A 57,671-nucleotide genomic window follows, 5' to 3' on the forward strand; every position below is an offset into this window, starting at 1 on the left:
CCCCAGCGTCGCAGGCTTCACCGCCAACCCCATCAAACCAACATGATCGATCATCAGCGATGCCACCACCTGACCAGCAATCACGCAGACAATAAAACCTGAGGCACCTAGCTTTGGCGTCAGCAATAACGCGGCGGTGATATAAGCCACGCCCGCCACGCCGCCCAGCCAGATCCACCACGGCCCCTGTAAGGCATTACCCAGTGTTGGTGTGGGCACCCGAGCAGCAAACAGAATCGGCAGCAGCACGCAGATGCTGACCAGCAGGGACACCAGCGTTGCCCAAAGCGGATGGCCTAACGATCGCCCCAGTGCCGCATTACTGGCGGCCTGAAAAGGCACAATGCTCCCAGCGAATACCGCAATACCCAGCGGCAACAATAATGAGAGAGAAAAAGAAGAGAATAACGACATGGAGCCCCCTGATTCACAATATAAGTTCACAACGTAATTGGGATGTTCCAATACTCCATCATCCATTAAACTGATGGAAATTCGTAATTCATACGGAAGGCATTCATAGAATGGATGATTTACGTCGTATCGATATGAATCTGCTGCTAACGCTTCATGCGCTGTTGACGGAAAAACACGTCACGCGGGCGGCACTGCGCCTGCACCGCAGCCAGCCTGCCGTCAGCCATTCACTAGCACAGCTTCGCCATATTTTTAACGATCCGCTGTTAGTCCGGCGTGAAGTCGGTTTGACGCTGACGACCCGTGCACAGGCATTACTCGGCCCGCTGGAACTCGCGCTTGATCAACTAAATGGCCTCATACAAGCTCCGCAGTTCGATCCGCGCCATAGCACACGACATTTTCGTTTGGCGCTTTCTGACTACGGTACGAATGCCGTTTTGCCAACGCTCATGCGGCATCTACGCGTGCAGGCTCCCGGCGTTTCGCTGGCCGTCAGTCATGCCGGCCGTGAAATGATGCTGGCACAGTTGATTGATGGAGAAATCGATTTAGGCCTCGGCGTATTTCCTGAACGCCCGTCTGAAGTACACGCCGAACTTCTCTTTGAAGAACAGTTTGCCTGTCTGGCAGACCGCACCACGCTGCCGGAAAACGGTATGCTATCGTTTGAGGCATGGCGGGCACGCCCACATATTCTGGTCACCATGCATCCCGATTCAGCCAATGAAGTGGACAGCGCGCTGGCTGCAAGCGGCCTGTCGCGCAATGTCGTGCTGACGCTGCCCCACTGGCACGCCGCTATCAATCTCATTGCCGGTACTGACCTGATTTTGACTGCCGCACGGCGCAGCATGGCCCACATCACTACGCCAGATTTACACATTTTTCCGCCTCCGTTCGCGATACCCTATTTTGCCTTCCAGCAGGTGTGGCATACGCGACGCGAGAGCGATCCTGCGCATCGCTGGCTGAGACACGCCATTTGGGAAAGCTGTCAGACGGGGAAATAAAACATCAGGTAAGAAAACATCGGGTAAGAAAACGAAAAAACCCGCAACAAGGCGGGTTTAGCGAGTCATCGACAGAATGTTATCGCAGGAAAGGCGCTTAGCGGCGTTCCAGAATTTCGAAGCAGTAACTGTGTGAGTTGCGCTCGTCAGCATCATGGAATTCGCTGAAAACAGACTGCCACTCATCCGGCTCATAGTCAGGGAAATGCGTGTCGCCTTCCACTTCGGCATCAATATGCGTCAGATAGAGGCGATTAGCCTGCGCCAGCATTTGTTGATAGATACTGCCGCCGCCAATCACCATCACTTCCTCGACGTCTCCCGCTGCCGCCAGCGCAGCGTCCAGCGAAGAGACCCAAGTCACACGATCGTCATCACCGGGATGATTGCTGACGATAATGTTCAGCCGGCCGGGCAGCGGCTGACCGATAGAACGGAAAGTATTACGCCCCATAATAATCGGCTTATTAAGCGTATTACGCTTAAACCATGCCAGATCGGCTGGCAAATGCCACGGCATCGCGTTTTCCATACCAATCACGCGATCCACTGCTAGTGCAGCAATCAAACTAATAACCATGGTGAAAAAACCCTGTAGGCCAGAAAATTGCTGACACTATACACTAAATAATTCGAGTTGCATGAAGGCGGCGACACAGCGAATCCCCAGGAGCTTACGCCAGTAAGTGACTGGGGTGAGTGAGGAAAGCCAACGCACATGCAGCTTGAAGTATGACGGGTATATACGGAAAGCCCTTTCGCTCGTCAATATAGATGCAAGACCGAAACGTAATATAAGCGTTTTATACTCCCGGCCGTTTACGGTAGAGCCAGATCCCCGGTAAAGACAGGCCGATAGAGAGCGCACCGACGATAAAACTCGCCTTCAGAAAATTGGTTATCATGACGCTCATCAGCGCTTCGCTGTAGCCAAGATGCGAAATCTCTACCACCGAAATCATCGCCGTATAGGCAGAAATACCGGGAAACATCGGGATCACCGCCGCTACGGTAAAGACTTTCGGATGCGCCAGCAGCCAGCGTGACCAGCGAATACCGATGATGCCAATCAATATCGCCGCCAGAAACGACGCCCATTCGATATTCATGCCGAAATGTATCGCCAGAAACCGTACGCCATGCCCGACACCACCTAGCAGTGCACAGTAAGGCAGTACTTTCAGCGGCACGTTGAAGACCATCGCAAAGCCCAACGCAGGAACCGCCGCCAGCACCATATCCTGCAAGAGTGCCCACAGTAAACTTAAGCCCATCCGCGTAACCCCCACAGCGACATCGCCATCACCACACCAATACAGGTCGCCAGCGTCAGTAAACTCGCGACCGTCCAACGTGCCAGACCGGTATTCACGTGCCCTTTAAACATATCCGCCACGGCGTTAATCAACGGGAAGCCGGGAACTAGCAACAGCACGCTCGCCGCCATCGCGACCGTTGAGGTTTGTTCAAAAGCAGGCAAACGCATCAACAGCCCAGATGCCGACGTCGCCACAAACGCCGTAATGCAGAAGTTGATCAACGGATTCAGGTGCCGCGCCGTAAAGACCTGTCGGATATACATTGCCAGGCCGCTGGCGAGCAGCGTGACGATAAACGCATCCCACCCGCCGCCGTTCAAACGGCTGAAGCAGCCGCAGGAAAGTGCAACAACGGAAACCATCAGCCAGCGCGGATAACGCAGTGGTTTGATATTTCCCAGACGTTTTTCCACCCCTGCCACATCCAGCAGCTTATGCTCGGCCATGATGACCGCATGCTGAACCTCAATGACGACGTGCATATTAATACCGCGATCCACATTCTTCCGCGTTGACGTTAGGCAATGCCCCTGCATGATGGTGGTCAGCACAATCGAATTTGCTGAGATGGAGCTCTCAACGCTATCAGCGCCGAGTGCCATACCTAGCCGTGACGACAACTGCTCTACGACCATGCTTTCTGCGCCATGCTGTAACAGCAACAGCGCACATTGGATGCACAGTCGGGTTATTTCCCGCTGCAGTGGTGCTTCCCCCATCTGTTTTTCGGCACTACATTGTTTTTCACTACTGAATGGTTCACAGTTCTCACGTTCACTGCCCATGTTGTTATCTCAACCCGCCCCTGAAATTAACCGCAAAAAATGAAAGGACAATTGTTAACATATCGCCGCCGAATAACCAATAAGTGTGATGCGAATTCATTATTCTGGCGCTATGATTTCCCTCGGCCCCTCTCTTTCTTCACTGCCTGGAATGTCCATGTTAGAAACATCACTGTTTGTCGCGACCATCGCCACGCTGGGGATGCTCTCTCCCGGCCCCGACTTTTTCCTCGTTATCAGGAATGCGGCGCGCTTACCATGAAAAAAGCCAGCGCTGTTACCAACGCTGGCTTTTATTATCCGCTTACTGCCTACCGAGGTCGGTCAATCAGCCTTTAATCATCGCATGCATTTCCTGCACGGAAGTCACTTTCTCCGTCGGATCTGCCGTCAACGACATGGCCGTGGCGAAACCGCCGTTCAGCGTCGTGTCGTAGTGCACCTTGTATTGCAGCGCGCTGCGGCGAATCAGCTTGGAGTCTTCAATCGCCTGACGTCCTGCGGTGGTGTTGACGATGTAGGTGTACTCACCGTTCTTGATGCGGTCCTGAATGTGCGGACGACCTTCATGCACCTTGTTCACCAGACGCGGATTAATGCCCGCTTCGCCCAGCTCAATCGCCGTGCCATGCGTCGCATCCAGCTCAAAGCCGTACTTCAACAGCTTGGCCGCCAGATCCACCACGCGAGCTTTATCACCTTCACGCACTGACAACAGGGCGCGTCCGGTTTTCTTCATGTGCGAGTTACTGCCCAGCATCGCTTTAGCAAACGCTTCAGCAAACGTGCGGCCAACGCCCATGACTTCACCGGTCGAACGCATTTCTGGCCCCAGAATCGGGTCAACGCCAGGGAACTTGTTGAACGGCAGCACCACTTCTTTTACGGAGTAGTACGGCGGGATAATTTCTTTCGTGACGCCCTGCTCAGCCAGCGTTTTACCTGCCATCACGCGTGCCGCGACTTTCGCCAACGGAACACCGGTCGCTTTCGAGACAAACGGTACGGTACGCGCCGCACGCGGGTTCACTTCAATCAGATAAACTTCGTTATCCTTCACCGCGAACTGCACGTTCATCAGGCCGCGAACGCAGAGTTCAAACGCCAGTTTCTCAACCTGCTGACGCATTACGTCCTGAATCTCTTTGCTCAGCGTATAAGCCGGCAGTGAACAAGCTGAGTCACCGGAGTGAACGCCCGCCTGCTCGATGTGCTCCATAATGCCGCCAATCAGCACACGCTCGCCGTCACAAATCGCATCAACGTCAACTTCGATGGCATCGTCAAGGAAACGGTCCAGCAGAACTGGTGCGTCGTTAGATACGCTAACCGCGTTTTGGAAGTAGCGACGCAGGTCGATTTCGTCGTACACGATTTCCATCGCGCGGCCGCCCAGAACATAAGAAGGACGGACAACCAGTGGGTAGCCGATGCCACGCGCTTTTTCTACCGCCTGCTCAATGGTCGCGACCGTGGCGTTAGCCGGTTGCTTCAGCCCCAAGCGATTCACAGCCTGTTGGAAGCGCTCGCGGTCTTCTGCACGGTCAATCGCATCTGGGCTGGTGCCAATCACTGGTACACCTGCGGCTTCCAACGCACGCGCCAGTTTCAGCGGCGTCTGGCCACCGTACTGCACGATAACGCCTTTTGGCTTCTCAATGCGGACGATTTCCAGCACGTCTTCAAACGTTACCGGCTCGAAGTACAAGCGGTCAGACGTATCGTAGTCTGTTGAAACGGTTTCTGGGTTACAGTTGACCATGATGGTTTCATAACCATCTTCACGCAGCGCCAGTGAAGCGTGGACGCAGCAGTAGTCAAATTCGATCCCTTGACCAATACGGTTCGGTCCACCACCCAGTACCATGATTTTGTCGCGATCCTGAGTCGGATTGGCTTCACACTCTTCTTCATACGTGGAGTACATATAAGCCGTATCGGTCGAAAATTCTGCCGCACAGGTATCAACACGCTTATAGACCGGATGCAGGTCGAACTTATCGCGCAGCTTGCGAATTTCGCTTTCCGCCACGCCAGCCAGTTTTGCCAGACGCGCATCGGCAAAGCCTTTACGCTTCAGCGTACGTAGGAATTCGGCATCCAGCGCAGTTGCGCCTTTTTCAGCGACCTGCTCTTCCAGACGCACCAGCTCTTCAATCTGCACCAGGAACCAGCGGTCAACGTTGGTCAGGTTAAACACGCCATCGACAGACATCCCCGCGCGGAAGGCATCAGCGATGTACCAGATACGCTCTGCACCCGCATCTTTCAGCTCGCGGCGAATTTTGGTCAGCGCTTCTGGATCGTCCAGATCCACTTTCGGATCGAAGCCGGTTGCGCCCACTTCCAGGCCACGCAGCGCTTTCTGCAAGGATTCCTGCTGCGTACGACCAATCGCCATCACTTCACCCACAGATTTCATCTGCGTGGTCAGACGGTCGTTGGCACCCGCGAATTTCTCGAAGTTAAAACGTGGAATCTTGGTCACAACGTAGTCGATAGCAGGTTCGAAGGACGCTGGCGTACGACCGCCAGTGATGTCATTCATCAGCTCATCGAGCGTGTAACCTACAGCCAACTTGGCCGCGATTTTCGCAATCGGGAAGCCCGTTGCTTTAGAGGCCAGCGCGGAAGAACGTGATACACGCGGGTTCATTTCGATAACAATCAGACGGCCAGTTTTCGGGTTTACCGAGAACTGAACGTTAGAACCGCCTGTTTCTACGCCGATTTCACGCAGTACCGCCATCGAAGCGTTACGCATGATTTGATATTCTTTATCGGTCAGCGTTTGCGCTGGTGCGACGGTGATGGAATCACCCGTGTGGATCCCCATCGCATCGAAGTTTTCAATGGAGCAGACGATGATACAGTTGTCGTTCTTATCACGCACCACTTCCATCTCATACTCTTTCCAACCGATCAGTGATTCATCGATCAACAGCTCTTTGGTTGGAGAAAGATCCAGCCCGCGCTCACAGATCTCTTCAAACTCTTCACGGTTGTAAGCGATACCGCCACCGGTGCCGCCCATCGTAAAGGAAGGACGGATAATGCACGGGAAGCCGACGTCAGCCGCAACGGCCAGTGCTTCTTCCATATTGTGTGCAATACCGGAACGCGCAGTATCCAGACCGATCTTCTTCATCGCCACGTCGAAGCGGCGGCGGTCTTCTGCTTTATCAATCGCATCCGCCGTTGCACCAATCATGGTGACACCGAATTCGGCCAGCACGCCCTGACGTTCCAGTTCCAGTGCACAGTTCAGCGCAGTCTGGCCGCCCATCGTTGGCAGCACCGCATCTGGACGCTCTTTTTCAATAATTTTGCGCACCACTTCCCAGTGAATCGGCTCGATATAGGTCGCATCGGCCATTTCCGGGTCGGTCATGATGGTTGCCGGGTTGGAGTTCACCAGAATAACGCGGTAACCCTCTTCACGCAGCGCTTTACACGCCTGTGCACCAGAGTAGTCAAACTCACACGCCTGGCCGATAACAATCGGGCCTGCGCCCAGAATCAGGATGCTTTTAATATCTGTACGTTTTGGCATTTTCTCGCTCCTGATTATTTAGCTGAAGAACGGTAAGTCTGAATCAAGTCAATAAAGTGGTCGAACAGCGGCGCGGCATCGTGCGGGCCTGGGCTCGCTTCCGGGTGACCCTGGAAGCTGAACGCGGGTTTATCCGTGCGGTGAATCCCCTGAACCGTATGGTCAAACAGGGATTTGTGCGTGACGCGCAGCGTGTCAGGCAGATTATTTTCATCAACCGCAAAGCCGTGGTTCTGCGCGGTGATCATCACACAGTTGTTATCCAGATCTTTGACCGGATGGTTGCCACCGTGGTGACCCAGCTTCATTTTGATGGTCTTGGCACCGCTTGCCAGTGCTAGCAACTGGTGACCCAGACAGATACCGAATACCGGAATATCCGTTTCCAGGAAGGTTTTGATCGCACGGATCGCGTAGTCGCACGGTTCCGGGTCGCCCGGGCCGTTAGAGAGGAAAATGCCGTCTGGATTCAGCTTCAGTACGTCCTCAGCAGGTGTCTGCGCCGGAACGACCGTCAAGCGGCAACCGCGATCCACCAGCATACGCAGAATATTGCGTTTCACGCCGTAGTCATAAGCGACAACGTGGTAAGGCAGTTCGCTTTCGTTTTTTGCCGCCGGCAATTCATCTTCCAGCGTCCAGCTTCCCTGTAACCAGCTGTAGCTTTCTGGCGTCGTCACTTCTTTTGCCAGATCCATGCCCTTCAGCCCAGGGAACGCTTTCGCTTTCTCCAGCGCGACGGCAGCATCCGGTGCATCACCCGCAATGATGCAGCCATTCTGTGCGCCTTTTTCACGCAGCAGACGGGTCAGTTTACGGGTATCGATATCAGCAATGGCGACGATGTTGTTGCGTTTGAGGTATTCAGACAGGCTTTCTTCACTACGGTAGTTGCTGGCAATCAGAGGTAAATCGCGAATCACCAGGCCTTGAGCCTGTACAGAGGGGGATTCTTCATCGTTGGCATTGGCGCCGACATTACCGATATGGGGATAAGTGAGAGTGACAATCTGGCGGGAATAGGAAGGATCAGTAAGGATTTCTTGATAACCGGTCATCGACGTATTGAAGACCACTTCCCCCACTGCCGCCCCTTCTGCCCCAATGGCCCGACCGTGGAATTGGGTTCCGTCTTCCAGAACCAATAGCGCTGACTTAATCAAAACACCCTCCAAGGAATAAACAATCACGTTATTTGCATATTAATTCAGATTTGAGTCACTAAATCAATGCAAAAACTACCTGTAAGGCCAATTTTTGGCAAATTGGGCGCATTTTAATGATGGTCTTCCCGATTGTCTACCCAAACCGCTTTTTTTCTCTTATTTTTATGCTTTACGAAATAAATAGTGGCCCACTGACGTAAAAAACCCTATCAACTGAGAGAAGTAAACGGTTGCGAGACAACATTGCTAAAATAAGAGTAACAAATCACCAGCCAAGGGCATTTTGAGAGTAAGGAGGGAAAATCATCACTAAAAAATAGAATAAAACACAAATAAAAATCAATGGTGATAGAAAAAATAATCCAAAAAGATAAAAGTAAAGGTGATCATAAAAATAACCACCTTTATCAGTTAGATATAATCTTTATATAAAAATTAAATACTATAAATCATCCAGAGAAAGCACATCTCTCATATCAAAAATGCCACTTTCCTTCGAGCTAATCCAGATAGCGGCTCTTACTGCACCATTGGCAAACGTCATACGGCTGGATGCCTTGTGGGTAATCTCAACGCGCTCGCCAATGTCAGCAAACATCGCCGTATGTTCACCGACAATATCGCCCGCTCGTACGGTCGCAAAACCAATGCTTTTCGGATCGCGTTCACCGGTGTAGCCTTCACGCGCGTACACGGCACAGGACTTCAGATCGCGTCCCAGCGCATCGGCGATCGCTTCGCCCATCGCCAGCGCGGTACCCGATGGCGCATCCACTTTGTGGCGGTGGTGTGCTTCAATGATTTCGATATCAGTATAGTCGCCCATGACTTTGGCCGCTTTTTCCAGCAGCTTCAACATGACATTGACGCCAACGCTGAAGTTCGCCGCAAACACAATGCCGATATCCTGCGCAGCCTGCTTAATCGCCGCCTTTCCTGCATCATCAAAGCCAGTTGTCCCAATAATCATGCCTTTACGGTGCTGACGGCAAAACGCCAGATGCGCTAATGTACCTTCTGGACGGGTGAAGTCGATCAAAATATCGAAATCATTCTGCACGGCATCCAGACTTTCATTCACGGTAATACCGCTTTTACCCAGCCCAGCAAGTTCACCGGCATCGCTTCCTATCAGAGACGAACCAGAACGCTCCAGCGCCGCGCCCAATACCACGCCGTCCATTTGCTCGATAGCCTGAATCAGTTGGCGTCCCATACGGCCGCCCGCGCCTACAACCGCAATACGGATGGATGAATCCTTCATAATGTCTCTCTCTTTTTGATCCTGACGACATAAAAATAACATCAGGTTAACGGGCGCTGCGCACTATCGCCAGCGGATTTACCGCCAGATTAGAAAATACTGTTTGAAGTCGCAGAAAATCAGCAAAACTGTCTAACCAAAGGTATCAGAATGGCGCTCAGAGCGATGAAAAGCCGTAAGGTATTTGAAGATAAATACAAGCGGTTAAAAAACAAGCCACATGGCGTAACGCATAAAAATTCATTTTTATACATTAACATTTTCATGAGTGAATATAGGGGAGAAGAAAACGGAAGGGGATAAAAGCGATAGGGCTTTAGCCTAGCCCTACCGCAGAAACAGCATTAATCTATCTGTTTGACTTCAACACGCAACTCTTTGGGCACTTCAAAGACGATGTTTTCTTCACGCCCTTGCATTTCAACGGCCACCTTGCCGCCTAATGCTTTCAGGCGCTGGATCACCTGTTGTACCAGAATATCCGGTGCCGATGCGCCTGCGGTCACCCCAACATGCGAAGCGCCCGCTAACCATGACTCCTGGATATCTTCTGATGAATCAATCAGATAAGCCGCTTTCCCCGCGCGCTGTGCCAATTCAGCAAGGCGGTTGGAGTTTGAGGAGTTTTTAGAGCCTACGACAAAAACGACATCCGCCTTATCTGATAAATGGCGAACGGCTTCCTGACGATTGGTCGTTGCATAGCAGATGTCATCTTTACGCGGGCCGACAATCTGCGGGAAACGCTCACGCAACGCATCAATCACCGCATAGGTATCATCAACAGAAAGCGTGGTTTGCGTCATAAAGCACAGATTGCTTTCGTCTTTTACCTGTAGCTGCCAGACATCCTCAGGGGATTCCACCAGATACATGCCGCCGTCCGCATTGCTATATTGCCCCATCGTCCCTTCAACTTCAGGGTGTCCGGCATGCCCGATAAGAATCGCTTCAACGCCTTTCTTACTGGCTCTGGCCACTTCCATATGCACCTTGGTCACTAGCGGACAGGTCGCATCGAATACTGTCAGATCGCGGTTTTTGGCTTCATTACGTACCGCTTGCGAAACGCCATGTGCAGAGAAAATCAGAATCGCACCATCCGGCACGTCTTCAATTTGCTCAATAAAAATCGCGCCACGTTCGCGTAATCCGTTAACCACATAGCGGTTATGTACCACTTCATGACGGACGTAGATTGGCGTACCAAAAAGCTCCAGCGCACGTTCCACAATGCTGATAGCTCGATCGACACCGGCACAAAAGCCGCGCGGATTAGCCAGCAGGATCTGCATGTGTCACCTCCTGTTGTACAGGATCGATATCCAGCACTTCAAGATCGAAGGTAATCGCCTGACCAGATAGCGGGTGGTTGAAATCCACGGTGACCGACTCTTCGGTCACATCGCGGATAATCCCCGGCATATCATTTCCGGCAACGCCGCTGAACAGCATGATAGTGCCAACTTCCGGCACGCCGGTCTGGGCGAAATCACGACGCAGGAAGAACTGGATTAGGTTCGGATTGGTCGGCCCAAAGGCCGACTCCGGCGGTAGCGTAAACTTGCGTTTATCGCCACGCTGCAATCCCAACAGCTGTTGTTCCAACGCGTCAGACAGGCTGCCGTCGCCAAGGCGAAACAGCGCTGGCTTACCGCGCTCACGCGTAGATTCAGCCGCTGAGCCATCCTCTAGCGTCAGAATAAAATGCACCAGCAGCGCGCTGTTATGCTGAACACTCTCGGACATCAGTGACCCTTTTGCTTAACGGTATCAGTATCATCATGCGTACTGAAAAATCCTTCCAGTACGATGAGTGCCGCGCCAATACAGATAGCGGTATCGGCAAGGTTAAATGTGGCGAAATGCCAATCACCGACATAAAAGTCGATGAAATCGACAACAAATCCGTGCCATGTCCGGTCGAACAGATTGCCCAGTGCACCGCCGATAATCAGCGAATACGCAATGTTATTGAGCCGCTGTTTGACGCTGCCACGGTACATCATCACCAGCAGAGCAACCACGATAGCAATCGCGATGCCAGCAAAGAACCAGCGTTGCCAACCGCCTTTATCCGCCAGGAAGCTGAATGCTGCGCCGTAGTTACGGGCGTAATGCAGATTCAGAGAAGGCATCACTGGCACCGTATCCCCCAGCGCAAAGTGGGCAAGAATCCACTGCTTGCTGCCAAGATCGACAACTAAAACCAGTATCGCCAGCCAGAGCCAGCGCAGTCCACTCGCACAGATTTTATTCATCAGACAAATTTACGCTCTTCGCCGTTACCGCCCACGTTAGTCGCACAGCGACCACAGACTTCAGGATGCTCGGCATTGCTACCGATATCCGTCTCGTAATGCCAGCAGCGTGGACACTTGTGTCCTTCTGCCTCACTTAAGGCAATTTTCAGTCCGGTGAGTTCCGTTGCCTGCGCGTTATCCGGCGCATTTTCATAACGCTCCACCTGCGCTTTTGACGTCAGCAGCGCAAAGTGCAGTTCCTGACGCAGCTGATTCAGCTTGCCCGCCAGATTGGCATCGGCGTACAGCGTAACGGAGGCTTCCAGCGATCCACCGATGCGCTTGTCATTACGCGCCTGCTCAATGACTTTGTTCACTTCGCTACGCACTTTCAGGACATCCGCCCAGAACGCATCGTTCATGGTTTCTGCGCTATCCAGCGCGAACAGACCGTCATACCACTCTTCGGTAAAGACGTACTGCGCACGCTCGCCCGGCAGGTAGTTCCAGATCTCATCTGCGGTGAAGGACATAATCGGTGCCATCCAACGTACCAGCGCTTCTGAGATATGGTATAGCGCAGTCTGGCAGCTACGGCGTGCCACGCTGTCGCTTTTTGCCGTGTACTGACGATCTTTAATGATATCCAGATAGAACGAACCCATCTCGATCGAGCAGAACTGCATCAGACGCTGTACGACGCGGTGGAAATCATAGCTTTCATACGCTTCGAGGATCTCTTCTTGTGCGGCTTTCGCACAGCTAACCGCCCAGCGATCCAGCACAACCATGTCTTCTGGTTTCACACTATCTTTCTGTGGATCGAACCCGTTCAGGTTCGCCAACAGGAAACGCGCGGTGTTACGAATACGGCGGTAGGCATCGGCAGAACGCTTCAGGATCTCATCGGATACGGCGATTTCACCGGAGTAATCCGTTGAACCGATCCACAGGCGCAGAATGTCGGCACCGAGCTTGTTCATCACGTCCTGCGGGCTGACGGTATTCCCGATCGATTTGGACATCTTGCGGCCCTGACCATCAACGGTGAAACCGTGAGTCAGTACCTGACGGTAAGGCGCTTTGCCTTTGATCGCAGTGGAAATCATCAGGGAAGACATGAACCAACCACGATGCTGGTCGGAACCTTCCAAATACATATCCGCTTCATGACCGCCAAATTCAGGGCGAACATCTACTACGGACGCGTGCGTCGATCCAGAATCGAACCATACATCCAGCGTGTCTGGCACTTTGACGTAGTTGTCAGCGTCTGCGCCCAGCACGTCGGCCGGATCGAGATCCCACCATGCCTGAATACCATCGGCTTCAACACGTTTCGCCACAGCTTCAATCAGCTCTGCGGTACGCGGATGCAGTTCTTCCGTCTCTTTGTGGACGAACAGCGACATTGGCACGCCCCAAGTACGCTGACGGGAGATACACCAGTCAGGACGGTTGGCGACCATCGCTTCGATACGCGCCTGACCCCAATCCGGGATCCACTGCACGCCTTTGATTTCAGACAGCGACTGCTTACGCAGGCCTTTCTGATCCATGCTGACAAACCATTGTGGCGTGGCACGGAAAATGATCGGCGACTTATGACGCCAGCAGCACGGATAGCTGTGCTGCAATTTTTCTACGTGCAGCAACATGCCTTTTTCACGCAGGATTTCAACGATCAGGTCGTTGGCTTTGAAAACGAATTTGCCATCCAGTTCAGGATAAGTGCCGCTCAGGTAGCAGCCGTTCGGCCCCACTGGGTTGGCGATTTCCAGATTGTATTTCTGGCTGATCACATAGTCGTCAGGGCCGTGGCCACCAGCGGTATGCACCGCCCCCGTACCCGCATCCAGCGTCACGTGCTCGCCCAGAATGGCCGGTACGTCAAAGCCTAGGAACGGATGTTTGAAACGCAGCAGCTCAAGATCCGCGCCTTTACAGTCGCCCAGAACGATCCACTGCGTCACGCCGACGCGTTGCATCACGCTTTCAACCAGATCGGCCGCCAGAATCAGCGCCTGACCGTCAATCTGCACCAGTTGATAATCGAACTCTGCATTCAGTGAGATCGCACGGTTTGCTGGCAGCGTCCACGGCGTCGTCGTCCAGATCACCAGCGAAACAGGGCCGTCTACGCTCTTCACGCCGAATTTGGCTAATACCGCCGCCACATCGCTGGCGTTAAACGCGACATCAATGGATGGGGACGTTTTGTCGTAATATTCAACTTCCGCTTCCGCCAGCGCGGAACCACAGTCAGCACACCAGTGAACGGGCTTAGCACCCTTGTGCAGGTGACCGTTTTCAATGATGCGGCCCAGCGCACGGATGATATTCGCTTCGGTTTTGAAATCCATCGTCAGATAAGGACGATCCCAGTCGCCCAGCACGCCGAGACGAATAAAGTCGGCTTTCTGACCCGCAACCTGCTCTGCCGCATATTTACGGCACTCCGCACGGAATTCTGCGGCGCTGACTTTCTCACCGGGCTTACCGATCAGCTGTTCTACTTTCAGTTCAATCGGCAGACCATGGCAGTCCCAGCCCGGCACATAAGGGGAATCGTAACCAGACAGGCCTTTCGATTTAACGATAATATCTTTCAGAATCTTGTTAACTGAGTGACCAATGTGAATGTTGCCGTTCGCGTACGGAGGGCCATCGTGCAGAATGAAGGTCTTCTTTCCCTTCTTCGCATTGCGAATAATCCCGTACAGATCCTGCTCATACCAACGTTTCAGCATGTCAGGTTCGCGCTTGGCCAGATCGCCACGCATCGGGAACCCTGTTTCCGGCAAGTTCAGGGTAGTCTTATAGTCACTCATTAGATTCTCGATTTCGTTTCGGCTAGAAAAATTAAACCGGTGTCTTTAACCCGAAGAACGTTCGGGCTGTCACCACATCATCGGCGATTTGCTGTTTTAACGCATCGAGCGAAGCAAAACGCTGTTCATTACGGATCTTTTTACGCAGTACGACTTCAATATGACGACCATAGAGGTTCATCGTCACGTCCAGCAAATGCACTTCAAGCTGCTGGCGTTTGTCACCGTTTACGGTTGGACGCGTGCCAATATTGGCAACGCCCGGTAGCGGTTCTTGCCCCAGTCCATAGACGCTGACGGCATATACACCGCTGACAGGGGAAACCTGACGTTTCAGCGGCAGGTTGGCGGTAGGGAACCCAATGGTTCGCCCCAATGCTTTGCCATGTTCCACACGCCCAGAAATGCTGTAAGGGTGGCCCAACAGACTTTCTGCCAGCTCAAGTTCATCACGACTGAGCGCTTCACGTACGCCAGTGCTGCTCACCCGTTTGCCGCCGTTACAGAATGAATAGGTGCTGATGACATCAAATCCCGACTCACGCCCAGCCTTCTGTAATAACAGGAAATCTCCCTGACGACCAGCCCCGAAGCGGAAGTCATCTCCCACCACCAGAAACTTCACGCCCAATTTTTTCACCAGCAGGGAAGAAACGAACGTCTCAGCATCGTTGGCGGCAAAACGTGCGTCGAATCTGACGCACAGCAGATAGTCCACGCCGGCCTGCGCCAGATATTTCACCTTGTCACGCAGACGCGTCAGACGGGCGGGCGCTTTTTCCGCAGCGAAGAGTTCCAGCGGCTGTGGTTCAAAAATCATGACCATCACTGGCAGCCCACGAGCGCGACCTTCCTGCTTCAGTCGTTCAAGCAGCATTTGGTGTCCGAGGTGCACGCCGTCAAAATTACCAATAGTGAGCACACAGCCGTAATGGTGTGCCCGAAGATTGTGTATACCGCGAATTAGCTGCATGGCTGGCCCAGAACAAAGGGTTAATATTATGGAAATCGGCGGATTATACCTTGTACAGCGAGTAAGGTTAACCCGCGATTCGCGCCTTTTGCAGCCACCTTGTAAATCGTGCCAGTATTTGCACGTTTTTTAGCGGAATCATCGATGGATGAGGCCTATACGCAGAATATCCAGACGGCGGATGGCACATGCAATCCGACTTTACCGATGACAGACAGGGCTTTATCAAATTCAGGATGAATTTATGATGCGAAAAGCTGTATTCCACCGCGTGAAGCTGCTAAAATCCTGCGCCATCACAACGTAACAAGTGTCGACGTACAAACGACGCTTATTTGCACAAATCCATTGACAAACGAAGGCTAAACGAGCATATTCCACGGCCTTTGAATTGTCCTCGATTGAATATATTTGGGAGTTGGACCTTGGCTAATATCAAATCAGCTAAGAAACGCGCCGTACAATCTGAGAAGCGCCGTAAGCATAACGCAAGCCGTCGCTCAATGATGCGTACTTTCATCAAGAAAGTATACGCGGCGATCGCTACTGGCGATAAAGAAGCGGCACAGAAAGCATTTAATGACATGCAACCAATCGTGGATCGTCAGGCTGGTAAAGGCCTGATCCACAAAAATAAAGCTGCACGTCATAAATCCAATCTGGTTGCGCGCATCAACGCCATGCAATAATCACGCATCTGCGTGTTGTTGCTAAGAAAAAACCGGCTTAGGCCGGTTTTTTTGTGTCTGTATTATCACAAAAGAGCGCTGAAAAATCCGCGTTACAGACGCGCTGCACCGCAGGGTGCTGGATCATTCTGGCCGCAAAAATCGCATAATACTCATCCTGAATGTTCTCGATCCTACCGATCTCGACGATATCGCCCTGCTGGTAGATTTCATTGGCATACAGAGACGGTGCAACGAAAATCGCGTCGTTATTAATGCCGAACGCGGTCATCAGCGCCGCATCATCAAATTCGCCCAAAATAGTCGTCTGAATATTTTGCGCCGTAAACCAGTTCAGCAGTTTCCGTCCCAGCATGGTTCGCCGCCCGGGAATCAGCAGCTTACGTTGTTCAAGGCAAGCGGGAAAAGGCTGCTCAGGCTGCGGACGTTTACAATAAAAGCTCACCGCACATTCACCCAGCTTGAGTGAAAACAGCCCTTCCTGCTGCGTCGAATCCACCGGACAATCTGACAGAATCATATCCAGCTTATGCTGGCTCAACTGCTCCAGCAGCATTTCGTGCGTCGACTCAAAACAGCGTAAATGGATATGTTCCTGTTCCGTTACGACCGTTTCCAGCACCCTGCTCACCAGCCGTTTGGACAACGCATCAGCCACGCCGACATCAAATAACAGGTTCGATTCTTTGCGGTAGTTCACAATATCCAACATTTCCTGGCTAAGCTGGAACATGCTATCCGCATAGCGAAAAACAAGCTGTCCCAGCTCCGTCGGTTCCAACCCGCGCCCCTTACGCTTGAAGAGCTTGCCCTGTAAACGCTCTTCCAGGCATTTAATTTGCCCGGTAATGGTCTGCGGCGTTAAGAACAGCGTCTCTGCCGCACCCGCAACGGATCCCGACTTATAAACCTGCCAGAAATAATAGAGATGGTTAAAATTCAAATGAGACACACCCGCCTCCTTTTCGCGCCTCCGGCATAGCATCAACCCTTACACGGCTGAACCGCCTTGTCCAGCGTAGGCAACACAACGCGTAGCGCCAGATAGCCAAGCAGTGCCGCTAGCCCCGATGCCAGCAAGATTCCCAGCTTGGCATAGGTAATCAATTCCGCATCGCCGCCGGAGAAGGCCAGTAACGTAATGAATATCGACATAGTAAAGCCGATACCACACAGCACAGACACCGCCACGATCTGGTTAAAGCAGACGCCAGCAGGCAGACGCGCGTAGCCCAGTCGGATGGTTAGCCAACTGAACAAGGTAATGCCCAGCGGTTTACCAATCAGCAACCCGGCAGCAATGCCAAGGCTCAAAGGGGAAAACAGTTTTTCCAGCACAATCCCCTGCAGCACAATGCCTGCGTTCGCGAAGGCAAACAGCGGAATAATCAGAAACGCGACCCACGTTTGTAAGCCATGTTCCAACGTAGCTGCCGGAGAAGATTCCCCGTTGGACGTACGTAAAGGAATAAAGAATCCGACAATCACCCCAGCGAGTGTCGCATGAACGCCACATTTTAGAATGCAGATCCACAAGACGATCCCCACCAACAAATAGGCGGAGTTTTTACCAACCTGCTGCCTGTTCATATAGGCCAGCGCCGCAACCGCCAACACCGCGCCACCTAGCGCAGGCCAAAAAATCTGCTGCGTATAAAACAGGGCAATGATCAGGATCGCCCCCAGATCGTCAATGATCGCCAGCGCTAGCAGGAAGACTTTCAGCCCAGCGGGAACACGTTTACCCAAAAGCGTCAGTACACCAATCGCGAACGCGATATCTGTCGCCGCGGGAATCGCCCAGCCAGCGCGCGTCATCTCATCATTCGCGTTGAAAAGCAGAAAGAATAAAGCAGGAAAAACCATTCCGCCTACCGCAGCCGCCAGTGGCAGCATCGCCTGTTGGCGGCTGGCTAACGAGCCTTCGACAAGTTCGCGCTTTACTTCCAGACCAATCAGCAGGAAGAAAATCGCCATCAGACCATCGTTAATCCACAGCAGCAGGTTCTTATTGATTTCCAGTGCGCCAAAGCGCATTTCCACTGGCATCATCAGGAATTGTTGATAGCCAGCGGCAGTCATCGACCAGTTGGCAAACGCAATGGCCAGAACTGTTGCCATCATTAGCATTACACCAGCGGCGGCATCCAATCGAATAAAGCGACGAATCATTGTTATCATTGACTTAATCTCCCATTAGGCACGAGCGTTAATACCGTATGCCCGCTTTCTTGCTGGCAAGACTACGCAATCTAACCACTCGTTAAAAGCAGATTAAAGCTGGCTTAATCATCGTAAAAAACGACCTATTGAATTGAGGCTATCAAGAGAAGGGAATAAAAAAACGTCGGGAGCGTTTTTCAACATTGCACAGTAACGGCCACAAGGTGACGCGCAGGGATGTCCGTCATAAAAAAACCGGCAGGTTTACCCCACCGGTTTCTTATCACGCATTAACGACAAACCATTAACGGGTTAAATCATCGAAAAATTTCTTCACGCCATCGAAAAAATTTTTCGAGCGTGGGCTATTTTTCTCGCCAGACGGGCCACCAAAGCTCTCATCGAGTTCTTGCAGCAGTTGTCTTTGACGCTCGTTCAGGCTAACCGGCGTTTCGACAACCACACGGCACAACAGATCGCCCTGCGCACCGCCACGTACCGATTTCACGCCCTTGCCACGCATACGGAACAGTTTCCCGGTTTGCGTTTCCGCAGGCACTTTCAACTTCACGCGACCATCCAGCGTCGGAACTTCAATCTCGCCACCTAATGCTGCCATCGCAAAATTGATCGGCACTTCACAGTACAGATTGTTTTCTTCACGTTGGAAGATCGGATGCGCTTTAACCTGCACCTGAACGTACAAATCACCTGACGGTGCACCGTGCTCACCCGCTTCGCCTTCACCAGACAAACGGATACGGTCGCCCGTGTCCACGCCCGCCGGAATTTTCACCGACAGCGTTTTGCTCTTCTCTACGCGACCATGGCCGTGACATTTGACGCACGGATCTTTAATGATCTTACCGCGACCATGACAGTGCGGACACGCTTGCTGCACGGTAAAGAAGCCCTGACGCATCTGAACCTGACCGTTCCCATGACAGGTCGGGCAGGTGATCGGGGAGCTACCCGGCTTCGCACCATTACCGTGGCACACATCACACTCTTCGAGTGCGGGAATACGGATCTCTTTGGTGACGCCACGTACCGCTTCTTCTAGCGTCAACTCCATGTTGTAGCGTAAATCGGATCCACGGCTCGCGCGCTGACGGCGACCGCCGCCAAAAATATCACCGAACACGTCGCCAAAAATATCACCAAAATCGGCACCGCCTCCGCCAAAGCCACCGCCGCCTCCGCCCATACCACCTTGCTCAAACGCCGCATGGCCATACTGATCGTAGGCTGCGCGTTTTTGCGAGTCGGTAAGGATCTCGTAGGCTTCTTTGATCTCTTTGAACTTGGCTTCTGCCTCGCTATCACCCTGATTACGATCTGGGTGGTACTTCATCGCCAGACGCTTATACGCTTTCTTTATTTCGCGCTCATCCGCGTTTTTAGCAACGCCCAGGCTCTCGTAATAATCTTGCTTCGCCATTTATTTTCCTGCCCCTCAACATGCATGCACGGGCGCAGAGTTTCCTCGACGCCCGTGCTGATTGCCAGCAATAGCTTTGTGACAGCTACTGCGCCCGCTCAAGGGCGATTACTTTTTATCTTTAACTTCTTCAAACTCAGCATCAACGACATCGTCGTCGCGACGAGCAGAGGCATCATCAGCGGCACCTTCAGCACCTGGCTGTGGCTGAGACGCTTCCAGCAGCTTGCCAGAAACCTGAACCAACGCCTGAATTTTCGCTTCGATTTCTGCTTTGTCTTCGCCTTTCAGCGCGCTTTCCAGCGTTTTCAGAGCATCGTCAATCGCAGTTTTATCATCAGCGGCCAGTTTGTCGCCCACTTCTTCCAGTTGCTTACGCGTGCTGTGCAGCAGGTGATCGCCCTGGTTACGCGCCTGAACCAGCTCTTCAAACTTACGGTCAGATTCCGCATTCGCTTCTGCATCACGTACCATTTTCTGGATTTCTTCTTCGTTCAGACCAGAAGATGCCTTGATGGTGATTTTCTGCTCGCGGCCGCTGTTTTTGTCCTTCGCGGAAACGTGCAGGATACCGTCGGCATCGATGTCAAAGGTCACTTCGATTTGCGGCATACCGCGCGGCGCAGGCTGAATACCATCCAGGTTAAACTGACCCAGAGATTTGTTGTCATGCGCACGCTTACGCTCACCCTGCAGAACATGGATCGTTACCGCAGACTGGTTGTCTTCCGCCGTTGAGAACACTTGGCTGTGTTTCGTCGGGATCGTGGTGTTTTTAGCGATCAGCGCCGTCATCACGCCGCCCATGGTTTCGATACCCAGAGACAGCGGGCTTACGTCCAGCAGCAGAACGTCTTTCACGTCACCCGACAAGACACCGCCCTGAACCGCAGCACCGATAGCAACCGCTTCGTCCGGGTTCACGTCTTTACGTGGCTCTTTACCGAAGAAGTCAGCGACTTTCTTCTGCACCAGAGGCATACGCGTCTGACCACCAACCAGAATCACGTCCTGAATTTCAGAAACGGACAGGCCAGCATCCTGCAATGCCACTTTCAGCGGCTCCAGAGAACGGTTCACCAGCTCTTCGACCAGTGATTCCAGTTTTGCACGCGTCACTTTGATGTTCAGGTGCTTAGGACCGGTAGCATCCGCCGTGATGTACGGCAGGTTAACGTCAGTCTGCTGTGCCGAAGACAGCTCGATCTTGGCTTTTTCTGCGGCTTCTTTCAGACGCTGCATGGCCAGCGGGTCGTTGCGCAGGTCGAAACCTTGCTCTTTCTTAAATTCATCAACCAGATAGTTGATCATGCGGCTATCGAAGTCTTCACCACCCAGGTGGGTGTCACCGTTGGTTGCCAGCACTTCAAAGGTTTTCTCGCCATCAACTTCGTCGATTTCGATAATGGAAATATCGAACGTCCCGCCGCCCAAGTCGTAAACCGCGATAGTACGGTTGCCAACTTCTTTATCCAGACCGTAGGCCAACGCAGCCGCTGTTGGTTCGTTGATGATACGTTTGACTTCCAGACCCGCGATACGGCCGGCATCTTTCGTTGCCTGACGCTGCGCATCGTTGAAGTAAGCGGGCACGGTGATAACCGCTTCGGTGATGGTCTCACCCAGATAGTCTTCCGCCGTTTTCTTCATTTTTTTCAGCACTTCAGCTGAAATCTGCGGCGGAGCCATTTTCTGATCTTTCACTTCCAGCCAAGCATCGCCATTATCTGCCGCGATGATTTTGTACGGCATGATGTTGGCATCGCGCTGAACTTCTTCGTCTTTAAAACGACGGCCAATCAGACGCTTGATAGCAAACAGTGTATTTTTCGGGTTGGTCACTGCCTGACGTTTAGCCGGTTGGCCAACCAGAGTTTCACCGTCTTGCGTATAAGCAATGATTGAAGGCGTGGTGCGATCGCCTTCGCTATTTTCCAGTACTTTTACCTGAGTACCGTCAATAATCGCGACACAAGAGTTGGTTGTACCCAGGTCGATACCAATAATCTTACCCATCTAAACATCTCCACTAAAAAGTCATATTCGGTATGGTGGTTAAACCTACTGTGCGGGCGAAATGTCGTTTTTCAACAAGATTTCTCGTTTTCTAACAACACACCCTCGTTTTTCATCAGCAGCACACGTTTCATTTTCATGCTAACCACCGATGTAACGGCCCGACACACGCCTTTGCGGCAGGTCAAACTGTTTCGGTTGCAAATAAGATGGGGCCAACATTTCTATCATCAAGGGGGGAAGATGAAAAAAAATGACCTTTACCCCTCGTACGATCAAACTATTCTGCCTTCCCTATGTTGTGTCCGTTCCAAACGCCCGATATGATGCCGCGCTCGCTGCAAAAATGGGGACATTTCCCTACACAATAGCGGGCAATAACACCTAAACGACACCTATCCCAACGTGATTGGCGCACTCGCTAGCCTTAATGCAGCGCCGACGCGAAGGGACTATTAATAATCTGTTATTGCAGAGGATTTATGAGCACGAACACGTTGGCAAATCCTGGTCCATTAGGACTGATGGGCTTCGGGATGACCACTATTCTGTTGAACCTGCACAACGCAGGCTTTTTCCCACTTTCTTCCATCATTCTCAGCATGGGTATTTTCTACGGCGGTATTGCCCAGATTCTGGCTGGCCTGCTGGAATATAAAAAAGGGAATACGTTTGGCGTGACCGCATTCACGTCTTATGGCGCATTCTGGCTGACGCTGGTTGCCATTCTTATGCTGCCAAAAATGGGCCTGGCGGAAGCCAGCGACGCTCAGTTCCTTGGCGTGTTCCTTGGCCTGTGGGGCGTCTTCACACTGTTTATGTTCTTCGGCACCTTCGGTACCAACCGCGCACTGCAATTTGTCTTCGGCAGCCTGACCGTGCTATTTGCGCTGCTGGCCGTGGGTAATTTTACCGGCAACCACGCCCTGCTGACCTTCGCGGGTTACGAAGGTATCATCTGTGGCGCGAGCGCGATTTATCTGGCCATGGCTGAAGTGCTGAACGAGAAGTTTGGTCGCACCGTACTGCCAATTGGTGCTCGTGGCGCGTCTCACTAAGTTCTGACGCCATACCTGTACCGACGCGATCCGGCGTAACATGCAAACGAGCCCTGTCAGATTGACAGGGCTCGTTTGTTTTTGAGGACGCGCTATTTTTTGAGAAAAGCGTGCTTAAACTTCGACGGGCGAACGATCGCGCGCCTCGCTATCGGCCGAAACCTGCGAGTCAGCATCCAGATCGCGCTGCAAATAAACACCCAGCAGCAATCCCACAGCAGCCAGCGTAAGAACATAGAAGGCAGGAGCCATCGGCGTCGCCTTCATAATCAGCGTCACGAAGACGGGCGTCAGGCCACCGAAAATGGCATAGGAAACGTTGTAGGAAAAAGAAATCCCGGAGAACCGCACCGCAGCCGGAAACGCTCGCACCATGACATAAGGCACACCGCCCACCACACCCACGCTGAGCCCGACAATCGCATAGCTGACAAAGAGCAGCGTCGTACTGCTTGCTGCCGAGCTATAAAAGAACCCGCTACATACGGCCAGCAACAAGCTACCCACTATAAACAGCTTGCTGGCACCGAAGCGGTCAACCAATAGCCCCGCGCCGACGCAACCCACCATCAGCGCAATCGTTGCCAGACAGTTCGCCTGCAATGCCAGCGCAGCAGGAATGCCGTGGACTTTTTGCAGGTAGGTCGGAGCCATCAGAATCACGACGACGATGCACGCAGACAGCAGCCAGGTCAACAGCATTGAAACCACAACCGCACGTTTATGATTTAAGACGACAGATTTCAGCGGTAGCTCTTCTGCCAACTTTTTCTGCTCACGCATCTCCATAAAAATGGGGGTTTCCTGCAACCAGCGGCGCAGATACATGGCGACAAGACCGAATACCCCGCCAATAAAGAACGGCAGACGCCAGCCGCCGCCGGACATCTGCTCTGGCGTCAGCACGGTATTCAGCAACGTTGCGATCAGCGAGCCTAGCAAAATCCCCATCGTCAACCCAGCAGTCAGCGTACCGCAGGCAAACCCAATACGGGCGCGAGGCACATGTTCCGCAACGAAGACCCATGCCCCAGGGACTTCCCCACCGATTGCGGCACCTTGCAGCACGCGCATTAACAGCAGTAAAAGCGGTGCCGCAATGCCAATGGCTTCATAGGTCGGCAATAAGCCCATTGCCAGCGTCGGTAACGCCATCAGCAATATGCTCAAGCTGAACATTTTCTTGCGTCCGCTCTTGTCACCAAAGTGGGCCATGATGATGCCCCCAAGCGGGCGAGCCAGATAGCCTGCGGCGAAAATACCGAACGTCTGAACCTGCCGTAGCCATTCAGGAATATCGGGTGGGAAGAAGAGATCGCCAATCACGGCAGCAAAGAAGACGAAAATAATAAAATCGTAAAACTCTAACGCGCCACCCAGCGCAGCCAGAGACAGCGTTTTGTAGTCCTGCCGGTTCAACCGGCGAGGATGGGCGTGTTGATCCTGAGTCATAAGTTACCGTGCATTGCCAGAGTGAGAAAAGGAGAACGTCACCGCAGTGTGTAAAGTAGAAATTACTATAGCGGCAAAATTTTTATACACCAGCAAAGCTGAATCTTATGTTTCAAATCGGCTAACTTCAGTCTTTTATTTCGCGCACCGCATTTTTAGGGCGAAAAGCTGCTACTACATCCGCATTAGTTTCAATGTAAGGGCCTTCCAGCAGTTGGATACAATACGGTACGCTGGCAAAAATACCGGCCACAACCACCTTGCCATCTGCCTCTTTTAAGCCTTCTAGCGTTTCCTTAATCGCCTTAGGTTGTCCCGGCAGATTAAGAATCAGCGCCTGTTTACGCAGCACGCCTACCTGGCGGGAGAGGATAGCAGTAGGCACGAAACGCAGGCTGATCTGACGCATTTGCTCGCCAAACCCTGGCATTTCTCGATCGGCAACGGCCAGCGTAGCGTCTGGCGTGACATCACGACGTGCAGGTCCCGTTCCTCCGGTTGTCAGCACTAGATGACAGCCACGCTCATCCACCAGCTCACACAGCGTTTGTTCAATCATTGGCTGTTCATCCGGCACCAGCCGGGTTTCCACTTCAAAAGGCGTAGTCAGGGCGCTGCGGAGCCAGGATTCCAGTTCTGGGATGCCTTTATCCTGATAAATCCCGCCGGAAGCACGATCGGATACGGAAACTAAGCCAATACGCAATACGTTCATAAGCACCTCAGTTTAAACAAAACACCAATTTTATCAGGATATTGACGGCTTTTAGCAAACAATTCGCTCTCATGAGGAAATTCACACGATGTTCGTTATTTCACGCTGAGTGCGGTATGACATTTGATAATAATTATTAAATAGCGTCTCAAAAAAAGTCAGGACATGACTTAAATTAATAATAACGCGGCGCAATTAAAATTTAAGAATAGTAGACAAATAAAAAAGATCGCTAACCCGTTAAGAGCGGGTGAAATACGCCGATAGATTAAAGAGAAAAGGATGATATCCACCACGACAGAGCATCACGTTAAATCAAATAATATGATAAAATTAAAGCACTTCTTTAGTATCACTAAAAATAAAAAAGCCCTATCAAGGAAGTCGCCATGACCGACCTTAAGTATAAAATACTTAAACTTTTTGCCCATCCGACATACGCGTTTTTTCTGTTCGGTGCGATTTCCTTTATCTTCACCATCATTATTATGCATGAAGCCAATAAGTCGACCTGGAAAACAGAACGGATAAATCTCGATACCGCGATCAAAACCTACGGTTCCTACACCAACAGCGGTGAAGTAACAGAAAGCGATATGATTCGGCAATCCGGTACTTATTTATTGTCACGTACCAGAACATTTGCCTTTAACACTCGGGATTCACGTAGCGAATGTATAAACAAGCTTTCCTCTTCCGATCTCAACTTCAACGATATGGCCGTTATTCGCACCTGCCAAAATAAACTGCCCTCTATCGGGGACTATGCGGGTAAAAACACGCTGACAATTATTTTCCCTATTCTGTCACCAACCGATGAATTACTGGGTATTTGGATAAGAACGACGTCAGAAAGCCCACCACCATCATTTATCCAGACGCTATTTTCCCTGTCATCAACCCTCATTATTGTTGGTAGCGTGCTACTTTTCGCTATTTTAGGCAGCCTGCTCTCAGTGCTGACGAAAAAATATTTGGTGGAGTTGCCCATCATCGCGCGGTATGACGATCTCACCGGTTATTTACGGCGAGATGCGTTCGTTATGGCCGCAAATAAAGCCTTTAGTATCGCTAACCTGACCAAGCGCCCCGTTAGCGTCATTCTGATCGACATTGACTACTTTAAGCAGGTGAATGATAGCTTTGGCCATAGCGTCGGGGATGATGCGCTGAAGTTTGTTGGCGACACCTTCAAAAAATCATTTCGCCGCGAAGATATTTTTGGCCGTATTGGCGGCGATGAATTCGCGATCGTATTACCGAATATCGGATTAGACGATGCGTACACCATCGTGGACAAAGCAAGAGAGCGCGTGAGCGACACACCTTGTGAAACAACCGCTGGGGCTATCAGGCTGACGGTCAGTATTGGGCTGGTTGAATACTATATCGCCGGGGAAGATCTCAGCGAGGTCATGAAACGTGCCGATGATAATCTTTATATCGCGAAGAAAACACGTAACGCGACGGCAAAATAAATGTATCCCCGCGATACCAATTGCAGACAAAAAAATAGCCGGAATTTCCGGCTATTTTTATCCGCAAAATGCTTACAGTAAATCTGCGATCATTTTCTCCAGTTTTTCCTGGTCGATAGCAAATTTACGGATCCCGTCGGCCAGTTTATCAATCGCCATTGGATCCTGGTTGTGCTGCCAGTAGAACTCAGCTTCTGTCATTTTCGCCGGACGAACTTTCACGTCACCAACGTAAGACAGCTTGCGAACCACTTCGCCTTCGCTTTCTGACAGCTCTTTCAGCAGGGCGGGTGCAATCGTCAGACGGTCACACCCGGCCAGTTCCAGAATCTCACCGACGTTACGGAAGCTCGCGCCCATCACAACGGTTTCATAGCCGTGCTCTTTGTAGTAGTCGTAGATTTCGCTAACGGAAACCACGCCCGGATCTTCATGCGGCGCGAATTCTTTCTTATCGCCATTGGCTTTGTACCAGTCAAGAATACGGCCAACGAATGGAGAAATCAGGAACACGCCCGCTTCAGCACAAGCGCGCGCCTGTGCAAAGGAGAACAGCAGCGTCAGGTTACAGTTGATGCCTTCTTTTTCCAGCTGCTCCGCCGCGCGGATGCCCTGCCAGGTTGAAGCCAGTTTAATCAGGATACGCTCGTTACTGATGCCTGCGTCGTTGTACAGCTTGATCAGGTGTTTTGCCTTCGCCACGCTGGCTTCGGTGTCATAAGACAAGCGCGCATCCACTTCTGTGGAGATGCGGCCGGGGATCAATTTTAAAATTTCGAGACCGATATTGACCGCCAGTTTATCCGTGGCATCCACGACCTGCTGTTTGCGATCGCTGCTCTGCTCACGCGCCCAGGCAATTGCCTCGTCGATCAGCTTGCGGTATTCAGGAATTTGCGCAGCGTTCAGAATCAGTGAAGGGTTAGTGGTCGCATCTTGCGGTTGGTACAGTTTCATTGCCGCAATATCGCCGGTATCAGCTACAACCGTGGTCAGTTGGCGTAGGGAAGTCAGTTTATCCGTCATGTTGGCATGTCTCGTTGTTTATACGTGGTGCTCGTGAATGAAAATAGCTCGTATATGAATCGACTGGTTATCTAATCGGGTGGCCGTCTGTTTTGCACCGAAATCTGATAATAACACGCGCACTTTCCCGTGCAAGCCAGCTGTTAATCCTCTCTACACAGCCCCGCCTCTTACCACACTAAAATCATCCTGCCGAAAAAATGAAGCGTCTTAAAAGATGAAGCTATTGTAGCCATCGCCGTTTTCTTATCAGGTTCTTGCTATAGTAGGTGCATCAAAAATCAGACCGACAGGACAGGCGCATGCTTATTACTATTTCACCTGCAAAAACGCTCGACTACACCAGTCCTTTGGCAACGACGCGTTATACCCAGCCGGAACTTCTGGACTATTCCAGCCAGTTGATTGATGTGTGTAAAAAACTGACGCCGGCACAGATCGCTTCTCTGATGAGCATCAGTGATAAGCTGGCTGACCTGAACGCAGGCCGCTTTAGCGATTGGCACCCGGATTTCACACCGGAGAACGCGCGTCAGGCGCTGCTGGCGTTTAAGGGTGACGTTTATACCGGATTGGCCGCGGAAGATTTCAGCGATGACGACTTCGATTTCGCTCAACAGCATCTGCGTATGCTGTCAGGCCTGTATGGCGTGTTGCGCCCGCTGGATTTGATGCAGCCGTATCGGCTGGAAATGGGCACCAGGCTGGAAAATAACGCCGGTAAAGATCTCTACAGTTTCTGGGGCGACACCATTACTGAAAAGCTGAATCAGGCGCTGCGCGAACAAGGCGACGATGTGCTGGTTAATTTAGCATCGGACGAATATTTCAAAGCCGTTAAACCGAAAAAGCTTAATGCCCGTCTGATCAAACCCGTCTTCCTGGATGAGAAAAACGGTAAATTTAAGGTAATCAGTTTCTACGCCAAGAAAGCACGCGGCCTGATGAGTCGTTTCATTATTCAAAACCGTCTGACTCAGCCGGAACAGTTGAAAGCGTTTAATCTGGAAGGTTACTTTTTCGAGGCGGCGGACTCTTCGGCTAACGAGCTGGTATTCAAGCGCCACGAACAGTAATGTACTTTGACGAATGACAACCGCCTCCCAGCTTCCCTATCAGGATAGCCTTTATACACAATTACAGGAAGGTATCGCGGATTTTGCCGTTATCCGGCGTAAAAAAGTATGCTGAGGAGATAGCAGGCTTCGGATGAGCCGCAGGACGCGGCGAAAGCTTGCGCCACGTCGGGAACGTGTCGCAAGCGGTCCGTTAAGCCTGATACCGACGAAGGCACCGCGCCAGCGGCATAATTTCCCGCCGAAAGCCTGGGGTCACGGGGCGAGCGGCGTGTGAGCCGCCCCGTGTCGGGCGCGTGCTACAAAGTAGCATGAAAATGACGGTATTATCGCGCACGAAACCACCTCTTAGTCCGCATAAACCATGTCACTAAGAGGCAAATCCTTGCAGCAATCTTATTCCGGCAGCGACATCAGGAACTCACGCAGCCTCGCGAAATCATCTGGGAAGTTGTGCGACAGCAGATCCAGATCGGCACGCTCAGCCAGCGCTTCCGGCAGATCCAGTTCTTTGCCCAGAATGTCTTCCACGCTTTCCTTGAATTTCGCTGGGTGCGCCGTACCCAGGAACAGACCGAATTCACCCGCTTGCAACTGATCGCGCAGCAGACGGTAAGCAATCGCAGCATGCGGCTCTGAGAGATAGCCTAACGCATCCAGCTCATGCATGGTTTCTTTCGTCGTCTCATCGCTCACCGCGCCAAAGCCCAGCGTTTTCAACTGCCAGTTCTTACGACGGAACAGCTCTTCCACGCGCGGCCAGTTGTTCGGCTGGCTGACGTCCATCGCGTTGGATAAGGTTGCCACCGTTTTATGCGGTTCCCAGTTACCATTGCTCAGGAAGCGCGGCACCGTGTCATTGGCGTTAGTCGCCGCGATGAAGCGCTTAATTGGCAGACCCAGCGATTTCGCCAACAGGCCAGCGGTCAGATCGCCAAAGTTACCGCTCGGTACAGAAACCACCAGTTGGTTACGGGCTTCCTGCGGCAGTTGTGCAACGGCTTCAAAGTAGTAGCAAATTTGCGCCAACAAACGGCTGATGTTGATGGAGTTTGCTGAGTTCAGGCCGATTGCTTTTTTCAGTTCTTCATCATCAAACGCCTTTTTCACCAACGCCTGACAGGCATCGAAATCGCTGTCGATAGCGATGGTGTGAATGTTGCCACCCAGCGTACAGAACAGTTTTTCCTGCAACGGGCTGATCTTGCCCTGCGGATACAAAATCACAACGCGGACATTTTCCAGACCGTAAAAGGCGTGCGCCACAGCGGCACCAGTGTCGCCAGAGGTCGCCGTCAGAATGGTAATTTTCTCGTCGCCAGACACTTCCGTCAGCATTTGCGCCATAAAGCGGCCGCCGAAGTCTTTAAAGGCCAGCGTCGGGCCGTGGAACAGCTCCAGCGCAGCGATATCTTCCGCCACTGGCGCAACCGGAGCCGGGAATGCAAAGGCCGCTTTCACACGCTCAAACACCGTTTCGGTCGCAATTTCATCGCCGATATAGGCGGACAGAATGCGGCTGCTGCGGGTCACAAAATCCAGATCCAACAGCGCATCGATTTCAGTGCGCTCGAATTCCGGCAGTTCCAGCGGGAAGAATAGCCCTTGCTGGCTACCCAGTCCTTGCTTGATAGCCTGAGCAAAACTGACCTGCTCGTTATGATCTTTAAGGTTGTACAGTTTCATGCGTTATCCCAGTTGTCGTGCGCCAGTCGTATCAAGACGGCAAATATGAACAAAACCTTCATCGTTCTGCAAATAGTTATCCCGCAGCCAGTCGGCCAGACGCTGTGCGCTCGCCATGTCGTTGCAGACGGAGAATAACGTTGGGCCAGAGCCGGAAATACCGCAGGCCAGCGCCCCGATATCTTCAGCAGCCTGGCGAGCGGCAGCAAAGCCGGGCAGCAGTTTCGTCCGATAAGGTTCCGCGATGACATCCTTCATCAGTTTCGCCGCCAGCTCAGCCTGTCCGGTATGGCAAGCGTGGATAAAGCCGGCCAGATAACGGCCGTGGCTGATGCAATCCTGACGACGATATTGCGCAGGCAGAATCGCGCGCGCTTCAGCAGTGGAGACTTTAATCCCCGGATACGCCATGACCCACAGCCAGTCATCGAATGACGGCACAGGCTGGCTGATGATGCCGTTTTCTTCCAGCATCAGTTGGACACCGCCGAGAAAACACGGGGCAACGTTATCGTAGTGAACGCTGCCGGAAATGCGCCCTTCCAGCTCACCCATCAGCGTCAGCAGACGGGTATCATCCAGCGGCTTACCGCAAAATTCGTTCATCGCCATCAGCCCAGCGACGACAGAACAGGCGCTGGAACCGAGCCCTGAACCAATCGGCATATTCTTTTCGAGCGTCATCGCCACTGGCACGGTTTTGCCAATTTCCTGACAGAACAGTTCCCAACATTGATACACAATGTTTTCTTTCGGGTTGTCCGGCAGCTTGCTAACAAAACGCCCTTCATTACGCAGGCTGAACAGATCGGCGGCTTCAACAGAGACGCAATCCCCCAGCAGTGAACCGTCTACCGGCGAGACGGCCGCACCCAGTACATCAAACCCGACGCTGACGTTACCGATTGATGCAGGTGCATACACCTTAACCATAATTATGCTCCCAACTTCCATGACAAGGTGCGCAGCAGATCTGCGAACACACCAGCAGCGGTAACATCGTTACCCGCGCCATAACCGCGCAACACGAGCGGCAGTGGCTGATAATAACGGCTGTAGAATGCCAACGCATTCTCGCCATCTTTGACTTTAAACAGCGGATCGTTGCCGCCAACGGCACTGATCTTGACCTTACAGCGGCCTTCTTCAATCACGCCGACATAGCGCAACACTTTACCTTCATCGCGCGCTTGTGCAACACGGCTGGCAAACTCATCGTCTGCCGTCGGCAGGCGTTGCATAAAGCTGGCGACATCGCCGGATGCATCAAAGCTGGCAGGCAGAACGGATTCCACCTCAATATCGCCCAGCTCCAGTTGATAACCCGCTTCACGCGCTAGAATCAGCAGCTTACGCGCCACGTCCATACCGGACAGATCGTCACGCGGATCGGGTTCGGTATAGCCTTTTTCTTTCGCCTGTGTGGTCGCTTCCGACAGCGACATGCCTTCATCGAGTTTACCGAAAATAAAGGACAGCGAGCCAGAGAGAATTCCGGTAAAGCGAATCAGCTCATCACCCGCATTCAGCAGATTTTGCAGGTTCTCAATCACCGGCAGGCCTGCACCGACGTTGGTGTCATACAGGAAACGACGACGGGATTTCGCCGCGGCGCTACGCAGTTGGTGATAATAGTTCATCGACCCCGTGTTGGCTTTCTTGTTTGGCGTCACCACGTGGAAACCATCGGCCAGGAAATCCACGTACTGATCGGCCACGGCCTGATTCGAGGTACAGTCAACGATCACTGGGTTCAGCAGATGGTATTCTTTAACCAGACGGATCAGACGACCCAGATTAAACGGCTCGCGGGCTTTACCCAGCTCTTCATGCCAGTTGTCCATCGAGATGCCGTTAATATTGGTCAGCATCGCTTTGGAGTTGGCGATGCCACACACGCGCAGGTCGATATGCTTGTCTTTCAGCCACGGCTGTTGACGGTGGATCTGATCCAACAGTGCGCCACCCACACCGCCGACCCCGATAACAAACACGTCGATCACCTGATCGGTGTTAAACAGCATCTGGTGGGCAACACGTACGCCAGTGGTGGCGACATCGTTGTTCACCACGACGGAGATAGAGCGCTCAGACGAGCCCTGCGCGATAGCCACGATATTGATATTTGCTGTCGCCAATGCCGAGAACAGACGTGCAGACAGACCACGCAGCGTACGCATGCCATCGCCCACCACAGAGATGATCGCCAGACGCTCCATCACATCCAGCGGCTCTAACACGCCTTCTTTCAGTTCTAGATAGAATTCGTCTTCCAGCGTTTTTCTGGCGCGCGCCAGCTCGTTTTGCGATACGCAGAAGCTGATGCTGTATTCGGAAGATGACTGCGTAATCAGAACAACAGAGATGCCCGCGCGCGACATCGCAGCAAACACACGCGCTGCCATGCCGACCATGCCTTTCATGCCAGGGCCAGATACGTTAACCATCGCCATGTTGTTCAGGTTGGTGATGCCTTTCACTGGATACTGGGTATCCGTGCTATCCATGCCGATGAGCGTGCCGGGAGCCTGAGGATTTTCGGTGTTTTTGATGAGGCAGGGAATTTGGAACTGGGCGATAGGAGCAATGGTGCGAGGGTGGAGGACTTTGGCGCCGAAATAGGACAGCTCCATCGCCTCCTGATAGGACATCGATTTCAATAATCGAGCGTCCGGCACCTGACGCGGATCGCAGGTATAAACACCGTCCACATCAGTCCAAATCTCACAACAGTCGGCACGCAAACACGCAGCCAGCACCGCAGCGGAATAGTCAGAACCATTACGGCCCAGCACCACTAGTTCGCCTTTGTCGTTACCGGCAGTAAAGCCCGCCATCAGGATCACATGATCTTTCGGGATAGCGCTTTCAGCGATGCGACGAGTTGACTCAGTGATATCCACGGTGGATTCAAGATAGTGTCCCTGCGCCAGCAGTTTCTCGACCGGATTGATAACAGAGACCCCATAGCCGCGCGCCTGAAAGACCGCTTCCATGATGGCGATAGACAGTTTTTCTCCCCGGCAGATGATTGCAGCATTCACGCTGTCAGGGCATTGGCCCAGCAGCGCGATGCCGTGCAGAACGTGTTTCAGCTGTGCAAATTCCTGATCCACGAATGCCTTCAGGCGGGCATGGTCAAAGCCGGGTTGAGACGCGGCAAGGCCTTGCAGTAATGAAGAAAAGATCGTTTCGGCGTCGTTTAAATGAGGCAGGATATCTTGTCCGGCGACGGTTTTCTCAATCATGGCAACCAGATGGTTGGTAATTTTCGCCGGCGCGGACAATACGGTAGCCACCTGTCCCTGGCGCGCATTGTTTTCGATAATGTCGGCAACGCGAGCAAAACGCTCCGCATTCGCTACTGAAGTCCCGCCAAATTTCAACACTCGCATTTTTATCTGTTCTCCTGAATTTCTGCCAACCAAACGCCGGAAGCGTTTTTTGTATGCCGCTTACAGACGGCGTTGAGGGATAACCTGCCATAAAAAAAAAGCCCGCACTGTTCGGTGCGGGCTTTTTCTGGAATCTTTATATGCGTCAGCCCGCACCGTTACTGGTTGTATCGGTGATGGTAATAATCGTGGTGATTAGGCTGATAGTGCGCATGCTAAAATCGAATCTCATTAGAAGTAGAGTTATCTGCCCTATTAGTTAGGCCAATCGCCCTTTGAAGTCAACGGATTTCTTTTTTTTCTTCTCGTCGAACGAAAAATTCCTGCCGCGCAACCCACTGCCTAAACAGGAATAAGCCGGACAAACCGTTGTCAAAACACGCAGCCCAAGATGTTCGACTACCAAAAAAGCCATCTCTGCTATCTTATTTCGGCAACCTTTTTTCAATGTCGTGTAGCAACCGATGGAGCATCGCCGTATCACGTTGCTCTAAACGCCCTAGCCGCTGATGCAACCAGTCCCGCAGTTTTTCATCGTCTTCAACCGCCAGATTAACCAGTAGCCGCTCCATACGATCGCGCAGCGCCGACAGTTGCCCCACCACCGCTGGCTGTGTCGCTTCCGGTTTGACCTGCATGAGTTCAGCCAGTTGGTAACAGAACACCATCACCGCCTGACCAAGATTCAGCGAGGGATAATCCGCTTTCATCGGCACGCCAGTCAGCACATCCGCCAGTTCGAGTTCTTCATTCGTCAGGCCAACATCTTCACGACCAAACACCAGCGCCGCAGAGGCCATCCATTGAACCTTCTCCTGCAATACACCAGTCAGTTCCGCTGGCGTGCAGTAATAACGATACTTCGCCCGGCTGCGCGCGGTGGTCGCGACCGTAAAATCGATATCTGCCAGTGCTTCAGCCAGCGTGGAAAACACCTGTACGTTATCCAGAATATCTCCTGAACCGTGCGCCACCCAGCGGGCGGCGGGCTCTTGATGTGCCGTGCTACCGACAATACGCAAGCTGCTGAATCCCATCGTTTTCATCGCACGAGCAGCCGCCCCTACATTTTCAGCCCGAGCGGGCTCAACCAAAATAATATGAAACTGCATAGACTCCTCAGTATGGGTTACATGCGTTTTGGCAATAGTTCATCTGCTCGCCAAACAACGCAGCCCTGCAATCGATAACAATTTATTGATGACCACGATTTGTTGATAACGTTAATTTGTTGATAACGGCAATTTGTTGGGCATCACGGTAAAAAATTAACAATAAACCAACAACATTTCCGGCATCAATTCGGCCTTCGGTAGGAAACATCGGTGAGTTCAAAATATGGGCGGAAAGATAAAACCCTAATAAAAACAAGGTAAATTACCTTACTTCAATAAGTTATAAAACTACCAACGACGGTGTAGCGCCAATTATGATTATTGGCATTTGCTATGCCAAATCGTTCATAAAAAGTGCTAAATTGTGACGTAAACTGGCAATCCTATAAGTGTTTATCACAAAATAGTTAACGTGCTAAAATGAAATTTGATATATGTCAACAGAACCGTAGATTTATCAGCAGGCAAAATCTGTGCTTACTGTTATGTTGCTGTTAATAAGGTTAAACTGTGCGCCACTTTGAGCGCAGTTAAATTAGCGCCACGCTCACCCGCTAGCAGTACCTCTAAGCGGGTAGAGAATGAACACCAGTAACGCATTTACGTACTTGAGTCTGACGTTGAGCGAGAGCGTAGTTTACCTCGGTAAGCTCCAGGGAAATACCCGGAATAACTGGCGTTGTAGCCAGCGGGCCAGCAGGGTATGACAGCGACTTCTGTACTTCCGATTTCTATAATTTAAGTTGGCAATTTTAGGTAGCAAACATGCAGACGCCGCACATTCTTATTGTTGAAGACGAGCTAGTAACTCGTAATACCCTCAAAAGCATTTTTGAGGCGGAAGGATACGTTGTTCACGAAGCCACTGATGGCGCAGAAATGCACCACATTTTGTCCGAGAACGACATCAATCTGGTGATCATGGACATCAACCTGCCAGGAAAGAACGGCCTGTTGCTGGCACGTGAACTGCGCGAGCAAGCCACCGTTGCCTTGATGTTCCTCACCGGCCGCGACAATGAAGTCGATAAGATCCTCGGTCTGGAAATCGGTGCGGATGACTACATCACCAAACCGTTCAACCCACGTGAACTGACGATCCGCGCACGTAACCTGCTATCACGAACTATGAATCTGGGCAGTGGCACCGAAGAGCGTCGTCTGGTGGAAAGCTATCGTTTCAACGGCTGGGAACTGGACATCAATAGCCGTTCTCTGATTAGCCCGGCTGGTGAACAATACAAGCTGCCGCGCAGTGAATTCCGCGCCATGCTGCACTTCTGCGAAAATCCGGGCAAGATTCAGTCCCGTGCGGAATTGCTGAAGAAAATGACGGGTCGTGAGCTTAAGCCGCACGACCGTACCGTTGACGTCACCATCCGTCGTATCCGCAAGCACTTTGAATCCACGGCTGATACGCCAGAAATCATCGCGACAATCCACGGCGAAGGCTACCGCTTCTGCGGCGATCTGGAAAATTAATTCCCTCAGCCGGAACAGGCTTCTGTTCCGGCTGTTTTCCCTTCTTACCGCACGTTAATCACTCTTTCCCCACGGCATAACTGGCACCGCACTTAACGCATTCTTCGGCGAACCATCGACTAAGCGATCAGAGTAAGCGAGATAGATCAACGAGCTACGCTTTTGATCGTAAAACCGAACGACCTGCAATTTCTTGAAAACCAGCGATGTTCTTTTCTGGAACACCACAGATCCGCGATCGCCGCCGTTTTTGATCTTATCGGACAGCGTAATCGGCCCAACCTGCTGACAGGAAATGGCAGCGTCCGACGTGTCTTCCGCCAACCCTAACCCGCCTTTGATTCCGCCTGTTTTGGCTCGGCTAATGTAGCAGGTCACATTGGATACTTCCGGATCGTCAAACGCTTCCACGACGATCTTATGATCCGGACCCAGCAGTTTAAAGGCTGTATCGACAGACCCAACTTCTTCCGCACTGACAACACCAGCGGTAGATAGCAATAGCAGACCCGCTCCCATGATGCGCTTTATGTTCATATTTCAGGTCCTGTGATAATTCATAACAAACGATTAATAACCACAATTAAAAAGGGGATGAGCAAAATAAACCGCTATAATCTCCCTCCTTATCCAAATTACCTGCGGAACATTTTCAAAAATCTTCGGCAGTACCAAAGTGAAAATATTGCTATGATGCGGGATCTCAATACGCTCGCGCTCAATGTGTTTGATGAGGAAGATTATGGATCAAGCCGGTATCATACGTGACTTGCTTAACTGGCTGGAAAGCCATCTCGACCAGCCGCTATCACTGGATAATGTGGCGGCGAAAGCGGGTTATTCCAAGTGGCATCTGCAAAGAATGTTCAAAGATGTGACGGGCCATGCCATTGGTTCATATATCCGAGCGCGGAGATTGACCAAAGCGGCGGTTGCACTCTGTCTGACCAGTCGCCCTATCCTTGATATTGCCCTGCAATACCGTTTTGATTCACAACAGACATTTACCCGCGCGTTCAAAAAGCAGTTTGCCCAAACGCCCGCGTCTTATCGTCGTTCCGATAACTGGAACACGTTCGGCATTCGTCCGCCGATCCGGCTCGGTGAGTTTACCCTGCCGCAGCCACAGTTTGTCGTCCTTCCAGAAACACAGCTTCTTGGTCTAACGCAGACCTATAACTGCAGTCTGGAGCAGATTTGTAATTTCCGTACGGAAATTCGCGCCCACTACTGGCGCCAGTTTTTAGGAGAGACCTGCTCTGTTCCTCCTGTACTTTACGGGCTGCATCATTCACAGCCGAGTAAAGAGAAAGACGACGAGCACGAAGTGCTCTACACCACCGCGCTGGAGCCACAGTATCTGCCTGACGATGTTCACACAGGTGAACCCATTACGCTACCGGGCGGAGACTACGCGATGTTTGTATTCGAAGGGCCGAAAGACGAGCTACAGGACTTCATTATTACACTGTATGACACCTGTCTGCCGACCTTCCAACTCACACGTCGCAAAGGGTTCGACGCCGAGCGTTTTCACCCTGATCGCGATTCAGATAGGGAAATACCCGCGATTATTCGCTGCGAGTATTTTATCCCCATCCAGCACACAGAGCCGCTCTCAGCGCTGTAATTCATCCAGTGCCGGAATATCCAAATGCGAAATATCTCCGGCCGTTTCCACTACCCAGCCAGATGCCAGCCACGGGCTTTGCTGATAATCAATGCGCGACAGGGAGCAGTTGCGCAGACGCAGACGCCGCTCAGCCGATGCGGGTAACCCCAGAACCGTACTCAGCAAGCACCCCAGCGCCATACCGTGGCTAACCAGCAAAGGACGACTTCCCGCAGGCAACGCCAGACAACGTTCCAGAACGCCGTGCATGCGCAATGCCACATCAACCATCGATTCGCCTTCTGGGATGCGGCCATCGGGCGTGCCATCCACCAGCCCTTTACGCCACTTTTCTTCCTCAGCGGTCAGCGAATCCAAATCGCGAGCTTCTAAGACACCCATGTTCAACTCACGTAACCCAGGCTCCAGGATTATCTGGCAATCACCACAAGATTTAGCGATGATTTCTGTCGTTTGGCACGTTCTCCCGAGATCGCTGGTAAAAATATGCGTAATCCCTAACGTCCCGATTCGTTCAGCAACCTGTTGTGCCTGTTGCTCACCTCTTGGCGTCAGCGCACTGTCAGATTGACCTTGAATACGTCGAGCCACATTCCATTCCGTTTCGCCGTGGCGAACAAGATATACCTGTAACATGGTTATTTTCCGTTATACTGCGTCAAATTAACTAAAGGTACGAAACTGTTATGTATCACGTTGTTGCTGCAACTACCAACCCGGCAAAGATTAAGGCTATTACTCTGGCATTCACCGATGTCTTTGGTGCAGAAAACTGTCGCATCGAAGGCGTTGACGTCGACAGTGGTGTCCCGCGCCAGCCTCTCGGCTCTCTCGAAACCCGTACAGGCGCAAGAAACCGCGTCATGATGGCGCGCCAAGTGCGGCCAGAAGCCGATTTTTGGGTCGGTGTCGAAGCCGGCATTGAAGAAAGCATGACGTTCGCCTGGATGGTGATCGAAAACGCCCACCTGCGTGGCGAATCACGTTCTGCAAGCCTGGTTCTTCCAGAAAGTATATTACATGGCATTCGTGAAGGACGGGAATTAGGTGATGAAATGGAGCGTTTGACGGGCGTTCAGAATATTAAGCATAAAGGTGGTGCCATCGGCGTCTTCACCGACGGCAAATTATCACGCACTAGCGTGTATCATCAGGCATTGCTGCTGGCACTGGTGCCATTTCATAACCCGATCTATCAAATTCCCGTTCAGACAGCGAAACAGTAATCGTTACGCGTCGCCACTCAACGGCTTATCTGCCGACAGCAACTGCGCTTCCAGCCAGCTTTTTAACGCGGGGGGCGCGGCTTTCAGACTGTTTGAACCGCGCGTAATCGTCGCAATGCCCGCACCTAACTCGCTTTTCAGCTCACGCTGGCTCATTTCACCCCGCATTAGCTCCTGGATAATTCGCACCCGCGTTCCCAACGCTGTACGCTCATCCGGCGTTAGCAGGAGTTGGAGCAGCGGCAATTGAAGATCCTCCGCAATAGACTGCTGCAATAGCGCGACAAAGCGTAACCAGTGCTCATTGTCTTGTTCAGAAAGTGCTGGGTCGATCAGCGATAACGGAGTCATAACAGGCTGCCATACTATTTAACTAGTACGGCAGCATAACACAATTTCAGGTAACGAGCGCAACGCCACCTATCAATAACGCCGCTGCCATTCCGCATCCGTCAGCACACTGGCTGGCTGATTCAGGAAATAGCGATAGAAGACGTCATACGCCAGCACATTTTTCACGTAACCCCGTGTTTCCGAAAACGGAATACTTTCGATAAACGCAACGGGATCGATGCGCCCGGCGCTGTTTCTCAGCCAGGTATTCACACGCGATGGCCCGGCATTATAAGCCGCGGAAGACAGAATGCGGTTACGGCCAAATGTCTGGTACACGTACTCCAGATAGTTCGTCCCTAACAGGATATTGGTTTCGGGATCGAACAACTGGCTGCTGTTCGTATAGAACGTGATATTGCTCATTTTGGCCGTATGCTGCGCCGTCGCGGGCATCAACTGCATCAGACCCGATGCACCAACTGGGGAACGTGCTTTCGGGTTCCACGCGCTCTCTTGACGAGCAATCGCCATCGCATAGCTCTGGCTAATACCTTTCCCCTGCGTTTCACGGCGGAATTCATCGTTCCAGGCCAGCGGGAAACGCTCTTCCAGATGATCCCACAGCTTCGCGACAATCGTCGCCTGTACGCTCAAATCCGCCCAGCGCTGTTCAAACGCATAGCGAGCCAGTGCTTCCTGCTGCGGTTTGCTGCGATTCGCCACCAGCCCGCCCCATTCGTTGCGTGCCAGATTATCCATCTGCCAGAACATCAACTCGCGCACGCGGGTGATTTCCGGTAGCTGAGACAGAGAAAGATCCGGCTTCACCGCCGCCATGATAGTAATGGGGTAGCGCTCATTCAATTTCTGGGCCGCCGCCATCGGGTAGAACCCGCGTTCCTGCATCAGGCTGCGTAATAACGTCTCGCCTTCCTGCCGTTTGCCCTGATCCAACAGCACCATCGCGCGCCAGTAGCGCCATTCGTCTTTCTGCAACGCCTCCGCCGGCAAACGTGCCATCCAGCTTGTTAACCCCTGACGATCGCCTTCCCCCAGCGCCATACGCACGCGGCGTTCCAGCAAGGTGGTCGACGTGCTCTGCCGCACCACGCCATCCCGCCACTGCGCCTGCTCTGGCGTGGCATCGTTGCCCATCAAACGCCAAGCAATCGCTTCTTCCATCTCCTGACGTTCTGCCGCACTCATTTTCTGCAAACGGGCAATGACTGGTAGCATCGAACGGGCATTATCGGCATCCTGACGCGCCGTGCGCGTAAAGGCTGACAGCGTGACTTTACGCGTAAAATCCGTTGGCCCAACGGTACGAGCAAAGCTCTCCAGCGAATTCGGATCGTTCTGGAGTTTTAGCAGCGCATCGCCCATCGTTTTATAATCGTCAGGCAGTTGCTTAATGAGGTAACTCACCAGACTGCCACTGCCTTCATCCATCGCCAAACGCGCACGTTCCAGCGTCGTCAACGGCGTCTGCCCGCCGGCCTGCTGCCAGACGGAGAAAAGTTTATCGCACACGGTCGGGAGCGAGCGCCCTGTCAGCCAGATATCACGCGTGGCTTCCCACACGCCCTGACGCTGACCGGTTGCCCACTGGGCGTAATAAAAGTTACAGCGTGCGCTGACGGGCTTCGGTGGCTGGGGGCTAAATGCCAGCAGTCCGCTCCAATCCTGACGACGCGCCAGTTCATTCACAAAGCTGGTAGTCAAGTTACGGGCGGGCGGCAGCGTCGGGTGCGTTGCAATAAACTGTTTTACCTGCGTCGCGCTGACCTGGTTCAGATCCTGCGTGAGCGAGCGGTATTCAAGATAAGGATAAAGTGGGTAACTGCGCAGCGTCGGCATCAGTTGCGCGACCGTGTCCATCTGGTTGCTGTCCCATGCTTGCTTAACCTGCTGATAGCGCTGACGCTGTTCGTCCAGAGAATCCGCCAGCGCATGGCCGGAAATCCCAGCCAGACATATCGCCGAAACGGCGTACCACCAATGACCCACTTTTATCACCTGCATTAACCTCATCCGTTATCGAACTTGCTATCGGCATCCTTCATCGTATCGATACCCCTATCCTATCGGGCAGATCCAGTGTGGCACATCATGCCAGACAACGATATGCCGATCCGCAAACCGATTCTGAAATTCATCACGCAGGCATACGTCTCAGATCGGCCATGGCAAATCGCCGGATAGCTGGGATCGCAGGCTGAAAACCGCTACACTTCATACTTAGAGTAATGCGCTTAGAATAATTGATCCGCTGCCAGGGTATTTCCTTAGCAGCGATTTAGTATTAGGTAACACAGTGCTACATATGGTCACCCGCTTATGGTGACAAATCATAGAGATAAGAGAGAGGCGAAGTCGCAACGTGGCTCAATATGTTTATACCATGCATCGCGTCGGTAAGGTCGTACCGCCGAAGCGTCACATTCTGAAAAACATCTCCCTCAGTTTTTTCCCCGGTGCCAAGATCGGCGTGCTGGGTCTGAACGGAGCCGGTAAATCAACGCTGTTGCGTATTATGGCTGGCATTGATACGGACATCGAGGGCGAAGCTCGCCCACAACCTGGAATCAAAATCGGCTATTTGCCGCAGGAACCGCAGTTAAACACGGAGCACACCGTCCGTGAATCCGTGGAAGAAGCGGTGTCTGAAGTCGTGACCGCGCTGAAGCGTCTTGATGAAGTCTATGCGCTCTATGCTGAGCCGGATGCAGATTTCGATAAATTGGCCGCCGAACAAGGCCGACTGGAAGAAGTCATTCAGGCGCACGACGGTCATAATCTGGACAACCAGCTAGAGCGTGCCGCCGATGCGCTGCGCTTGCCGGAGTGGGATGCAAAAATCGCCACCCTGTCCGGGGGGGAACGTCGCCGCGTGGCGCTGTGCCGTCTGCTGCTGGAAAAGCCGGACATGCTGCTGCTCGACGAACCAACCAACCACCTGGATGCCGAATCTGTCGCCTGGCTGGAACGCTTCCTGCACGATTTCGAGGGCACCGTGGTGGCGATTACCCACGACCGTTACTTCCTCGATAACGTCGCAGGCTGGATTCTGGAGCTGGACCGTGGCGAAGGTATTCCGTGGGAAGGCAACTACTCTTCCTGGCTGGAGCAGAAAGATCAGCGTCTGGCACAGGAAGCTTCTCAGGAAGCAGCGCGCCGTAAATCCATTGAGAAAGAGCTGGAGTGGGTGCGCCAAGGCGCGAAAGGCCGTCAGTCCAAAGGTAAGGCACGTCTGGCGCGCTTTGAAGAGCTGAACAACACCGAATACCAGAAACGTAACGAAACCAACGAACTGTTTATTCCACCAGGTGCTCGCCTCGGCGATAAAGTGGTGGAAGTCTCCAACCTCAGCAAGTCTTACGGCGAACGTCAGCTCATCGACGGGCTGTCTTTCTCTGTACCGAAAGGCGCGATTGTCGGCATTATCGGCCCGAACGGTGCCGGTAAATCGACCCTGTTCCGCATGATGTCCGGTCAGGAACAGCCGGATGGCGGTTCGATTGAGCTGGGTGAAACGGTGAAACTGGCGTCAGTCGACCAGTTCCGTGATTCGATGGACAATAGCAAAACCGTCTGGGAAGAAGTGTCTGGCGGGCAGGACATCATGCGTATCGGCAACACCGAGATGCCAAGCCGCGCTTACGTTGGCCGTTTCAACTTCAAAGGGGTTGATCAAGGCAAACGCGTTGGCGAGCTGTCCGGTGGTGAACGCGGCCGTCTGCATCTGGCGAAGCTGTTGCAGGTAGGCGGTAACGTGTTGCTGCTCGATGAACCGACCAACGACCTAGATATCGAAACCCTGCGCGCGCTGGAAAACGCCCTGCTGGAATTCCCTGGCTGTGCTATGGTGATCTCGCATGACCGTTGGTTCCTCGACCGTATCGCAACGCACATTCTGGATTATCAGGATGAAGGTAAAGTGGAATTCTTCGAAGGTAACTTTACCGAGTACGAAGAGTACAAAAAACGTACGCTAGGTGCCGATGCGTTGGAACCACACCGCATCAAATACAAGAAGATCGCTAAATAAGCCGTCATCGAACGTGATAAACAAATGGCCCGCATTGCGGGCCATTTTTCTTTCCAGTACAGTTTCACTTATCCGATCAGAACGTTTCCCAGTTTTGACTATCGCGGCCTTTGCTACTGGCTCCGGCGAGGGCCATCGCTGGCGCTAAGCGCGGTTGCGGTGCAGCCTGCGGCAAGGACGATTTCAATCTCTGAGCTACACCAGCCAGCTTGAATACCGCGACAGCCTGCGTCAGACGTGCAGCCTGTTCTTCGAGTGAAACAGCTGCCGCCGAGGCTTCCTGCACCAACGCCGCATTCTGCTGCGTCGCACTATCCATTTCAGACACGGCTTGGCTGACTTGCCCGATACCTCGGCTCTGTTCGTCAGAAGCGGACGCAATTTCCCCCATAATGTCAGTCACGCTGACGACCGCACGAACAATCTCGCCCATAGTTGTGCCCGCCTGAGACACAAGCTCAGACCCTGTATCCACCAGCCGGCTCGATTCGCCAATCAGCCCTTCAATCTCTTTCGCTGCCTGTGCGCTGCGCTGGGCCAGACTACGGACTTCACCCGCCACCACGGCAAAACCACGCCCTTGTTCACCCGCCCGCGCGGCTTCTACTGCCGCGTTCAGCGCCAGAATGTTGGTCTGGAAAGCGATGCTATTAATGACAGACGTGATTTCGGAAATACGGCGTGAACTGGTAGAAATATCCTGCATGGTGTCCACCACCCCTTGCACAATTTGTCCGCCCTTCTCGGCTTTTTCAGAAGCATTTTTCGCCAATTGGCTGGCGTGGTGAGCATTGTCAGAGTTCTGTTTCACCGTTGCGGTCAACTGTTCCATGCTCGCAGCGGTTTCTTCCAGCGCGGCCGCCTGCTGCTCGGTGCGCGAAGAGAGATCGACATTACCTGCCGTAATTTCTGACGATCCTTGATAGATCGAATCTGCGCCTTCGCGCACGATCGTCACCGTATCCGTCAGTTCCGCCTGCATAGTCTGGATATTCGTCCCCAGAATGCCGATTTCATTACGCCCCATCGCCATCGGCGGCTGAGTCAAATCACCCGCTGCAATTTTCTGGATACGATCAACCAGTCTGTTGATGGGCGCGAGGATCACGTTGCGTACCATGATGTAGGCCATGATCGCCATAATGATAGCTAAGGCAAATGAGCCAGCCATCATCCAGTAACCCAGTTTGGCATTATCTGCCGCACGATGGTTGATATCCTGCGCAGCCTTTGTCAGCTCACCCACTTTTTTACGCACTGGGATACTAAACGCTTCATCTAACGTGCGAGTGAGTGACCCTTCCAGCGAAATAAGGTCTTCAAATTCACCATCCTTTGTCGCTTTCTGCATAGCCAGAATCGCATTATCACGGTAGTTGGCGTATGCCTTAAGGATGTCCTCATCCAGCGCCTTTTCGCTCTCTAGCTTATCTGGCCGCGCGATATATTCATCTAGACGCTTCTGTGAGGCTCTGACTCGACCAGCCGCCTCTTCGGAGGCCGCTTTGAACACCGTGTGATCGCTAATACGGTTTGCTGCACCTGCCTGAATGAATAGTAATCTGGCAACGCGCAACTGATCGAGGCTGCTGCCAATACCAGCTCGGATATCAGACAACTCATTAGCCTTATCCAGGGAATCATTACTCTGCTTTAAGAAATAGCTCGCTGTGCCAATAGAAAGCGCAAATAAAATCAGGATAATTGAAAAAAGAGTAATAAATAACGAAACGAGACGTATATTGTTGATATAACTCAACTTCTCTTTTTGAACAGACATCGGTTGCATTCTCATTTTCACCATCACTGGTCTACATTATCTCTGCCATTATTGGTACGGCAGAGCCAAGATATCACTGTGGCAATAACGCCACGCAGGACAAACCTTTCATAAAAAGGTCAAAAGGAACCACAGTTGTTATCGGCATTTTCAGTCTAAAACGTACCTAAAATAAGTTGATGGAAATCACGTTTCAATAAAAATTGAAAAATACTTATAAAAATGAAACAAAAATATTATAGGTACGACAATCTCTACTGCTTTTTCAAAAACGTTGAGTAACCATCCAATGCACGATACGGCATTATTTATTGTCCATCTTATCAGCCCTATCTCTTTGCTCTACAATGGGTTTTATTCAAAAACATGTCTTATTCACAAGACCATATTCTGAAAATAATGAGGAGCAGACCATGACCGCTCATGCGATAGCCGTTGATCCACAACAGCCAGAAAATTTCATTGCCATCACGCAGGATATCCCCGAGCCCGGTGAATACGATCTCTTGGTCGGTGTAAAAGCCATTTCCGTCAATCCGGTGGATACCAAGGTTCATGCTGGATTGCGTCAGAATGGATTACAGCAGCCCCGAATTCTCGGCTGGGATGCCAGCGGTGTCGTGCTGAAAACTGGCAGCGCGGTGAGTGACCTTCAGGTAGGCGATGAAGTTTGGTACGCCGGCGACATCACCCGTTCCGGTAGCAACACCACCCATCAGTTGATTGATTCACGTATCGTGGCACGCAAGCCCGTGTCGCTGGACTGGGCAGCGGCGGCCGCACTGCCGCTCACGGCGCTGACCGCCTGGGAAGGCTTGTTCGAGCATCTGAAAATACAGCAGGCCGACAGCGACAAAACGCTGTTGATTATCGGCGGCGCAGGCGGCGTAGGGTCTCTCGCGATTTCTCTGGCGGCATTGCGCAGTTCGGTGAACATCATCGCCACCGCGTCACAGCCGGACTCAGCAGAGTGGTGCCGCCAACGTGGTGCCCATAAGGTCGTGGATTACCGTAATCTGGTAGAGTCTCTGGAAAAAGAAGGGATCAAACAGGTCGATTACATTTTCTGTCTGAACGACACGGACGGCCACTGGGATGCCATCAGTAAACTGATCGCACCGATGGGGCACATTTGCACCATCGTGGAAAACAAAAACCCGCTCGACCAGACGGCGCTGAAACTCAAAAGCGCGGCACTGCATTGGGAACTCATGTTTACCCGCAGCATGTTCACCACGCGGGATATCGCAGAACAGGGGAATATTTTGCACGAAGTCGCACAACTGGTTGATGCAGGAAAACTTCAGGGAACCGCCAGCGAAACACTGCAAGGGTTAACGGTAGACACGCTGAAGCAGGCTCACGGTAAAGTGCTGGAAGGGCATATGCGCGGCAAGATCGTTATCGCGCTTTAAAAACACAGCCAGCCCCAAAAAGGGCTGGCTGTTTATTCACTGATTAAAACGAATCAGAACAGCAGACGGGCACGAATGGTGCCAGGAATGGCCTTCATCAGTTGCAGTGCCGTTTGCGCACCGTCAGTTTCGACGTCAATGACCACATAACCAATTTCAGGTGTCGTTTGCAGATACTGCGCGGCGATGTTAATGCCCTGCTCAGCAAAGATCTGGTTAATTTTGGTAATCATGCCAGGACGGTTTTCATGGATGTGCAGCAGGCGGCTGGCACGTGCGCCATGCACAGGCAGCGACACTTCCGGGAAATTCACCGCAGACAGCGTAGAGCCGTTGTCTGAATATTTCGCCAGTTTTCCAGCGACTTCATCACCGATATTTTCCTGCGCTTCCTGCGTGGAACCACCGATATGTGGCGTCAGCAGCACGTTGTCAAACTCGCACAGCGGCGACAGAAACGGATCGCTGTTGGTTGCCGGTTCCTGTGGGAATACGTCAATCGCCGCACCAGACAGATGTTTGCTTCTCAACGCGTCGCACAGTGCAGGAATATCAACCACCGTACCGCGAGCGGCGTTAATCAGGATTGAACCCGGCTTCATCAGCGCCAGCTCTTCCGCCCCCATCATATCCTGTGTGCTGTCATTTTCCGGCACGTGCAGGCTCACCACATCGCTCATATTCAGCAGGTCGGACAGGTGGCGCACCTGCTGAGCATTACCCAGCGGTAATTTACTTTCGATATCATAGAAGTAAACGTGCATACCCAGGCTTTCAGCCAGAATACCTAACTGGGTGCCGATATGGCCGTAGCCGATGATCCCCAGCTTTTTACCGCGCGCTTCAAACGATCCCACTGCCAGTTTGTGCCAGATACCACGATGCGCTTTCGCGTTCGCCGCTGGGATACCGCGCAGCATCAGCAGCATTTCGCCGATCACCATTTCTGCCACGGATCGGGTATTGGAAAAAGGTGCGTTAAATACCGGAATACCGCGTTTGGTCGCGGCCGACAGCTCAACCTGATTAGTCCCGATACAGAAACACCCTACCGCGATCAGTTTTTCCGCAGCAGCAAAAATCTCTTCTGTCAGATGGGTACGCGAGCGGATACCCACAAAATGCGCATCGCGGATGGAGGCTTTCAGCGCCTCAGGCTCCAGCGCGCCTTTATGGAACTCGATGTTGGTGTAACCCGCTGCACGCAGGTTATCCAGCGCGCTCTGGTGCACGCCTTCCACTAACAGAAACTTAATCTTGTCTTTTTCCAATGATACCTTTGCCATTTCCCGACCTTATTTTCAGACTTCAAATGTGACAGAGTGCTCAATAGCTTCTGCCAACATAACAAAAATTACGCAGTCAGCAATACAAACGATTGCTTCGCCCAAATCGCGCCATAGAGGAGCGCGCCTGATTTATGGCAAAAAATATTGCCAAAGATGTGCATCGCCATATCGGCGATAAACAAAATAAGAAAATGTGATATTAAGTACCAAAAATGAGCTATTAACTAAATAGATTTTTTTAGCTAAAAAATTTCTGACGTGGGCATTCGCCACGTCAGAACGATCATGAACTCATCTAACGACGGTTTTTACACCCTCAGCCGTGCCGACTAACGCGACATCTGCACCGCGGTTGGCGAACAGCCCAACGGTCACAACGCCAGGGATGCCATTAATGTGGTTTTCTACCGCGACCGCATCCATGATATTCAGATTGTGCACATCCAGAATGACATTGCCGTTATCCGTCAGTACGCCCTGACGATAGACCGGCTGCCCGCCCAACTTCGCCAATTCACGCGCCACGTAAGACCGCGCCATGGGGATGACTTCGACCGGCAGCGGGAATTTGCCCAGCACATCAACCTGTTTAGATGCATCAACAATGCAGATGAACTGGCGCGACAGTGCTGAAATGATTTTCTCGCGGGTCAACGCTGCACCACCGCCTTTGATCATCTGCATGTGCCCGTTGATCTCATCCGCGCCATCCACGTAGACATCCAGCGAATCCACATCATTCGCGTCAAAAACGGGGATGCCCAGACTTTTCAACTTTTCCGTCGAGGCATCCGAGCTGGAAACTGCGCCTTTGATTTGATGTTTTATCGAACCCAGCGCATCAATAAAGTGTGCGGCCGTCGATCCGGTTCCTACTCCCACAATGGTGTCTGGGCGGACGTAGTCGAGCGCTGCCCATCCCACTGCTTTTTTCAGTTCATCTTGCGTCATAATCTGCTTCTGGCCTGTAGAATCGATATACGAAAACGTGTGCGTATTATAGAACATGCACGTTGGGGAAAGCGTGCAAATTCACTTCACCGCCGATGCATTATTTCATGCGCACCCTTTCACACCTACCGTGCTGAATCGTGATTGCGCACAATAGCCAAAATAAGATTTCTGCATGGCAAATCTGCAAAATGTGGCATAGTGAAAAAAAACAGACTCATTCAGAGGATTTTGACTTTCATGAAACGCCCGGACTATCGAACGCTTCAGGCTCTGGATGCCGTCATCCGCGAGCGTGGTTTTGAACGCGCTGCCCAAAAACTGTGTATTACCCAATCTGCCGTTTCACAGCGTATTAAACAATTAGAAAACCTGTTCGGCCAGCCTCTATTAGTCAGAACCATCCCGCCACGCCCAACGGAACAAGGGCAGAAACTGCTGGCTCTGCTGCATCAGGTCGAGTTGCTGGAAGAAGAGTGGCTGGGCAATGAAACTAACAGCGATATCCCACTGCTGCTGTCGCTGGCGGTGAACGCCGACAGCCTCGCAACTTGGCTGCTGCCTGCGTTACAGCCGGTGCTGGTTGATTCACCGATTCGTCTTAATTTGCAGGTAGAAGATGAAACGCGCACGCAGGAAAGGCTGCGCCGGGGTGAAGTGGTCGGTGCGGTGAGTATTCAGTCTCAGCCACTGCCAAGCTGTCTGGTGGATAAACTGGGTGCACTAGACTATCTGTTTGTCGCATCGCCAAGGTTTGCCGCCCGCTATTTCCCGAATGGCGTAACGCGTTCGGCGCTGCTACGTGCCCCTGCGGTCGCCTTCGACCATCTGGATGACATGCATCAGGCTTTCTTACAACAGAACTTTGATTTGTCGCCCGGCAGCGTTCCTTGCCATATCGTGAATTCGTCGGAAGCCTTTGTACAACTGGCGCGCCAAGGCACAACCTGCTGCATGATCCCACACCTGCAAATCGAAAGAGAGCTTGCCAATAACGAATTAATCGACCTGACGCCAGGGCTGTTTCAGCGCCGGATGCTCTACTGGCACCGCTTCGCGCCAGAAAGCCGGATGATGAGGAAAGTGACGGACGCTCTGCTCTCGCACGGTCATCAGGTACTACGGCAGTCATAACGTGCTGAGATAGTAAAAAAATAGAGAGTGCAAAAAATAACAGGCCTGTCTGAGCAGGCCTGTTAGTATCATCAATGGTTTACGCAACCCTTTTTTAGCGCGAGCATTACTGCGTACGCAGTAGCTCAAACACGACATCCACCTGATCGTCAAAGTGAATGGTTTGCTGTTCATAGGTTTGTGCCGCTTCGCTTTGCACTGCTGCGTCTGCCGTTTTAAACATCCGTGCCATTGGTATCGGCTGATAGTTGGCAACGTGATAGCGAACGCTGTAGATCGGCCCCAGCTTGGCGCTGAAGCCCTGCGCCAGCGCTTCCGCCTGGCTCGTCGCCTGCTCGATGGCTTTCTTACGCGCTTCATCACGATAGGTTTCTGGGTTAGCAACGCCTAATTCTACCGTGCGAATCTCATTCAGCCCCGATTTCAGCGCCCCATCCAGCAGTTCGTTCAGTTTATCTAGCTGGCGCAGCGTGACTTCAACCTGACGCACCGCACGATAGCCTTTCAGCACCGAGCCACCTGTTTTCAGATAGTCATATTCTGGCTGCGTACGTAAATTGGCGGCATTAATATCTTTTTTCTCAATACCATTTTTACCGAGAAAATCAAAATATTGTGCAACGCGGGCATCGACCTGCTTTTTCGCTTCCGCCGCATCCTTCGATGACACGCTCACTTCAATCGCCAAACGCGCGATATCCGGTGTCGCGTCTACGCTAGATGTCCCTGACGTCACGATATGTGGGCCATCCGGCAATTCCGCAGCCTGCGCGGCTATCGACACACCACCAAGTCCTATCGCAGCGGCCAACGCCAGTGCATTGAGCTTCATCATACCTCGCTTCACACTCTCTCCTTACTTATGTTTCGTCACGCATGCCGCTCGTAGATTATCTGTATCAATAGATTGTCCGTATCAATAGATTGTCCGTATCAATAGACTATCTGTGCCAACACGGACTCTTCCAGAATGAAAGAGACAAGACGGATTGCTTTACCGACCAACATAACGCATTACCAACTCCACACAATATAGGTGAATTTCTGAAACACAGCCTGAGGTGGGGTTATTTATTTGCCCCCATTATTGCCAACCGTGACGCGCCAGCTGCAAGGCAATGCCCCACATCACTAGGCCGACAAAAAAGTTGATGACCCGCTGTACCCGCGGCGTATTCAGCCACGGCGCCAGCCAGGAGGCCAATAGCGCCAGCGCAAAGAACCAAGTGAAGGAAGCCGTCATCGTCCCTAGCGCAAACCAGCTTCGGGCATCGTCCGCAAGCTGGCTTCCTAGGCTCCCTAGCACCACAAAGGTATCCAGATAGACATGCGGATTAAGCCAGGTCACCGCCAGCATGGTAGCAATAATACGCCAGCGGCTTTGTTTCATCACTTCGGCGCTGGCGAGCGCAATATTGTTGCTGAAGGCCGTTTTCATCGCTCCCCAGCCAAACCAGAGCAGAAACGCAACGCCGCCCCAGGTCACCGCTCCCAACAACAGTGAAGATTGACTCAGCAACGCGCTACCGCCAAAAATACCAGCAGCAATCAGCACCATATCGCTCAAGGCACATAACAGCGCCACCATCAGGTGATACTGCCGGCGAATGCCCTGATTCATCACAAACGCATTCTGTGGCCCCAGAGGCAGAATCATCGCCGCCCCTAACAAAACGCCCTGTACATACACCGCCCACATACTTCTCTCCTACGCCGTTTGTTGTTATCGCGGGGAGTGTATGGAAGCCAATCAGATAAGTGAAATTGAATATTCTAACGCTACATTAGCTAAGCTAATGTTCAATTGGGTATGACAAACCCTAACTCTTGAGAAATACGCTGGGCAGTAGCAATCACTGGCTTAATCAATGATTTAATACCAATTTGTTGCAACTTAGCTGTTGGCAATGATACCGATACGGCATAAGGAACGCGTTGCTGAATGTCAAATACCGGCGCGGCAATGCACGATACCCCCAGCTCATTTTCTTCACGATCCATCGCGAGTCCGCGCTGGCGAATATCCTCCAGCTCTTCATACATTTTAGGTAATTCCGTGATGGTATTTTTCGTTAGCGTCTGAATTTCATTCTGATGGGTTTGCCAGTAGTGATCGGGATAATCACGCTTACCGTATGCCATAAAAATCTTACCCATTGCCGAACAATACAGCGGCATATGCTGCCCGATATAGGCACGGGTACGCATCATGCCGGTTGTCGGTTCCAGCTTGTAAATCAGGATAACGTGATCGTCTTCCCGGCTGGAGAAATTCACCGTTTCACCCAATTCCAGATTCAACTGCACCAAATGTGGAGATGCTACATGGATGATATTCAGCGACGATAGCGCTTTTTGCCCGATAGAAATAAATTTAGTCGTCAAACGATAACTGCCCGGCGAAGGGGCCTGTGTGACATAACCGCTGGTATGCAATCCCTGTAGCAACCGGTGCACGGTGCTTTTGTTCATACCTGCCAATTCGGACAGGTGCGCCAACGGGCAACCATTTGGGAAGTTACTCAATATTTCAATAAGTTGTAAACCACGAAACAGACTCTGGCTCCCCAGCGGTTTTTCTTTCTGATCGTCTTTTTCATTAACAGCTTTCGGACTCATAACAGATCTCCAGAATCGAGCCACCAGGCAATCTTGCCCAGGAATTCCGCCACACAGTGCGTCGGGGCCGCCAATTCTCTTCAAGATAAAGATGTTACCGCAAGGGCTACATGAGGTGAAGTGGAACGGCATTTCATTGTCAACAGGGAGACAAAAATACGCAACATTGCCCTTAACCAGGAAGTGCGTAGTGCGTCACAAATACGAAACAATAAAAATAACACATTGTTTTTTATAAAAATTAAAAACGCTTTCAGCTTTGCTTTAACGTTACGTTCGGCATATTATTTTTTGAAATCAGATTTCGCATATTGGAATTTAACGTTCACTAAAACACCTACATTTTGTTTATTTTGTTTTTAGTTCATTGCTTAACCAGAGAAGGTATCTCAGTACTGATGCCTAAACGCGACAAGGATAAGTCACTTACCGATGTTGCATCGTGCAGGTTACAAGTACTGGATAAAAGGGCGCGTACATGAATCAAGTCAATATGGATTACCCCATACTAACGCTCAGCCATATCACCAAGCGTTTTGGTGGAAATATTGCCGTCAACGATGTCAGCCTCCAGGTAATGCCGGGGGAAGTACTGGCGCTACTCGGTGAAAATGGGGCCGGAAAATCGACACTCATTAAGGTACTGGCTGGCGTTTATCCTCGTGATCATGGCGATATTCAATTTCGCGGAACCAACATAGCCTCTGCCGCGGCGATAAAAAGTGACGGCCTACAACCTATTGCCTTTATTCATCAAGATCTCGGGCTGATCGAGTGGATGACCGTCGCGGAAAATATGGCACTGGTGATGGGCTTCCCCCGTCGCTACGGCTTAATTGACTGGAGAGCGATACGCCGACGCGCCACTCAGGCCTTAGACGATGTTGGGATCGTGTTGGATCCTGATGCCCGTGTATTCGAACTTTCACGAACGGAAAAATCCCTTCTAGCGATCGCCCGCGCGGTGGCCGTTAATGCAGAACTGCTGGTGCTCGACGAACCCACCGCGTCGCTCCCAGCGAACGATGTTCGTCATCTATTTTCCGTCATTAACCGACTACGCGCGAAAAAGGTTGGCATGATCTACGTCACCCACAGACTAGATGAAGTGATCGAAATTGCCGATCGGGTTTGCGTCATGCGCGATGGCCGCTATGTGGCAGGTGGAAATACCGCAGATTACTCACTGCGCGATCTCGTGCAAATGATCGTAGGAGAAGCGATATCAGGCGATCAACGCGAACCACTACCCGAAGCCCAGTCCCCCGTTTTGCAATTGGACAATATCATCGTCGGTGATATCGGCCCCGTTAGTTTTAGCCTGCAACCGGGGGAAATGCTGGCGTTGGCAGGTCTACGCGGCGCAGGGCAGGAAGAAATTGGCCGTTTGCTGTTCGGGCTTCGCAAGCGCGAGAGTGGAGATATCCGCTTTCGTGACGCACCTTACCACGCAAATTCGCCACAACAGGCAATGAACAGTGGCGTGTCACTGGTAGCTGGCGATCGCACCAATGAGAGCCTAGTGATGTCGATGAGCGTACGCGAAAATTTGTTCATCAATCCCTGTGCCAGCGGACATAAATTGCTCTCAACCTATAGCCGGCGCGAAGAAATCGGGGCCAGTTGGTGGAAAGTACAACTGTTCGATGTTCGGCCAAAGAACGTCAATATCGATATCAGCGCTCTCTCCGGTGGGAACCAGCAAAAAGTGGTGATGGCACGCTGGATGCACCTCGGTGCGCCTTTGCTTATTCTGGAAGACCCCACAGCAGGCGTAGATGTGGGCGCACGGGCAGAAATTTACCATCTGTTAAATAAATCACTCGCGGACGGTGTAGCCGTATTGGTGATCTCTAACGACTTTGAGGAAATCGCCCATATCTGCAATCGGGCGCTGGTTTTCAACCGTGGGAAAGTCGTTGGTGAACTCAAAAATCAGCAAGTCTCTTTTGCCAATTTATTAGAGCTGGCCTCTGCCAGCACTGGGGAAACCGCAGCCTCGATCTAAGAGGCTCGCTTACGCATTACAGCACAGACGGCCTTGATGGGTAACGGTTGGCTTTCAGTGAGCCATACCAACCACCCAAATTGCATCACCTGTTTGAAGGAAAAAATAATGTCGAATAAAACTTCAGTAAAATCAACGGCACTAGAACAGCGCGTGAGTCTATCTCAGGATGGCGCAGGCCCGTGGCTGACGCAAATGCTGACCCGCTATGGTCTGCTGTTGCTGTGCATTGCACTGGTTATTCTATTTTCTCTGACAACGCCGTCGTTTGCGTCTTTGTTGACGCTACAGGCTATCCTGTCTAGCAAAGCAAAAATCGCGCTATTAGCGTTGGCCGCTACCATTCCCATGATCGTCGGAAAAATCGATCTCAACGTCGGCTTTGGCATCGTGCTCTGGCACATTTTGGCGATTACCCTTCAGGTGGAATACGGTTTTTCATGGCAGATGGCCGTGCTTATCGTGCTCGTGATTTCAGCACTGTACGGCCTGCTTAACGGTATTCTCGTGGCCCTCGCCGATATCGACAGCTTCGTTGCCACACTTGGTTCAGGCACCGTGCTATACGCTGTCGCGCTGTGGCACTCAGGGGGGCGTCAGATCGTTGGCGATCTACCGGATGCCTTTATTGCACTCCATCACACCGAAATAGCGGGGATCCCTCTAGCAGCCTTTTATGTGCTGGTTGTCGCCATCGTACTGTGGCTCATCACCGAACACACGCCGCTTGGACGCTGTATGTATGCCGTCGGCGGTAATCCGGCAGCCGCAAGACTGAATGGCATTTCTGTCAACCGTTTCACGATCGGTGCCTTCATTGCCTCAAGCGTATTAACCGGTTTTAGCGGAGTGCTGATTGCCGCCGAACAGGGCGTCGGGCAAGCCAGCGTCGGCATGGACTATTTGTTACCCGCGCTGGTCGGCGCTTTCCTCGGCAGCACCACCATTCGCCCCGGACGAGTGAACGTCTGGGGAACGGTAGTCGGCATCGCTATTCTTGCTATCGGCATTGCCGGAATCCAGCAATTTGGCGGCGAATTCTGGGTTGAACCGCTGTTCAACGGTGCAACGCTGTTACTGTCTATCACGCTGGCAGGCTATGCCCAGCGCCGTCGGTTACTCAATCAGAAAGCAGTACAACGTAGTCAAACCGTCAAGCCTCAACGCCCTCACCAGGAGAGTTCTCAGTAGGAAAACCTTCAACCCCGAAAATGATAACCATAACGCGACACATCACTAGCAGGAGTACACCCTATGAAACGTTTTTTGATGTTATCAGGACTTAGCGCACTCTTCTTGAGCAGTATGCCAACATGGGCGGACAGCTATCTTGATCAAGCGACAGCAGCGGTAGCCAAAGCGACCAGCAGCAGTACCCAGTGGGATGGACCGACCAGCGGGCCAGCGCTTCAACCCAATAAAAAGATCATTTTTATCGCTTCCGATATGAAAAATGGCGGCGTACAGGGCGTACAGCAGGGGCTGAGTGAAGCGGCAAAAGCCGCAGGCTGGAAACTGGAAACGTTGGATGGGGGAGGATCAGTCAAAGATCAACTGTCCTCACTCAATCAGGCCATTGCCCAGAAACCAGATGGTATCGTCATCGGGGGATGGAATCCAAACGTTGCTAAGATCCCGCTGAAAAAAGCGGTTCAGCAAGGCATCATTTTGACCGCCTGGCATGCGGTGCCAGAGCCTGGCCCCTTACCCAAATATGACGTATTCTATAACGTCACCTCAGATTCTAATGAAGTAGCCCGTATTGCGGCACAGTACGCCGTCGTGAAGTCGGGTGGCAAGGCCAATGTGCTGATTTTTACCGATTCGCTCTATCAAATTGCACTCGACAAAGCCAATATCATGAAGGAAGAGATTGGCAAATGCAGCGGCTGCAAAGTGCTGGAGTTTATTGACACGCCGCTGGCCGATACAGCAAACCGTATGCCCGCGATGACCTTTAGCCTGTTACAGAAATACGGAGATAGCTTCCAATATTCGCTGGCCATTAACGATCTGTATTTCGATTTTATGGCTCCTTCACTGAAGACAGCAGGTAAAGGTGGCAAAAATGCCCCTTACAATATCTCAGCAGGTGACGGTTCCGTCTCCGCTTATCAGCGCATCCGTTCCGGCGATAGCCAATCAGCTACGGTGCCCGAGCCGCTGAAACTGCACGGCTGGCAACTGTTGGATGAATTTAACCGTGCCTTTGCCAAACAGCCACCTTCAGGTTACGTGACGCCTGCACATCTGGTTACCGCAGAAAATATTGGCAGCGACGGCGGCAATAGTAATCAATATGACCCACAGAACGACTATCAAAGCCATTACAAATCTATTTGGGGCGTGAAGTAAGTGGGGACCACATCATGACACAGCAACTTGAGCGTCTGTGTTCTCCTGCCATCTGGGCCGAAGGCCCAGTATGGTTACCGCAGCAGGATGCCGTGGTATTCAGTGACGTCAAAGGAAACCAAATGTTTATCTGGTCTCGCGATGGCGATATACGCATTTGGCGATCCCCATCGAACTATGCGAATGGTAACGCGCTGGATGCACAGGGACGTATCGTGAGCTGTGAGCATGGGCGGCGCTGTATTAGCCGCCACGAAAGCAATGGCGAGATTCGGGTGTTGGTCGATCGTATCGATGGGAAACGTTTCAACTCCCCAAATGATGTGGCGATCCGTAGCGACGGTACGATCTGGTTTACTGACCCACCTTACGGCATCACTGGCGATGAGGAAGGGTATAAATCAGAAAGCCAGGTCATCGGCTGTTACGTGTACTGTTTCGATCCACGTGACGGTTTACTCAGTATCGCCGCCAGCGATCTCCAGCGTCCTAACGGGTTGGCATTTTCACCGGATGAAACG

Annotated in this window: 50 protein-coding genes and 1 other annotated feature (2 of these 51 only partly in view); of the genes, 15 read left to right on the top strand and 35 right to left on the bottom strand. The window is 52.0% G+C overall.

Annotation, left to right across the window (positions count from 1 at the left end):
* On the bottom strand, positions 1-414 hold the 5' portion of the coding sequence (locus tag DMB82_RS17330; RefSeq protein ID WP_116163763.1) for a DMT family transporter. 126 nt of this gene lie to the left of the window's left edge; only the first 414 of its 540 coding nucleotides appear in the window; it begins with the start codon at positions 412-414; its stop codon lies off the left edge, out of view.
* 110 nt (positions 415-524) lie between these two features.
* On the opposite strand from DMB82_RS17330, the gene DMB82_RS17335 reads away from it, so the two are divergent.
* Positions 525-1,430, top strand: coding sequence for a LysR family transcriptional regulator (locus DMB82_RS17335; protein ID WP_102117395.1), 906 nt, complete (start codon positions 525-527; stop codon positions 1,428-1,430).
* A gap of 97 nt (positions 1,431-1,527) precedes the next feature.
* On the opposite strand, the gene folA is transcribed toward DMB82_RS17335, so the two are convergent.
* The 11 genes from folA to ribF form a co-directional block, all read right to left on the bottom strand.
* The gene (gene folA, locus DMB82_RS17340; RefSeq protein ID WP_116163765.1) at positions 1,528-2,010 is read right to left on the bottom strand and encodes a type 3 dihydrofolate reductase; all 483 of its coding nucleotides are present in this window, start codon (positions 2,008-2,010) and stop codon (positions 1,528-1,530) included.
* Positions 2,011-2,233: 223 nt separating this feature from the next.
* Entirely contained in the window at positions 2,234-2,704 is a 471-nt protein-coding gene (locus DMB82_RS17345; protein ID WP_010681755.1) for a threonine/serine exporter, read from the bottom strand.
* Entirely contained in the window at positions 2,695-3,468 is a 774-nt protein-coding gene (locus DMB82_RS17350; protein WP_102117414.1) for a threonine/serine exporter family protein, read from the bottom strand. The genes DMB82_RS17345 and DMB82_RS17350 overlap by 10 nt, the downstream gene beginning before the upstream one ends.
* Before the next feature lie 394 nt (positions 3,469-3,862).
* The gene (gene carB, locus DMB82_RS17355) at positions 3,863-7,087 is read right to left on the bottom strand and encodes a carbamoyl-phosphate synthase large subunit (protein WP_102117396.1); all 3,225 of its coding nucleotides are present in this window, start codon (positions 7,085-7,087) and stop codon (positions 3,863-3,865) included.
* Between the two features lie 14 nt (positions 7,088-7,101).
* Positions 7,102-8,250, bottom strand: a complete 1,149-nt coding sequence (gene carA / locus DMB82_RS17360; RefSeq protein WP_102117397.1) for a glutamine-hydrolyzing carbamoyl-phosphate synthase small subunit — start codon at positions 8,248-8,250, stop codon at positions 7,102-7,104.
* Between the two features lie 445 nt (positions 8,251-8,695).
* Entirely contained in the window at positions 8,696-9,517 is an 822-nt protein-coding gene (gene dapB, locus DMB82_RS17365) for a 4-hydroxy-tetrahydrodipicolinate reductase (protein WP_039516830.1), read from the bottom strand.
* 344 nt (positions 9,518-9,861) lie between these two features.
* Positions 9,862-10,812: a 4-hydroxy-3-methylbut-2-enyl diphosphate reductase gene (gene ispH, locus DMB82_RS17370; RefSeq protein WP_116155396.1), complete on the bottom strand. Its 951-nt coding sequence runs from the start codon at positions 10,810-10,812 to the stop codon at positions 9,862-9,864.
* Positions 10,793-11,266, bottom strand: a complete 474-nt coding sequence (gene fkpB, locus DMB82_RS17375) for an FKBP-type peptidyl-prolyl cis-trans isomerase (RefSeq protein WP_102117400.1) — start codon at positions 11,264-11,266, stop codon at positions 10,793-10,795. Before fkpB ends, ispH begins: the two co-directional genes overlap by 20 nt.
* Positions 11,266-11,778, bottom strand: coding sequence for a signal peptidase II (gene lspA / locus DMB82_RS17380; RefSeq protein WP_374705261.1), 513 nt, complete (start codon positions 11,776-11,778; stop codon positions 11,266-11,268). The genes fkpB and lspA overlap by 1 nt, the downstream gene beginning before the upstream one ends.
* The gene (gene ileS / locus DMB82_RS17385) at positions 11,778-14,591 is read right to left on the bottom strand and encodes an isoleucine--tRNA ligase (protein ID WP_116163766.1); all 2,814 of its coding nucleotides are present in this window, start codon (positions 14,589-14,591) and stop codon (positions 11,778-11,780) included. Before ileS ends, lspA begins: the two co-directional genes overlap by 1 nt.
* 31 nt (positions 14,592-14,622) lie before the next feature.
* Positions 14,623-15,564, bottom strand: a complete 942-nt coding sequence (gene ribF / locus DMB82_RS17390) for a bifunctional riboflavin kinase/FAD synthetase (RefSeq protein WP_116155394.1) — start codon at positions 15,562-15,564, stop codon at positions 14,623-14,625.
* A 425-nt stretch (positions 15,565-15,989) separates the two neighbouring features.
* Here ribF and rpsT point away from each other — a divergent pair, with 425 nt between their 5' ends.
* On the top strand, positions 15,990-16,253 hold the full coding sequence (gene rpsT / locus DMB82_RS17395) for a 30S ribosomal protein S20 (RefSeq protein WP_010681770.1): 264 nt from the start codon (positions 15,990-15,992) through the stop codon (positions 16,251-16,253).
* A gap of 37 nt (positions 16,254-16,290) precedes the next feature.
* Here rpsT and nhaR read toward each other — a convergent pair whose 3' ends face one another.
* The 4 genes from nhaR to dnaK all read right to left on the bottom strand — a co-directional run bounded on the left by nhaR (position 16,291) and on the right by dnaK (position 21,873).
* Entirely contained in the window at positions 16,291-17,205 is a 915-nt protein-coding gene (gene nhaR, locus DMB82_RS17400; protein WP_102117404.1) for a transcriptional activator NhaR, read from the bottom strand.
* 32 nt (positions 17,206-17,237) lie between these two features.
* A complete protein-coding gene (gene nhaA, locus DMB82_RS17405; protein ID WP_102117405.1) occupies positions 17,238-18,434 on the bottom strand; it encodes a Na+/H+ antiporter NhaA in 1,197 nt (398 codons plus the stop codon).
* A 286-nt stretch (positions 18,435-18,720) separates the two neighbouring features.
* Positions 18,721-19,857, bottom strand: coding sequence for a molecular chaperone DnaJ (gene dnaJ / locus DMB82_RS17410; protein WP_102118484.1), 1,137 nt, complete (start codon positions 19,855-19,857; stop codon positions 18,721-18,723).
* A gap of 108 nt (positions 19,858-19,965) precedes the next feature.
* On the bottom strand, positions 19,966-21,873 hold the full coding sequence (gene dnaK / locus DMB82_RS17415) for a molecular chaperone DnaK (RefSeq protein ID WP_102118485.1): 1,908 nt from the start codon (positions 21,871-21,873) through the stop codon (positions 19,966-19,968).
* A gap of 482 nt (positions 21,874-22,355) precedes the next feature.
* Between dnaK and satP the strand changes: the two genes are divergently transcribed.
* Positions 22,356-22,931 (top strand): acetate uptake transporter, encoded by a 576-nt coding sequence (gene satP / locus DMB82_RS17420; protein WP_039487144.1) that lies wholly within the window; start codon positions 22,356-22,358, stop codon positions 22,929-22,931.
* A 114-nt stretch (positions 22,932-23,045) separates the two neighbouring features.
* Here satP and DMB82_RS17425 read toward each other — a convergent pair whose 3' ends face one another.
* Both DMB82_RS17425 and mog read right to left on the bottom strand, forming a co-directional pair.
* Positions 23,046-24,383, bottom strand: coding sequence for an MFS transporter (locus DMB82_RS17425; protein ID WP_102118486.1), 1,338 nt, complete (start codon positions 24,381-24,383; stop codon positions 23,046-23,048).
* A gap of 127 nt (positions 24,384-24,510) precedes the next feature.
* Positions 24,511-25,098 (bottom strand): molybdopterin adenylyltransferase, encoded by a 588-nt coding sequence (mog, locus tag DMB82_RS17430; protein ID WP_102118487.1) that lies wholly within the window; start codon positions 25,096-25,098, stop codon positions 24,511-24,513.
* A gap of 389 nt (positions 25,099-25,487) precedes the next feature.
* On the opposite strand from mog, the gene DMB82_RS17435 reads away from it, so the two are divergent.
* Positions 25,488-26,576, top strand: coding sequence for a GGDEF domain-containing protein (locus tag DMB82_RS17435; RefSeq protein ID WP_102118488.1), 1,089 nt, complete (start codon positions 25,488-25,490; stop codon positions 26,574-26,576).
* Positions 26,577-26,648: 72 nt separating this feature from the next.
* On the opposite strand, the gene tal is transcribed toward DMB82_RS17435, so the two are convergent.
* Positions 26,649-27,602, bottom strand: a complete 954-nt coding sequence (tal, locus tag DMB82_RS17440; RefSeq protein WP_010300491.1) for a transaldolase — start codon at positions 27,600-27,602, stop codon at positions 26,649-26,651.
* 302 nt (positions 27,603-27,904) lie between these two features.
* On the opposite strand from tal, the gene yaaA reads away from it, so the two are divergent.
* Positions 27,905-28,678, top strand: coding sequence for a peroxide stress protein YaaA (yaaA, locus tag DMB82_RS17445; protein ID WP_116155390.1), 774 nt, complete (start codon positions 27,905-27,907; stop codon positions 28,676-28,678).
* Between the two features lie 396 nt (positions 28,679-29,074).
* Here yaaA and thrC read toward each other — a convergent pair whose 3' ends face one another.
* The 6 genes from thrC to DMB82_RS17470 all read right to left on the bottom strand — a co-directional run bounded on the left by thrC (position 29,075) and on the right by DMB82_RS17470 (position 35,130).
* Positions 29,075-30,364 carry a threonine synthase gene (gene thrC, locus DMB82_RS17450; RefSeq protein WP_116155389.1) on the bottom strand — a complete coding sequence of 430 codons (1,290 nt, stop codon included), beginning with the start codon at positions 30,362-30,364 and terminating at the stop codon, positions 29,075-29,077.
* Between the two features lie 3 nt (positions 30,365-30,367).
* Positions 30,368-31,297: a homoserine kinase gene (thrB, locus tag DMB82_RS17455; protein WP_010681781.1), complete on the bottom strand. Its 930-nt coding sequence runs from the start codon at positions 31,295-31,297 to the stop codon at positions 30,368-30,370.
* Between the two features lie 2 nt (positions 31,298-31,299).
* A complete protein-coding gene (gene thrA, locus DMB82_RS17460) occupies positions 31,300-33,759 on the bottom strand; it encodes a bifunctional aspartate kinase/homoserine dehydrogenase I (RefSeq protein ID WP_103971102.1) in 2,460 nt (819 codons plus the stop codon).
* A 91-nt stretch (positions 33,760-33,850) separates the two neighbouring features.
* Positions 33,851-33,966: a sequence feature (Thr leader region), on the bottom strand.
* Positions 33,905-33,991 (bottom strand): thr operon leader peptide, encoded by an 87-nt coding sequence (gene thrL, locus DMB82_RS20830; RefSeq protein ID WP_071531141.1) that lies wholly within the window; start codon positions 33,989-33,991, stop codon positions 33,905-33,907. (Overlaps the previous feature by 62 nt.)
* Positions 33,992-34,184: 193 nt before the next feature.
* Positions 34,185-34,871, bottom strand: a complete 687-nt coding sequence (locus DMB82_RS17465) for a tRNA/rRNA methyltransferase (RefSeq protein ID WP_116163768.1) — start codon at positions 34,869-34,871, stop codon at positions 34,185-34,187.
* Positions 34,872-34,953: 82 nt separating this feature from the next.
* Complete coding sequence (locus tag DMB82_RS17470) at positions 34,954-35,130, bottom strand: hypothetical protein (protein WP_167469164.1); 177 nt, start codon at positions 35,128-35,130, stop codon at positions 34,954-34,956.
* Positions 35,131-35,639: 509 nt separating this feature from the next.
* Here DMB82_RS17470 and arcA point away from each other — a divergent pair.
* Positions 35,640-36,356 carry a two-component system response regulator ArcA gene (arcA, locus tag DMB82_RS17475; protein WP_010300511.1) on the top strand — a complete coding sequence of 239 codons (717 nt, stop codon included), beginning with the start codon at positions 35,640-35,642 and terminating at the stop codon, positions 36,354-36,356.
* A gap of 54 nt (positions 36,357-36,410) precedes the next feature.
* Here the strand turns inward: arcA and creA are convergent, their stop codons facing one another.
* Positions 36,411-36,875, bottom strand: a complete 465-nt coding sequence (gene creA, locus DMB82_RS17480) for a protein CreA (RefSeq protein WP_420892632.1) — start codon at positions 36,873-36,875, stop codon at positions 36,411-36,413.
* Between the two features lie 223 nt (positions 36,876-37,098).
* On the opposite strand from creA, the gene robA reads away from it, so the two are divergent.
* The gene (gene robA / locus DMB82_RS17485; protein ID WP_102118493.1) at positions 37,099-37,986 is read left to right on the top strand and encodes an MDR efflux pump AcrAB transcriptional activator RobA; all 888 of its coding nucleotides are present in this window, start codon (positions 37,099-37,101) and stop codon (positions 37,984-37,986) included.
* On the opposite strand, the gene gpmB is transcribed toward robA, so the two are convergent.
* Positions 37,975-38,625 (bottom strand): 2,3-diphosphoglycerate-dependent phosphoglycerate mutase GpmB, encoded by a 651-nt coding sequence (gpmB, locus tag DMB82_RS17490; protein ID WP_102118494.1) that lies wholly within the window; start codon positions 38,623-38,625, stop codon positions 37,975-37,977. The two genes, robA and gpmB, sit on opposite strands and share 12 nt — an antisense overlap.
* Before the next feature lie 50 nt (positions 38,626-38,675).
* Here gpmB and yjjX point away from each other — a divergent pair, with 50 nt between their 5' ends.
* Entirely contained in the window at positions 38,676-39,215 is a 540-nt protein-coding gene (yjjX, locus tag DMB82_RS17495; protein WP_005973177.1) for an inosine/xanthosine triphosphatase, read from the top strand.
* A 3-nt stretch (positions 39,216-39,218) separates the two neighbouring features.
* On the opposite strand, the gene trpR is transcribed toward yjjX, so the two are convergent.
* Positions 39,219-39,566, bottom strand: coding sequence for a trp operon repressor (gene trpR, locus DMB82_RS17500; RefSeq protein WP_102118495.1), 348 nt, complete (start codon positions 39,564-39,566; stop codon positions 39,219-39,221).
* A 72-nt stretch (positions 39,567-39,638) separates the two neighbouring features.
* Entirely contained in the window at positions 39,639-41,573 is a 1,935-nt protein-coding gene (gene sltY, locus DMB82_RS17505) for a murein transglycosylase (RefSeq protein WP_102118496.1), read from the bottom strand.
* A gap of 358 nt (positions 41,574-41,931) precedes the next feature.
* On the opposite strand from sltY, the gene ettA reads away from it, so the two are divergent.
* Entirely contained in the window at positions 41,932-43,599 is a 1,668-nt protein-coding gene (ettA, locus tag DMB82_RS17510) for an energy-dependent translational throttle protein EttA (RefSeq protein WP_102118497.1), read from the top strand.
* A gap of 76 nt (positions 43,600-43,675) precedes the next feature.
* On the opposite strand, the gene DMB82_RS17515 is transcribed toward ettA, so the two are convergent.
* Entirely contained in the window at positions 43,676-45,379 is a 1,704-nt protein-coding gene (locus tag DMB82_RS17515) for a methyl-accepting chemotaxis protein (protein ID WP_102118498.1), read from the bottom strand.
* A gap of 413 nt (positions 45,380-45,792) precedes the next feature.
* Here DMB82_RS17515 and DMB82_RS17520 point away from each other — a divergent pair, with 413 nt between their 5' ends.
* A complete protein-coding gene (locus DMB82_RS17520; protein ID WP_116163771.1) occupies positions 45,793-46,794 on the top strand; it encodes a zinc-binding alcohol dehydrogenase family protein in 1,002 nt (333 codons plus the stop codon).
* Positions 46,795-46,847: 53 nt separating this feature from the next.
* Here DMB82_RS17520 and serA read toward each other — a convergent pair whose 3' ends face one another.
* Positions 46,848-48,080, bottom strand: coding sequence for a phosphoglycerate dehydrogenase (gene serA / locus DMB82_RS17525; RefSeq protein ID WP_116163773.1), 1,233 nt, complete (start codon positions 48,078-48,080; stop codon positions 46,848-46,850).
* A 294-nt stretch (positions 48,081-48,374) separates the two neighbouring features.
* Positions 48,375-49,034, bottom strand: a complete 660-nt coding sequence (gene rpiA / locus DMB82_RS17530) for a ribose-5-phosphate isomerase RpiA (RefSeq protein WP_103861988.1) — start codon at positions 49,032-49,034, stop codon at positions 48,375-48,377.
* 240 nt (positions 49,035-49,274) lie between these two features.
* Here rpiA and DMB82_RS17535 point away from each other — a divergent pair, with 240 nt between their 5' ends.
* On the top strand, positions 49,275-50,168 hold the full coding sequence (locus tag DMB82_RS17535) for a LysR family transcriptional regulator ArgP (protein WP_116155383.1): 894 nt from the start codon (positions 49,275-49,277) through the stop codon (positions 50,166-50,168).
* 106 nt (positions 50,169-50,274) lie between these two features.
* Here DMB82_RS17535 and DMB82_RS17540 read toward each other — a convergent pair whose 3' ends face one another.
* From DMB82_RS17540 to DMB82_RS17550, 3 genes are all read right to left on the bottom strand, one after another.
* A complete protein-coding gene (locus DMB82_RS17540; protein WP_102118544.1) occupies positions 50,275-51,000 on the bottom strand; it encodes an oxidative stress defense protein in 726 nt (241 codons plus the stop codon).
* Positions 51,001-51,252: 252 nt separating this feature from the next.
* Positions 51,253-51,867, bottom strand: coding sequence for an arginine exporter ArgO (gene argO / locus DMB82_RS17545; RefSeq protein WP_102118501.1), 615 nt, complete (start codon positions 51,865-51,867; stop codon positions 51,253-51,255).
* A gap of 101 nt (positions 51,868-51,968) precedes the next feature.
* The gene (locus DMB82_RS17550) at positions 51,969-52,787 is read right to left on the bottom strand and encodes an IclR family transcriptional regulator (protein WP_102118502.1); all 819 of its coding nucleotides are present in this window, start codon (positions 52,785-52,787) and stop codon (positions 51,969-51,971) included.
* A gap of 478 nt (positions 52,788-53,265) precedes the next feature.
* Between DMB82_RS17550 and DMB82_RS17555 the strand changes: the two genes are divergently transcribed.
* From DMB82_RS17555 to DMB82_RS17570, 4 genes are all read left to right on the top strand, one after another.
* Positions 53,266-54,795: a sugar ABC transporter ATP-binding protein gene (locus tag DMB82_RS17555; protein WP_102118503.1), complete on the top strand. Its 1,530-nt coding sequence runs from the start codon at positions 53,266-53,268 to the stop codon at positions 54,793-54,795.
* Between the two features lie 108 nt (positions 54,796-54,903).
* Positions 54,904-55,986: an ABC transporter permease gene (locus DMB82_RS17560; protein WP_102118504.1), complete on the top strand. Its 1,083-nt coding sequence runs from the start codon at positions 54,904-54,906 to the stop codon at positions 55,984-55,986.
* Positions 55,987-56,049: 63 nt separating this feature from the next.
* Entirely contained in the window at positions 56,050-57,150 is a 1,101-nt protein-coding gene (locus DMB82_RS17565; RefSeq protein ID WP_102118505.1) for an ABC transporter substrate-binding protein, read from the top strand.
* A 14-nt stretch (positions 57,151-57,164) separates the two neighbouring features.
* Positions 57,165-57,671, top strand: partial view of an SMP-30/gluconolactonase/LRE family protein gene (locus DMB82_RS17570; RefSeq protein WP_102118506.1) — the 5' portion only. 339 nt of this gene lie beyond the right edge of the window; the window shows 507 of its 846 coding nt (coding positions 1-507); the start codon lies at positions 57,165-57,167; its stop codon lies beyond the right edge, outside the window.

Source organism: Pectobacterium aquaticum, assembly GCF_003382565.3.
In the GTDB taxonomy this organism is placed as follows: Bacteria; Pseudomonadota; Gammaproteobacteria; order Enterobacterales; family Enterobacteriaceae; genus Pectobacterium; species Pectobacterium aquaticum.

Bases quoted from the DNA above. Each gene is read 5' to 3' on its own strand.
- DMB82_RS17520 (WP_116163771.1), top strand. From the start codon at position 45,793: ATGACCGCTCATGCGATAGCCGTTGATCCACAACAGCCAGAAAATTTC.
- DMB82_RS17515 (WP_102118498.1), bottom strand. From the start codon at position 45,379: ATGTCTGTTCAAAAAGAGAAGTTGAGTTATATCAACAATATACGTCTC.
- rpiA (WP_103861988.1), bottom strand. From the start codon at position 49,034: ATGACGCAAGATGAACTGAAAAAAGCAGTGGGATGGGCAGCGCTCGAC.
- ileS (WP_116163766.1), bottom strand. From the start codon at position 14,591: ATGAGTGACTATAAGACTACCCTGAACTTGCCGGAAACAGGGTTCCCG.
- DMB82_RS17560 (WP_102118504.1), top strand. From the start codon at position 54,904: ATGTCGAATAAAACTTCAGTAAAATCAACGGCACTAGAACAGCGCGTG.
- yjjX (WP_005973177.1), top strand. From the start codon at position 38,676: ATGTATCACGTTGTTGCTGCAACTACCAACCCGGCAAAGATTAAGGCT.
- satP (WP_039487144.1), top strand. From the start codon at position 22,356: ATGAGCACGAACACGTTGGCAAATCCTGGTCCATTAGGACTGATGGGC.
- thrL (WP_071531141.1), bottom strand. From the start codon at position 33,991: ATGAGATTCGATTTTAGCATGCGCACTATCAGCCTAATCACCACGATT.
- DMB82_RS17435 (WP_102118488.1), top strand. From the start codon at position 25,488: ATGACCGACCTTAAGTATAAAATACTTAAACTTTTTGCCCATCCGACA.
- lspA (WP_374705261.1), bottom strand. From the start codon at position 11,778: ATGAATAAAATCTGTGCGAGTGGACTGCGCTGGCTCTGGCTGGCGATA.
- thrB (WP_010681781.1), bottom strand. From the start codon at position 31,297: ATGGTTAAGGTGTATGCACCTGCATCAATCGGTAACGTCAGCGTCGGG.
- DMB82_RS17555 (WP_102118503.1), top strand. From the start codon at position 53,266: ATGAATCAAGTCAATATGGATTACCCCATACTAACGCTCAGCCATATC.
- sltY (WP_102118496.1), bottom strand. From the start codon at position 41,573: ATGCAGGTGATAAAAGTGGGTCATTGGTGGTACGCCGTTTCGGCGATA.
- creA (WP_420892632.1), bottom strand. From the start codon at position 36,875: ATGGGAGCGGGTCTGCTATTGCTATCTACCGCTGGTGTTGTCAGTGCG.
- fkpB (WP_102117400.1), bottom strand. From the start codon at position 11,266: ATGTCCGAGAGTGTTCAGCATAACAGCGCGCTGCTGGTGCATTTTATT.
- nhaA (WP_102117405.1), bottom strand. From the start codon at position 18,434: ATGATAACAATGATTCGTCGCTTTATTCGATTGGATGCCGCCGCTGGT.
- serA (WP_116163773.1), bottom strand. From the start codon at position 48,080: ATGGCAAAGGTATCATTGGAAAAAGACAAGATTAAGTTTCTGTTAGTG.
- yaaA (WP_116155390.1), top strand. From the start codon at position 27,905: ATGCTTATTACTATTTCACCTGCAAAAACGCTCGACTACACCAGTCCT.
- ribF (WP_116155394.1), bottom strand. From the start codon at position 15,564: ATGCAGCTAATTCGCGGTATACACAATCTTCGGGCACACCATTACGGC.
- arcA (WP_010300511.1), top strand. From the start codon at position 35,640: ATGCAGACGCCGCACATTCTTATTGTTGAAGACGAGCTAGTAACTCGT.
- DMB82_RS17345 (WP_010681755.1), bottom strand. From the start codon at position 2,704: ATGGGCTTAAGTTTACTGTGGGCACTCTTGCAGGATATGGTGCTGGCG.
- DMB82_RS17535 (WP_116155383.1), top strand. From the start codon at position 49,275: ATGAAACGCCCGGACTATCGAACGCTTCAGGCTCTGGATGCCGTCATC.
- ispH (WP_116155396.1), bottom strand. From the start codon at position 10,812: ATGCAGATCCTGCTGGCTAATCCGCGCGGCTTTTGTGCCGGTGTCGAT.
- tal (WP_010300491.1), bottom strand. From the start codon at position 27,602: ATGACGGATAAACTGACTTCCCTACGCCAACTGACCACGGTTGTAGCT.
- dapB (WP_039516830.1), bottom strand. From the start codon at position 9,517: ATGAAGGATTCATCCATCCGTATTGCGGTTGTAGGCGCGGGCGGCCGT.
- DMB82_RS17465 (WP_116163768.1), bottom strand. From the start codon at position 34,871: ATGCAGTTTCATATTATTTTGGTTGAGCCCGCTCGGGCTGAAAATGTA.
- gpmB (WP_102118494.1), bottom strand. From the start codon at position 38,625: ATGTTACAGGTATATCTTGTTCGCCACGGCGAAACGGAATGGAATGTG.
- trpR (WP_102118495.1), bottom strand. From the start codon at position 39,566: ATGACTCCGTTATCGCTGATCGACCCAGCACTTTCTGAACAAGACAAT.
- thrC (WP_116155389.1), bottom strand. From the start codon at position 30,364: ATGAAACTGTACAACCTTAAAGATCATAACGAGCAGGTCAGTTTTGCT.
- dnaJ (WP_102118484.1), bottom strand. From the start codon at position 19,857: ATGGCGAAGCAAGATTATTACGAGAGCCTGGGCGTTGCTAAAAACGCG.
- dnaK (WP_102118485.1), bottom strand. From the start codon at position 21,873: ATGGGTAAGATTATTGGTATCGACCTGGGTACAACCAACTCTTGTGTC.
- DMB82_RS17335 (WP_102117395.1), top strand. From the start codon at position 525: ATGGATGATTTACGTCGTATCGATATGAATCTGCTGCTAACGCTTCAT.
- DMB82_RS17565 (WP_102118505.1), top strand. From the start codon at position 56,050: ATGAAACGTTTTTTGATGTTATCAGGACTTAGCGCACTCTTCTTGAGC.
- robA (WP_102118493.1), top strand. From the start codon at position 37,099: ATGGATCAAGCCGGTATCATACGTGACTTGCTTAACTGGCTGGAAAGC.
- DMB82_RS17350 (WP_102117414.1), bottom strand. From the start codon at position 3,468: ATGGGGGAAGCACCACTGCAGCGGGAAATAACCCGACTGTGCATCCAA.
- DMB82_RS17540 (WP_102118544.1), bottom strand. From the start codon at position 51,000: ATGAAGCTCAATGCACTGGCGTTGGCCGCTGCGATAGGACTTGGTGGT.
- DMB82_RS17425 (WP_102118486.1), bottom strand. From the start codon at position 24,383: ATGACTCAGGATCAACACGCCCATCCTCGCCGGTTGAACCGGCAGGAC.
- thrA (WP_103971102.1), bottom strand. From the start codon at position 33,759: ATGCGAGTGTTGAAATTTGGCGGGACTTCAGTAGCGAATGCGGAGCGT.
- folA (WP_116163765.1), bottom strand. From the start codon at position 2,010: ATGGTTATTAGTTTGATTGCTGCACTAGCAGTGGATCGCGTGATTGGT.
- mog (WP_102118487.1), bottom strand. From the start codon at position 25,098: ATGAACGTATTGCGTATTGGCTTAGTTTCCGTATCCGATCGTGCTTCC.
- DMB82_RS17550 (WP_102118502.1), bottom strand. From the start codon at position 52,787: ATGAGTCCGAAAGCTGTTAATGAAAAAGACGATCAGAAAGAAAAACCG.
- argO (WP_102118501.1), bottom strand. From the start codon at position 51,867: ATGTGGGCGGTGTATGTACAGGGCGTTTTGTTAGGGGCGGCGATGATT.
- carB (WP_102117396.1), bottom strand. From the start codon at position 7,087: ATGCCAAAACGTACAGATATTAAAAGCATCCTGATTCTGGGCGCAGGC.